The sequence below is a fragment of the Micromonospora sp. NPDC005254 genome (assembly GCF_042872525.1).
Taxonomy (GTDB): Bacteria; Actinomycetota; Actinomycetes; order Mycobacteriales; family Micromonosporaceae; genus Micromonospora.
Genome location: NZ_JBIAKM010000010.1, coordinates 88,471 through 144,867, shown reverse-complemented (window position 1 = coordinate 144,867; position 56,397 = coordinate 88,471). Strand labels below are relative to the sequence as shown.

At 70.8% G+C, this 56,397-nt stretch carries 49 protein-coding genes and 1 pseudogene (1 of these 50 only partly in view); 29 read left to right on the top strand and 21 right to left on the bottom strand.

All coding sequences use genetic code 11. From position 1 onward, the window contains the following. The first annotated feature begins 294 nt into the window (after positions 1-294). From glgX to treZ, 3 genes are read left to right on the top strand one after another with little or no spacing between them, the layout of a single operon-like run. On the top strand, positions 295-2,412 hold the full coding sequence (glgX, locus tag ACFYPR_RS27680) for a glycogen debranching protein GlgX (protein ID WP_355067231.1): 2,118 nt from the start codon (positions 295-297) through the stop codon (positions 2,410-2,412). A gap of 1 nt (position 2,413) precedes the next feature. Beyond that, entirely contained in the window at positions 2,414-4,717 is a 2,304-nt protein-coding gene (gene treY, locus ACFYPR_RS27675) for a malto-oligosyltrehalose synthase (protein WP_387263265.1), read from the top strand. Continuing rightward, positions 4,717-6,441 carry a malto-oligosyltrehalose trehalohydrolase gene (treZ, locus tag ACFYPR_RS27670; RefSeq protein WP_387263262.1) on the top strand — a complete coding sequence of 575 codons (1,725 nt, stop codon included), beginning with the start codon at positions 4,717-4,719 and terminating at the stop codon, positions 6,439-6,441. Before treY ends, treZ begins: the two co-directional genes overlap by 1 nt. 396 nt (positions 6,442-6,837) lie before the next feature. Here treZ and ACFYPR_RS27665 read toward each other — a convergent pair whose 3' ends face one another. Continuing rightward, on the bottom strand, positions 6,838-9,897 hold the full coding sequence (locus tag ACFYPR_RS27665; protein ID WP_387263260.1) for an NACHT domain-containing protein: 3,060 nt from the start codon (positions 9,895-9,897) through the stop codon (positions 6,838-6,840). Positions 9,898-10,226: 329 nt separating this feature from the next. Here ACFYPR_RS27665 and ACFYPR_RS27660 point away from each other — a divergent pair. Beyond that, positions 10,227-10,508, top strand: a pseudogene (locus ACFYPR_RS27660) (helix-turn-helix domain-containing protein); the annotation flags it as partial. 63 nt (positions 10,509-10,571) lie between these two features. Here the strand turns inward: ACFYPR_RS27660 and ACFYPR_RS27655 are convergent. Next, positions 10,572-11,060 carry an NUDIX domain-containing protein gene (locus tag ACFYPR_RS27655; protein ID WP_387263257.1) on the bottom strand — a complete coding sequence of 163 codons (489 nt, stop codon included), beginning with the start codon at positions 11,058-11,060 and terminating at the stop codon, positions 10,572-10,574. 40 nt (positions 11,061-11,100) lie between these two features. Continuing rightward, the gene (locus ACFYPR_RS27650; RefSeq protein ID WP_387263254.1) at positions 11,101-12,459 is read right to left on the bottom strand and encodes a hypothetical protein; all 1,359 of its coding nucleotides are present in this window, start codon (positions 12,457-12,459) and stop codon (positions 11,101-11,103) included. A gap of 220 nt (positions 12,460-12,679) precedes the next feature. On the opposite strand from ACFYPR_RS27650, the gene ACFYPR_RS27645 reads away from it, so the two are divergent. The 4 genes from ACFYPR_RS27645 (at position 12,680) to ACFYPR_RS27630 (ending at position 16,493) form a co-directional block, all read left to right on the top strand. Then, positions 12,680-12,841 (top strand): hypothetical protein, encoded by a 162-nt coding sequence (locus ACFYPR_RS27645; protein ID WP_387263252.1) that lies wholly within the window; start codon positions 12,680-12,682, stop codon positions 12,839-12,841. Next, complete coding sequence (locus ACFYPR_RS27640; RefSeq protein ID WP_387263250.1) at positions 12,828-14,084, top strand: helix-turn-helix domain-containing protein; 1,257 nt, start codon at positions 12,828-12,830, stop codon at positions 14,082-14,084. Before ACFYPR_RS27645 ends, ACFYPR_RS27640 begins: the two co-directional genes overlap by 14 nt. Before the next feature lie 450 nt (positions 14,085-14,534). Beyond that, positions 14,535-16,100, top strand: coding sequence for an IPT/TIG domain-containing protein (locus tag ACFYPR_RS27635; RefSeq protein WP_387263247.1), 1,566 nt, complete (start codon positions 14,535-14,537; stop codon positions 16,098-16,100). A 21-nt stretch (positions 16,101-16,121) separates the two neighbouring features. After that, positions 16,122-16,493: a hypothetical protein gene (locus ACFYPR_RS27630; protein ID WP_354860735.1), complete on the top strand. Its 372-nt coding sequence runs from the start codon at positions 16,122-16,124 to the stop codon at positions 16,491-16,493. An 83-nt stretch (positions 16,494-16,576) separates the two neighbouring features. On the opposite strand, the gene ACFYPR_RS27625 is transcribed toward ACFYPR_RS27630, so the two are convergent. Continuing rightward, a complete protein-coding gene (locus ACFYPR_RS27625) occupies positions 16,577-17,551 on the bottom strand; it encodes a fatty acid desaturase family protein (RefSeq protein ID WP_387263426.1) in 975 nt (324 codons plus the stop codon). Positions 17,552-18,232: 681 nt separating this feature from the next. Between ACFYPR_RS27625 and ACFYPR_RS27620 the strand changes: the two genes are divergently transcribed. Then, complete coding sequence (locus ACFYPR_RS27620) at positions 18,233-19,234, top strand: hypothetical protein (protein ID WP_387263245.1); 1,002 nt, start codon at positions 18,233-18,235, stop codon at positions 19,232-19,234. A gap of 80 nt (positions 19,235-19,314) precedes the next feature. On the opposite strand, the gene ACFYPR_RS27615 is transcribed toward ACFYPR_RS27620, so the two are convergent. Both ACFYPR_RS27615 and ACFYPR_RS27610 read right to left on the bottom strand, forming a co-directional pair. Further along, positions 19,315-20,199, bottom strand: a complete 885-nt coding sequence (locus tag ACFYPR_RS27615) for a S41 family peptidase (RefSeq protein ID WP_387263242.1) — start codon at positions 20,197-20,199, stop codon at positions 19,315-19,317. Between the two features lie 84 nt (positions 20,200-20,283). Then, positions 20,284-20,949, bottom strand: a complete 666-nt coding sequence (locus ACFYPR_RS27610) for a TetR family transcriptional regulator (RefSeq protein WP_387182496.1) — start codon at positions 20,947-20,949, stop codon at positions 20,284-20,286. Positions 20,950-21,049: 100 nt separating this feature from the next. Between ACFYPR_RS27610 and ACFYPR_RS27605 the strand changes: the two genes are divergently transcribed. Beyond that, positions 21,050-21,964 (top strand): SDR family NAD(P)-dependent oxidoreductase, encoded by a 915-nt coding sequence (locus tag ACFYPR_RS27605; protein ID WP_354860744.1) that lies wholly within the window; start codon positions 21,050-21,052, stop codon positions 21,962-21,964. Positions 21,965-22,044: 80 nt separating this feature from the next. On the opposite strand, the gene ACFYPR_RS27600 is transcribed toward ACFYPR_RS27605, so the two are convergent. Together ACFYPR_RS27600 and ACFYPR_RS27595 are read right to left on the bottom strand one after the other, a co-directional pair. Further along, positions 22,045-22,731, bottom strand: coding sequence for a DUF4396 domain-containing protein (locus ACFYPR_RS27600; RefSeq protein ID WP_387182493.1), 687 nt, complete (start codon positions 22,729-22,731; stop codon positions 22,045-22,047). 150 nt (positions 22,732-22,881) lie between these two features. After that, positions 22,882-23,973, bottom strand: coding sequence for a winged helix DNA-binding domain-containing protein (locus ACFYPR_RS27595; protein ID WP_387263239.1), 1,092 nt, complete (start codon positions 23,971-23,973; stop codon positions 22,882-22,884). A gap of 245 nt (positions 23,974-24,218) precedes the next feature. On the opposite strand from ACFYPR_RS27595, the gene ACFYPR_RS27590 reads away from it, so the two are divergent. Together ACFYPR_RS27590 and ACFYPR_RS27585 are read left to right on the top strand one after the other, a co-directional pair. Further along, a complete protein-coding gene (locus ACFYPR_RS27590) occupies positions 24,219-24,614 on the top strand; it encodes a hypothetical protein (RefSeq protein ID WP_355067248.1) in 396 nt (131 codons plus the stop codon). 13 nt (positions 24,615-24,627) lie between these two features. Beyond that, on the top strand, positions 24,628-26,151 hold the full coding sequence (locus ACFYPR_RS27585; protein ID WP_387263236.1) for a hypothetical protein: 1,524 nt from the start codon (positions 24,628-24,630) through the stop codon (positions 26,149-26,151). On the opposite strand, the gene ACFYPR_RS27580 is transcribed toward ACFYPR_RS27585, so the two are convergent. Further along, positions 26,148-26,681 carry a winged helix-turn-helix transcriptional regulator gene (locus ACFYPR_RS27580; protein WP_387263234.1) on the bottom strand — a complete coding sequence of 178 codons (534 nt, stop codon included), beginning with the start codon at positions 26,679-26,681 and terminating at the stop codon, positions 26,148-26,150. The two genes, ACFYPR_RS27585 and ACFYPR_RS27580, sit on opposite strands and share 4 nt — an antisense overlap. Before the next feature lie 63 nt (positions 26,682-26,744). On the opposite strand from ACFYPR_RS27580, the gene ACFYPR_RS27575 reads away from it, so the two are divergent. The 3 genes from ACFYPR_RS27575 to ACFYPR_RS27565 are packed head-to-tail and all read left to right on the top strand — an operon-like array spanning position 26,745 to position 28,361. Next, positions 26,745-27,197, top strand: coding sequence for a pyridoxamine 5'-phosphate oxidase family protein (locus tag ACFYPR_RS27575; protein WP_387263232.1), 453 nt, complete (start codon positions 26,745-26,747; stop codon positions 27,195-27,197). Between the two features lie 32 nt (positions 27,198-27,229). Next, the gene (locus tag ACFYPR_RS27570) at positions 27,230-27,829 is read left to right on the top strand and encodes a dihydrofolate reductase family protein (protein WP_387263229.1); all 600 of its coding nucleotides are present in this window, start codon (positions 27,230-27,232) and stop codon (positions 27,827-27,829) included. A 10-nt stretch (positions 27,830-27,839) separates the two neighbouring features. Further along, positions 27,840-28,361 (top strand): DUF5990 family protein, encoded by a 522-nt coding sequence (locus tag ACFYPR_RS27565; protein ID WP_354862271.1) that lies wholly within the window; start codon positions 27,840-27,842, stop codon positions 28,359-28,361. A gap of 107 nt (positions 28,362-28,468) precedes the next feature. Here ACFYPR_RS27565 and ACFYPR_RS27560 read toward each other — a convergent pair whose 3' ends face one another. Both ACFYPR_RS27560 and ACFYPR_RS27555 read right to left on the bottom strand, forming a co-directional pair. After that, positions 28,469-29,287, bottom strand: a complete 819-nt coding sequence (locus tag ACFYPR_RS27560; RefSeq protein ID WP_387263226.1) for an alpha/beta fold hydrolase — start codon at positions 29,285-29,287, stop codon at positions 28,469-28,471. A 26-nt stretch (positions 29,288-29,313) separates the two neighbouring features. Further along, a complete protein-coding gene (locus ACFYPR_RS27555; protein ID WP_363938674.1) occupies positions 29,314-29,979 on the bottom strand; it encodes a DUF4097 family beta strand repeat-containing protein in 666 nt (221 codons plus the stop codon). A gap of 243 nt (positions 29,980-30,222) precedes the next feature. On the opposite strand from ACFYPR_RS27555, the gene ACFYPR_RS27550 reads away from it, so the two are divergent. Beyond that, the gene (locus tag ACFYPR_RS27550) at positions 30,223-30,936 is read left to right on the top strand and encodes a helix-turn-helix domain-containing protein (protein WP_387182466.1); all 714 of its coding nucleotides are present in this window, start codon (positions 30,223-30,225) and stop codon (positions 30,934-30,936) included. A gap of 3 nt (positions 30,937-30,939) precedes the next feature. On the opposite strand, the gene ACFYPR_RS27545 is transcribed toward ACFYPR_RS27550, so the two are convergent. Further along, positions 30,940-33,003 carry a glycogen debranching N-terminal domain-containing protein gene (locus ACFYPR_RS27545; protein ID WP_387263423.1) on the bottom strand — a complete coding sequence of 688 codons (2,064 nt, stop codon included), beginning with the start codon at positions 33,001-33,003 and terminating at the stop codon, positions 30,940-30,942. Positions 33,004-33,008: 5 nt separating this feature from the next. Then, positions 33,009-33,377 carry an SCP2 sterol-binding domain-containing protein gene (locus tag ACFYPR_RS27540; protein ID WP_387263224.1) on the bottom strand — a complete coding sequence of 123 codons (369 nt, stop codon included), beginning with the start codon at positions 33,375-33,377 and terminating at the stop codon, positions 33,009-33,011. Between the two features lie 196 nt (positions 33,378-33,573). Here ACFYPR_RS27540 and ACFYPR_RS27535 point away from each other — a divergent pair, with 196 nt between their 5' ends. The 4 genes from ACFYPR_RS27535 to ACFYPR_RS27520 all read left to right on the top strand — a co-directional run bounded on the left by ACFYPR_RS27535 (position 33,574) and on the right by ACFYPR_RS27520 (position 37,098). After that, on the top strand, positions 33,574-34,080 hold the full coding sequence (locus ACFYPR_RS27535; protein ID WP_354862279.1) for a DUF6584 family protein: 507 nt from the start codon (positions 33,574-33,576) through the stop codon (positions 34,078-34,080). Positions 34,081-34,230: 150 nt separating this feature from the next. Then, on the top strand, positions 34,231-35,181 hold the full coding sequence (locus ACFYPR_RS27530; protein ID WP_355137024.1) for an SRPBCC family protein: 951 nt from the start codon (positions 34,231-34,233) through the stop codon (positions 35,179-35,181). Between the two features lie 30 nt (positions 35,182-35,211). Continuing rightward, positions 35,212-36,384, top strand: a complete 1,173-nt coding sequence (locus tag ACFYPR_RS27525; RefSeq protein WP_355067256.1) for a zinc-dependent alcohol dehydrogenase — start codon at positions 35,212-35,214, stop codon at positions 36,382-36,384. 327 nt (positions 36,385-36,711) lie between these two features. Further along, on the top strand, positions 36,712-37,098 hold the full coding sequence (locus ACFYPR_RS27520) for a DUF2267 domain-containing protein (RefSeq protein ID WP_354863076.1): 387 nt from the start codon (positions 36,712-36,714) through the stop codon (positions 37,096-37,098). 13 nt (positions 37,099-37,111) lie between these two features. Here ACFYPR_RS27520 and ACFYPR_RS27515 read toward each other — a convergent pair whose 3' ends face one another. Then, a complete protein-coding gene (locus tag ACFYPR_RS27515; RefSeq protein ID WP_354863078.1) occupies positions 37,112-38,590 on the bottom strand; it encodes a glutamate--cysteine ligase in 1,479 nt (492 codons plus the stop codon). A 184-nt stretch (positions 38,591-38,774) separates the two neighbouring features. Between ACFYPR_RS27515 and ACFYPR_RS27510 the strand changes: the two genes are divergently transcribed. Beyond that, the gene (locus ACFYPR_RS27510; RefSeq protein WP_354863080.1) at positions 38,775-39,113 is read left to right on the top strand and encodes a DUF3817 domain-containing protein; all 339 of its coding nucleotides are present in this window, start codon (positions 38,775-38,777) and stop codon (positions 39,111-39,113) included. Between the two features lie 40 nt (positions 39,114-39,153). On the opposite strand, the gene ACFYPR_RS27505 is transcribed toward ACFYPR_RS27510, so the two are convergent. Then, positions 39,154-39,702, bottom strand: coding sequence for a hypothetical protein (locus tag ACFYPR_RS27505; protein ID WP_354863085.1), 549 nt, complete (start codon positions 39,700-39,702; stop codon positions 39,154-39,156). 142 nt (positions 39,703-39,844) lie between these two features. On the opposite strand from ACFYPR_RS27505, the gene ACFYPR_RS27500 reads away from it, so the two are divergent. From ACFYPR_RS27500 to ACFYPR_RS27490, 3 genes are read left to right on the top strand one after another with little or no spacing between them, the layout of a single operon-like run. Further along, entirely contained in the window at positions 39,845-40,969 is a 1,125-nt protein-coding gene (locus ACFYPR_RS27500; protein ID WP_354863081.1) for a Vms1/Ankzf1 family peptidyl-tRNA hydrolase, read from the top strand. After that, positions 40,962-42,716 (top strand): thiamine pyrophosphate-binding protein, encoded by a 1,755-nt coding sequence (locus ACFYPR_RS27495; protein ID WP_387182448.1) that lies wholly within the window; start codon positions 40,962-40,964, stop codon positions 42,714-42,716. Before ACFYPR_RS27500 ends, ACFYPR_RS27495 begins: the two co-directional genes overlap by 8 nt. Positions 42,717-42,765: 49 nt before the next feature. Then, entirely contained in the window at positions 42,766-43,875 is a 1,110-nt protein-coding gene (locus ACFYPR_RS27490; RefSeq protein WP_355067258.1) for an iron-containing redox enzyme family protein, read from the top strand. A gap of 27 nt (positions 43,876-43,902) precedes the next feature. On the opposite strand, the gene ACFYPR_RS27485 is transcribed toward ACFYPR_RS27490, so the two are convergent. Further along, entirely contained in the window at positions 43,903-44,130 is a 228-nt protein-coding gene (locus ACFYPR_RS27485; RefSeq protein ID WP_354863236.1) for a CDGSH iron-sulfur domain-containing protein, read from the bottom strand. A gap of 224 nt (positions 44,131-44,354) precedes the next feature. Between ACFYPR_RS27485 and ACFYPR_RS27480 the strand changes: the two genes are divergently transcribed. Next, entirely contained in the window at positions 44,355-45,767 is a 1,413-nt protein-coding gene (locus ACFYPR_RS27480; protein WP_387182443.1) for a hypothetical protein, read from the top strand. Positions 45,768-45,988: 221 nt separating this feature from the next. Further along, positions 45,989-47,131 carry a SigB/SigF/SigG family RNA polymerase sigma factor gene (locus tag ACFYPR_RS27475; RefSeq protein ID WP_355067259.1) on the top strand — a complete coding sequence of 381 codons (1,143 nt, stop codon included), beginning with the start codon at positions 45,989-45,991 and terminating at the stop codon, positions 47,129-47,131. 66 nt (positions 47,132-47,197) lie between these two features. Here ACFYPR_RS27475 and ctaD read toward each other — a convergent pair whose 3' ends face one another. From ctaD to ACFYPR_RS27450, 5 genes are all read right to left on the bottom strand, one after another. Beyond that, positions 47,198-49,189: a cytochrome c oxidase subunit I gene (gene ctaD, locus ACFYPR_RS27470; protein ID WP_355137032.1), complete on the bottom strand. Its 1,992-nt coding sequence runs from the start codon at positions 49,187-49,189 to the stop codon at positions 47,198-47,200. A 125-nt stretch (positions 49,190-49,314) separates the two neighbouring features. After that, positions 49,315-50,043, bottom strand: a complete 729-nt coding sequence (locus tag ACFYPR_RS27465) for an ATP-binding protein (protein ID WP_387182438.1) — start codon at positions 50,041-50,043, stop codon at positions 49,315-49,317. Positions 50,044-50,155: 112 nt separating this feature from the next. Beyond that, the gene (locus ACFYPR_RS27460; protein ID WP_387182435.1) at positions 50,156-50,614 is read right to left on the bottom strand and encodes a DUF4383 domain-containing protein; all 459 of its coding nucleotides are present in this window, start codon (positions 50,612-50,614) and stop codon (positions 50,156-50,158) included. 88 nt (positions 50,615-50,702) lie between these two features. Beyond that, positions 50,703-51,860: a glycosyltransferase gene (locus ACFYPR_RS27455; protein WP_387182432.1), complete on the bottom strand. Its 1,158-nt coding sequence runs from the start codon at positions 51,858-51,860 to the stop codon at positions 50,703-50,705. A 46-nt stretch (positions 51,861-51,906) separates the two neighbouring features. Then, positions 51,907-52,890 carry a glucosyl-3-phosphoglycerate synthase gene (locus tag ACFYPR_RS27450; RefSeq protein ID WP_354862121.1) on the bottom strand — a complete coding sequence of 328 codons (984 nt, stop codon included), beginning with the start codon at positions 52,888-52,890 and terminating at the stop codon, positions 51,907-51,909. 222 nt (positions 52,891-53,112) lie between these two features. On the opposite strand from ACFYPR_RS27450, the gene ACFYPR_RS27445 reads away from it, so the two are divergent. The 3 genes in view from ACFYPR_RS27445 to ACFYPR_RS27435 are tightly spaced (at most 49 nt apart) and all read left to right on the top strand, a layout consistent with a single transcriptional unit that may run on beyond the window. After that, entirely contained in the window at positions 53,113-54,123 is a 1,011-nt protein-coding gene (locus ACFYPR_RS27445) for a Gfo/Idh/MocA family protein (protein ID WP_387182429.1), read from the top strand. Continuing rightward, complete coding sequence (locus ACFYPR_RS27440) at positions 54,116-55,204, top strand: zinc-binding alcohol dehydrogenase (protein ID WP_355137040.1); 1,089 nt, start codon at positions 54,116-54,118, stop codon at positions 55,202-55,204. Before ACFYPR_RS27445 ends, ACFYPR_RS27440 begins: the two co-directional genes overlap by 8 nt. A gap of 49 nt (positions 55,205-55,253) precedes the next feature. Then, positions 55,254-56,397: the 5' portion of an ABC transporter ATP-binding protein gene (locus tag ACFYPR_RS27435; protein ID WP_355067262.1), read on the top strand. Its footprint extends 635 nt past the window's final position; 1,144 of the gene's 1,779 nt are visible here — the first part of the coding sequence; its start codon is at positions 55,254-55,256; the stop codon falls past the right edge of the window.

The following is a 56,397-nucleotide window of genomic DNA, read 5'->3' as shown; positions in this document are numbered from 1 at the left end:
TGGCGGCGGAGTGAGAGGTGGAAAGGGTGGCCGAGGGCCGAGTGAGGTCGCGCGCGGGACGCGTGCCCCCCGACAAGCAAAAGGCATCGGGCCCCGGAACGCACCTTTAAAGCGTCCATGGTGACGGAGGACACCTGAGGGTGTAGCGCGCATCAGACAGGTGGATTCCGGTCGTCGCCTGAAAGGATGGATTGGCGCACCGGGGGGCAGGGCAATACCGGCGTGCGCGCGGGCGGGCTGTCGTCGGCGCGCTCGTGGCGCGGTGCGCACATGACCATGGTCTGAAGGAGCGACATGCAGGTCTGGCCGGGCGAGCGGTATCCCCTGGGCGCCACCTACGACGGGATGGGCACCAACTTCGCCATCTTCTCCGAGGTGGCCGAGCGGATCGAACTCTGCCTCTTCGACGAGTGGGACACCGGCGCCGAGCGCCGCGTCGAGCTGCGCGAGGTGGACGCCTACGTCTGGCACGCGTACCTGCCGGGCATCGAGCCGGGGCAGCGCTACGGCTACCGGGTGTACGGGCCGTACGACCCGGCGAACGGGCTGCGCTGCAACCCGCACAAGCTGCTGCTCGACCCGTACGCCAAGGCCATCGACGGTGACGTGACGTGGGACCCGGCGGTGTACGACTACGACATGGCCGACCCGGAGCGGATGAACGAGAGCGACTCGGCGCCGTTCATGCCGAAGTCGGTGGTGGTCAACCCGTACTTCGACTGGGGCAACGACAAGCCGCCGCGTACGCCGTACCACCACTCGGTGATCTACGAGGCGCACGTGCGCGGGCTGACCATGCGCCACCCGGACATCCCGGAGGAGCTGCGCGGCACGTACGCGGGCATCGCCTCCCCGCCGATGATCGAGCACCTGACCCGGCTCGGGGTGACGGCGATCGAGCTGATGCCGGTGCACGAGTTCGTGCACGACCACCGCCTCGTCGACCTGGGCCTGCGCAACTACTGGGGTTACAACACGATCGGCTTCTTCGCCCCGCACCACGGCTACTCGGCGCTGGGCCACCTCGGGCAGCAGGTGCAGGAGTTCCGGGGCATGGTCAAGGCGCTGCACGCGGCGGGCATCGAGGTCATCCTCGACGTGGTCTACAACCACACCGCCGAGGGCAACCACCTCGGGCCGACGCTGAGCTTCAAGGGCGTGGACGCGCCCAGCTACTACCGGCTCAGCGAGGAGGACCGGCGCTACTTCGTCGACTACACGGGCACCGGCAACAGTCTCAACGTCCGCAGCCCGCACTCGCTGCAACTGATCATGGATTCGCTGCGGTACTGGGTGACCGAGATGCACGTCGACGGCTTCCGGTTCGACCTGGCGGCCACCCTGGCCCGCGAGTTCTACGAGGTGGACCGGCTCTCGACCTTCTTCGAGGTGGTCCAGCAGGACCCGGTGGTCAGCCAGGTCAAGCTGATCGCCGAGCCGTGGGACGTCGGCCCCGGCGGCTACCAGGTGGGCAACTTCCCGCCGTTGTGGACCGAGTGGAACGGCAAGTACCGCGACACGGTGCGGGACTTCTGGCGCGGCGAGCCGGCCACCCTCGCCGAGTTCGCGTCGCGGATCTCCGGCTCGGCCGACCTCTACCAGGACGACGGCCGCCGCCCGTTCCACAGCATCAACTTCGTCACCGTCCACGACGGGTTCACGCTCACCGACCTGGTGTCGTACAACGACAAGCACAACGAGGCCAACGGCGAGGAGAACCGGGACGGCGAGAGCCACAACCGGTCCTGGAACTGCGGCGTGGAGGGCGACACCGACGACGACGGGGTGCTCGCCCTGCGGGCCAAGCAGCGGCGCAACTTCCTGGCCACCCTGATGCTCTCGCAGGGCGTGCCGATGATCGGCCACGGCGACGAGCTGGGCCGCACCCAGCACGGCAACAACAACGCCTACTGCCAGGACAGCGAGCTGGCCTGGATCGACTGGGACAACGTCGACGAACAGCTGCTGGACTTCGTCCGTACGCTCACCGAGTTCCGCAAGCGGCACCAGGTGTTCCGCCGCCGCCGGTTCTTCACCGGTCTGCCGGTGGGTGGGCGCGGCACCGACGAGCCGCTGCCCGACCTGGCCTGGCACACCCCCGACGGGCGGGAGATGACCGGCGAGGACTGGGGCAACGACTTCGGCCGCTCGGTGGCGCTGTTCGTCAACGGTGAGGGCATCCGCGAGCGCGGCCAGTACGGCCAGAAACACCACGACGCCTCGTTCCTGCTCTGCTTCAACGCCCACGACGCGCCGCTGGACTTCACGATGCCCGGCAGCGAGTACGGCCAGAAGTGGGAACGGGTGATCAGCACTGCCGAACCCGAGCCCGACGACGCCACGGTGATCAGCGCGGGCGGCACCATCCGGGTGCCGGACCGCTCCCTGGTGGTGCTGGAAAGGACGATCTGACATGGCCGCCACCCCTCCGCAGGCCACCTACCGCGTCCAGGTCCGTCTCGGCTACGACCTGGACGCCACCGCCGGCATCCTCGACTACCTCGCCGACCTGGGCGTCAGCCACCTCTACAGCGCCCCCCTGCTGGCCGCGACGCCCGGTTCCGCGCACGGCTACGACGTGGTCGACCACCGCACGGTCAACCCGGAGCTGGGCGGTGAGGCCGCCCGGCAGCGGCTGCTGCGGGCACTGCGCGAGAAGCGGCTCGGCCTGGTCGTCGACATCGTGCCCAACCACGCCGGGGTCGCCGTGCCGCCGGCCAACCCGGCCTGGTGGGACGTGCTGCGCCGGGGGCGCGACTCGTCGTACGCCGACTGGTTCGACATCGACTGGGACCGGGGCCGGCTGCTGCTGCCGGTCCTGGCTGACGATCCGGCCGCCCTGGACGACCTCAAGGTCGTCGACGGCGAGCTGCGCTACCACGAGCACCGCTTTCCGGTCGCCGACGGCACCGGCGACGGCAGCGCCCGCGAGGTGCACGATCGGCAGCACTACGAGCTGATCTCCTGGCGGCGCGGGGACGCCGAGCTGACGTACCGCCGGTTCTTCGCCATCGCGGGCCTGGCGGGCCTGCGCGTGGAGGACCCGGCGGTGTTCGCCGCCACCCACGAGCTGATCCTGCGCTGGGCCGCCGCGGGCGAGGTCGACGGCATCCGCGTCGACCACCCGGACGGCCTGCGCGACCCCGCCGGCTACCTCGCCCGGCTGCGCGAGGCCGCGCCGGACGCCTGGCTCGTGGTGGAGAAGATCCTGGAGTACGGCGAGGAGCTGCCGGACTGGCCGGTGGACGGTACCACCGGCTACGACGCCCTTGCCGCGGTCAACGGCCTGTTCATCGACCCGGACGCCGAGGGCGACTTCACGGCGCTGGACACCCGCCTCGCCGGGCACCACACCTCGTGGCAGGACCTGACCCACACCACGAAGCTGGCCGCCGCCACCACGCTGCTCGCCGCCGAGCTGACCCGCCTCGCCGCGCTCGCCCCCGAGGTGCCGACCGAGCAGGCCCGCGCCGCGCTCGCCGAGCTGGCCGCTGCCTTCCCGGTCTACCGCGGCTACCCACCACACGGCGCCCGCTACCTGGCCGCCGCCCGCTCCGAGGCCGGCCGCCGCCGCCCCGACCTGACCGGCGCCCTGGACGCGGTCACCCGCCGGCTGCGCGACCCCGACGACGAGCTGGCGATGCGTTTCCCGCAGCTCACCGGCGCGGTGATGGCCAAGGGCGTGGAGGACACCGCGTTCTACCGCTGGACCCGGTTCGTGGCCCTCAACGAGGTCGGCGGCAGCCCCGCCCACTTCGGCGTGCCACCGGCGGAGTTCCACCGCTTCGCCGCCGCCCGGCAGGTCCGCTGGCCCGCCAGCATGACCACCCTCTCCACCCACGACACGAAGCGCGGCGAGGACGTCCGCGCCCGCCTCGCCGTGCTCAGCGAGCTGCCGGACCGCTGGGCCGAGCAGGTCACGACCTGGATGGAGTACGCGCCGCTGCCCGACCCGTCGTTCGCCCACCTGCTCTGGCAGACCGCCGTCGGCGCGTGGCCGATCGAGCGGGAGCGGCTGCACGCGTACGCCGAGAAGGCCGCCCGGGAGGCCGCGGCCTCGACCAGTTGGGCGGACCCGGACCCGGGCTTCGAGCAGGCCATGCACGCGGTCATCGACCGGATGTACGACGACCCGAGCCTGCACGACGAGCTGACCGAACTCGCCGCCGCCATCACCCCGGCCGGCTGGTGCAACTCGCTCGGGCAGAAGCTGATCCAGCTCACCATGCCCGGCGTGCCGGACACCTACCAGGGCACCGAACTGTGGGACAACTCCCTCGTCGACCCGGACAATCGCCGGCCGGTCGACTTCGACGTACGCCGGGAGATGCTGGCGCGGCTCGACGGCGGCTGGCGTCCCCCGGTCGACACCGACGGCGCGGCGAAGCTGCTCGTGGTGTCGCGGACGCTGCGGTTGCGGCGGGCGCACCCGGAGCTGTTCACCGGCTACCGGCCGGTGCCGGCGCACGGGCCGGCCGGTCGGCACGTGGTGGCGTTCGACCGGGGCGGCGCGATCGCCGTGGCGACCCGCCTGCCGTTGGGTCTGGCGCGCGCCGGCGGCTGGCGCGACACAGCCCTGTCGCTTGGTGTTAACGAGGTGAAGGACCTGTTCACCGGCCGGGTCTACAGTGGCGGGGAGACGTCGCTGGACAATCTTCTGGCCGACTATCCCGTCGCTCTGCTGGCTCCTCTCCCCGCTGCCGAGGAGGCCGTTTGATGACCGAGTTTTCCGTCTGGGCGCCGGACGCCACGCGGGTGCGGCTGCGCCTGGCCCGCGACACCGACCACGAGATGCGCGCCGCCGCCGACGGCTGGTGGCAGGTCGAGGTGCCCGACGCCGGCCTCGACTACTCCTTTCTGCTGAACGACGACGAAACCCCACTGCCCGACCCCCGCTCGCCGTGGCAGCCTGCGGGGGTGCACGGGCCGAGCCGCCGCTACGACCACTCCGCCTTCGAGTGGTCCGACAGCGCGTGGACGGGCCGGCAACTGCCCGGCAGCATCCTGTACGAGCTGCACATCGGCACCTTCACCCCGGAGGGCACCTTCGACGCGGCCATCGACCGCCTCGACCACCTGGTGAACCTCGGTGTCGACCTGATCGAACTGCTCCCGGTCAACGCCTTCAACGGCGAACACAACTGGGGGTACGACGGCGTCTGCTGGTTTGCCCCGCACCAGCCCTACGGCGGTCCCGACGGCCTGAAACGGTTCGTCGACGCCGCCCACGCTCGCGGGTTGGGGGTGATCCTCGACGTTGTCTACAACCATTTCGGGCCCTCCGGGGCCTACGCGCCGCGGTTCGGGCCCTACCTCGCCGAGCAGAGCAACACCTGGGGGCGCTCGGTCAACCTCGACGGCCCGCACTCCGACGAGGTACGCCGCTACATCATCGACAGCGTGCTCATGTGGCTGCGCGACTACCACATCGACGGCCTCCGCCTGGACGCCGTGCACGCCCTGCCGGACACCCGGGCGATCCCGCTGCTCGAAGAGCTGGCCATCGAGGTCGAGTCGCTGTCGACGCACCTGGGCCGGCCGCTGTCGCTGATCGCCGAATCCGACCTCAACGATCCACGGCTGATCACCCCTCGGGAGGCTGGCGGGTACGGGCTGCACGCCCAGTGGAACGACGACGCCCACCACGCGCTGCACACGTTGCTGACGGGGGAGCGGCAGGGGTACTACGGGGACTTCGGGTCCCTGGAGACGCTGTCGGACGTGCTGACCGGTGGCTTCTTCCACGCCGGCACCTGGTCCAGCTTCCGTAACCGTCACCACGGGCGGGCTCTGGATTCCCGCATCCCCGGTCATCGGCTGGTCGCCTACCTCCAGAACCACGACCAGATCGGGAACCGGGCGACCGGGGATCGGATCTCGGCTTCTCTCTCGCCCGCGCTGCTGCGGGTCGGCGCCACGTTGCTGCTGACCGCGCCGTTCACTCCGATGCTGTTCATGGGGGAGGAGTGGGCGGCCTCTACGCCGTGGCAGTTCTTCACCTCGCACCCTGAGCCGGAGCTGGCTACCGCCGTGGCCCTTGGGCGGCGGCGTGAGTTTGCCGCGCACGGGTGGGCTGAGGGGGACGTGCCCGATCCGCAGGACCCGGAGACGTTCGTACGGTCGCGGTTGGACTGGGCCGAGCTGGACAAGCCTGAGCATGCTTCGATGCTGGCGTTCTACCAGCGGTTGATCGGGTTGCGGCGGTCGGTGGCTGACCTGTCGGATCCTCGGATGCACGAGGTGTCGGTGCAGCACGGGGACCAGTACCTGCTGATGCGGCGGGGGGAGACGTTGGTGGTCGCCAACTTCGCTGGGCGGGGGCAGGGGGTGTCGTTGCCTGGTGTGGCGCGGCGGGTGCTGCTGGCTACGGGTGAGGGGGTCACGGTGATGCGTGATCGGATCGAGCTGCCGGCGGAGACTGCGGCGATCGTGGCGCTCTGACCAACACCCCCATCCAATAAGCCGTCGCAGCGGATGGTTTGCTAGCCCCGCTACGGCCCTACCCCTCTTCCAAATTTAACCACCCGTCCTTGATGGCTAGATAGTCGAGCCCCGGCATTGAAGGCCGTCAACCAATTGGGTAGCGCGATTTAGCAACCCATTGTCGACGGAGGCAAACGCGCTGAAGCCGCCTCATCGAATTGACAGTAGCAACGGCATTAGGGTGCTTGGCCTCATGGGGAGGCGCTTTGGTTCCTACGACGGGTGAGCTTCCCTTAGGTGGATAGCGGCCAGAGAACGGCCAACGGCTTAAGAGATGTGATCGCTCTGTCGTGTTGAGACGGAGCGATCATCGAGCAGCGTTGGACGGTCCTACTCTTCCGTTCAGTGTTCCGGCTATCGCCCGCGGCGATACCAAACCGACCTGTCTGGTCTGTTGAAGTAGACCCAGCGAGGAAAGTACACCGTGATACCTGGGTAGTAATGGAGGCTCGTGTAGTGCCCAGTGGGAATCCTTTGGAAGTCCATGCCTAGGTGATGGCCGATTTCTTCCAGTCCTTCTGCCTTGGTGTCTGTGACGTCCAATACTCGAATTCCTTCAAGTGATCGGAGCGCGCTGGGGTCCTCGATGATTGCTTGTGACAGATCCAGGGCCTTCAAGTTCTTCATGCGTTGGATACCGTCGAAGTTGTGAATCATGCATCCCGAAAGTGACAGAGTCTGCACGTTGGGGAATGAATCCGCCACGTCAATCATCGCGACCATCTTCGCAGACTCAACTGTGACGGCGGTCGCATTAGGCGCGAACTGGATATCTGGCCAGGAGATTTCAGACATGGGTTGGTAAATGCCGACGGACCGAAGGTTCGGGAGAGGCGTCAGTCTACGGATACTCGTTTCTAGTGGGTTGAGGAGGTGAAGACTGCTTAGGTGAGTAGCCTTACCAAGGGGTCCGAGGTCGCCGTCTGTCGGCGCGCGCAGCCACAATTCGTTGAGGTTGGGGAGGTCGCCTACGAAGGTGGCAGAGGCTGGCCTGGGTACTGCTGAAAGTCTGAGGCGGTTAAGGTGCTTCAAGTACTTGAGCGCCGGCACTAAGGACGGATCGTCGATATAGAGGAAGCCATTGTGAAGAGGGTTATGCGCGAGGACCGTTGCCGCGTACGTAATGACATCAAAACGAGGCCAAGCCAAGAGCAGCTCCCTTACCACTGTCGCACGTCTGTCTTTCCCATAACGCTGAATAATGCTGAGGGAGCCATCCGTTCCAATATCCGCGGCTGCCCGGATCGTCGCGGCAACCTCTTTAGCTAAGCGCGGCCTTGTCCTTGCAAGTAGGTCAGTTGCGAAGTCGCCAGCCGAGGCAATAACCTTCGCTGCTGTTATGCTCCTTGGCGGCAGAACCTCCTCAGCCCGCTGCTGGATCTGTCGCCGAACCTTCGGGTCTAACTCCGGCGACGTTTCAAGGCAGGCTACTGCTAGCAGGCTGAGATGGTCCCTTCTTTTCGTGTCAGTATCCTTTCGGTCAAGGATGCCCTGCAACAATTCCCGCCTCTCCCTAGCGTGGGCGTGTCCGGCGGCCATTACCACCACTTCACGCCACTGGTCTCTGTGGGCGTTGGCAATGAGCGCACCAACGTCATCGGCCGCCAATGCTCCTAGTGCTGCCAAATACTCTTGAAACGTTCGATGGACGAAGTCAACCCTTCCCACCAAAGGTTCTCGCAGCAGGCCACTTCGCTCCAAGAGGTGTTTGTAGACGCGATCGGGAGCAGCCTTGATTTGGGGCATTTGCGGCAATTTCTCGCGAATCTTTTGAATTACTCTATCCCGTTCTGCGTCTGACCAGCCATTGCGGATAAACCAATATGAAATGTCCTGTAAGAGAAGCACCTTGTCCGTTCGGGAAAGAGTCAAATCCGCTGCAAGGCGACGTTCTGCGTCACGACGCTCAAGCAACATTTCGAGCGCGACGTCATACAACTCCATCCGGTTAGTCGGCAGCTGTCCTCGTCTGTCGTAATGCAGAGCGCAGATTAGCGCGCATAGGAGAGGCGTTTCCGCTAGAGACCGAAGATGACCCCGATTCCTAATTCTGTTGAGCAGCAACGACTCGTATTCCAGCAATGCCTCTTTCTCGGACACATCGGGGTTCGCGTTTCGGATAGCCTCGTGCCAATGACGCACGAATGCATGGACGTCGTAGGGGGTCATTGGTTGGAGCTCGTATGATTTAAAGCTTGCTCCGTCTAGCCAGTCTGGTGCGGCTGCTCCTGGGCGCGACGTTATTATGTATAAGGCCCCTGGGAATGTCTCGACGAGGCTCTCTAGCCATTCGCGTGCCGTTTCTCGTTGATGTTCGGGAAGCTCATCCACGCCGTCGACAAGAACTACGGCGTGGCCCGCCCGCATCAGCGACTGCACCCATCCATTTGGCATTTCCTCTCGGATATGTCGGCCGACATGATCGACAAACTGCCCCGGTAATGGCAACTGCTGATCGACATAGGTTCGCAGAGGTATGAAGAACGGCACAAGCTGATTCCAGCTCGAAAGCTCGTCGGGGAAGTCCTTCAGTGCCGCCCGGACCGATATCCAACGCAATAATGTGGTTTTGCCGCCACCGGCACCGCCTCTTAGGAGTACCCGCCGGCTGCTTGAAAGAAGTTGATTCACCTTTATCGTGTCTGTCGGTTCGGCCCCGGCCGCAGGGAGCTCCTCACCATTGCTCAATTCGGATGTGACGGACAGGCTGATGTACGCAACGCTGAGGGGGTACCGTCTGGACGCGTCTTCGAGCCTTGCTCCGAATAGCTCTAGACGGTCTAAAGAGTTCGCTACCTGGCGTCGATAGTCAACTTCGAAGTCGACGATTCCTCTTGCACTACGCTCAGGCAAGCGGGCAAGGGCATCTTGCAAAGTTTCGGCAATATCAGACTCTCGGCGGAGTATTTCCGTAAGTGCATTTGATTGGAACTGCGGTAAAGTGATGGAAACCTGGACGATATACTCGCAACAATCTCTGAGTACGATGTCGTATAAAGCCCTGGCGGGTTCGGAGAGTCCAGCAAGATCCTTCGCCTGGGGAAACTGGCGGCGGAGATACTTGTCTACGTATGCCGCGTTTAGGTCGTGTTCAAAAAGGTCGTAGTCTTTCAATGGGGAGCGCTCAAGGGTGTCTTGGACAGCTTGAAGAGCAGCTGCTTTCTCATTCTCGGCTAGATCATGAAACTCTCTGCTTACAAACGCGGTAAGTTTGTCTGCTACGGTATCCGCAAGTCGATCAAATGTTCGTCTAAGCTTCCGTTCCTGTAGTACATCGGATAGCCTGGAGGAGATTGCGTCGACGGCGTCGACTGAAACATCTGCTGCAATAGCTTTGTCGCCAAGCCATAATTTCGTCGCATTCTTTACGACGGATGCGCCTAGCCCGACAAGAGTGAGTGCAACAGTGCTCATTCGATACTCCATGGATCTCGGCAGATGCCAGACGTGTGCGGAGTGAAACGGGTTCCGCTTCAGGGCTAACTGGCAATGTTTAGGTGGGATGCCGCCGCTGCGTGCGCGGCGAGCGGAACGAAAGTTGTTCAAAAGTGCGTGCGGCGGGACATCTGCCGATCATCGCGCTGCTCGGCTTGCGGCCGGTAGCGAGTGTCGCCTGGACGACAAAAATCATGCGTTATGGCCGGTTCAATGGTCTCAGTGAACTGGAGAGAGCCGTTCCAATGTTCTGCCGCCCTACCGTGCGGGATAGAGTAGGTAGCTTCCAGCTGGGAGCGGGTGAAGGCATGGTGAAGAAGCCGGACACCATCGGTGCCAGGATCCGGTACTGGCGGATGCGCCGGGGCGGCATGAATCAGGCCGTCCTCGCTGGGCTTGCTGGTGTCACCCAGTCGTACGTGTCGCAGGTCGAGTCGGGTCGCAAGACCATCGACCGTCGCTCCACCCTGGTCGCTCTCGCTGCCGCACTCCAGGTCACGGTGGCCGACCTGCTTGGTCAGGGGACCGAGTCCGGAGATCCGGCCCGCGAGAGCGCCGCCGAGTGCGTGCCGGCTATCTGGTCGGCCCTGCCGACAGCTCCGAGCTGGCGTCGCCGGGCGGGTCCGGCAGGTGGATGGTTCTGCCCCCGGTCATTAGCGGAGAGGGAACGTTAGGCCGCCTGCAAGGTACATCGGAGCGTGTCGGCCACGGGCGTGCATCGCCGCACCGACTCGGGTGGCGACGTTGCCGGGAAGGCGACGCTCGGCCTCGTGGCAGGAGAAGAAGGCGACATCCTCCAACTCCCCTCCCGGCAGGTTGAAGCCGTCGAGGCCAGCAACGGACCCGCAGTCGAACGTGAAACTGACGATCGCACGGGGTCGCTGTCCGGTGGGCGGTGCCCAGTCGAGTACGAGCAGAGCGCCCACCGTCAGCGCGACGCCCAACTCTTCTCGAATCTCGCGGGCGCAGGCATCATGTGGGTACTCACCCTCGTCCACGTAGCCGCCGGGGAAGGCCCAGTGGTCGCGGTACGTGGGCTTGACGAGCAGGACGTTGCCCGTCGGGTCGGTGATCAAAGCCGCGGCGGCAGCGTAGAAGGAAGCCAGGTTGGCGTACCAGGTTGCGGGCTCCGTCCAAGTCACCTCGGTGACGCTAGCGGACCTGCCTAGCTGCGCTCTCGTCCTACGTGGCTACTGACGCGGCCGCGAGGGCATGCAGGACTTCGTTGACCTGGGGCGATGACTGGCGCGGCCGAAGCGTGGTAGCGAGTTCGCCGAGGCGCTGACGAACGCGCACCGACTGGACACCCGCAACGCCCTGCGCCAGCGTCAGGCTCCAGCCACAGGCCGCATCGGTGTCACCAGCGCGGGCATGAGTCAAAGCGACGAGAATCGTGTGCAGGGCACGGGTTCGGGTGTTCTGGCTGCTGAGGGTAAGCGCGTCGGGTGCATGTCGTAGGGCCTGCGAGTACAGGTGCAGGTCGCCTAGGCATCTCAACGCGGCTCCGGCCAGGTGAGCCGGGGTGAAGTAGCCGACCCATCGCGGGCCGGGCTCTGCGTCCGTCCGGCTAAGAGCACGCTCAGCCTTGGCTAGGGAAAGTTGGCAGGCGCGTTGCTCGCCTGCCTGTCCATAGGCCGTAGCGGCGGTGGCGTGTAGCCGAGCGAGGACAGTGGCGGGGGCACGGCCAGCCCCGTCAATGGCAGCTTCGGCGAGCCGAGAAGCCTCCCGAGCGTGGCCCAGGAACACAGCCTGCGTAGCAAGGTTCGCCAGCAGGTGAGCGCCGTAGAGGCGGTCGTTACCGGCCTTTGCAAGCCGCAGACCGAGGGTCACGTGTTGTTGCGCCATGGCGTGCTCGCCCGCGTCGTACGACATGAAGGCGAGTTGTCCGGCGAGCGTCGCCGCCGCACGGATGAGATCGCGCCCCACTGAGTCGGTGTAGGTGCCCCGCAACATCGGCCCGACCTGACGTACAAGCAGGTCGGCCATGACGGCACGGGTGTGGGGACTTCCGCTGCCGTGACGTCGGTCCAGGTCGGTGAAGTGGTCCGCCAGCGCGTACAGCGATTGAACGTCGGTGAAGGTGACCTGTTGCCGGCCGTGTCGGCTGACCGTCTTATCGGGCAGGTCGTACCGCCAACCGAGCGCCGCCTGTAGGGCTTTGCCGCTGTCGAAGGTCCCGTCCACCTGCCGGTTGAGGTGCTTGGTGAGCGTGATCCAGATCTGCTCGGCGGCATCTATCGCTGCATCGACGGAAGCGGGGTAGACGCATGTTCCGGTGCTGTCCGAAACGCCGAATCCCAGCTCTGACGCAGAGACGGTACGCCCGAGTTTGCGAGCGAGTGTTTCGGCCATGGCCTGTTGGACGTGCTCCCCAGGCCGGCGACCGCGCAGCCACCAGTAGACGCTGGCTGCGTCGTACCGCCAGGCACCCTGCTCTCGGCCGGCGTGATTGAGTTGGCGTGCGAATGCGGCGTGCGCGTTCCCGTAGCCAGCGGCAGTCAGTAGCCCGTCGAACGCCGCATTCGTCACCGGTCGCGCCATGTTCCGCCTCCAGCCATCACGCAACTACCAACAGTGATGAGCCTATGGGTTGCCGCCGTTCGATGGGGACCGGCGCAACCCCACGCAAGCCACGTCCTGACCAGCGCAACCGAGCGCATCGCTCGCCATCTGGCCCGTCAGTCGGCAGCCCGCTTCCCTGCTTGCAGGGAGTTCCCGGGCGGCAGAGGCTCAATGTCCCGCCCCGGTTAACGGAGGTGGAATGAACAGCGATAAGCAACCAAGCAAAGGTGAGCAGTCCGAGGCTGCTGAGCGGGAGGCTGCCAAGCAGCGCATCCTGGCCCAGGCCGAGGCGGAGCGCGTACCCGTAGAGGACACGACCCGCGCGGTCCCGGACCGGCGGTGGCGGCGTGGCCAGCGATGACCTGCCTATCGGTCGACGGGTGGCGAGCTGGCGGGTGCGGCGGCAGATGACCCAGCAGATGCTCGCCGACCGGCTGCGCAGGTCCAAGAGCTGGGTCGACAAGATCGAACGGGGTGTCCGCCCCCTGGACCGGTACTCGGTCATCCAGGACCTGGCCCGCGTCCTGCGGGTCGATCCAGAGCTGCTGCTCGGTCAGCCACGGAGCACCGCGGCGGGCCCGCCGGACGGGGTGGACGACATCCGGGCCACTCTCGCCCGCTACGACACCCCGCAGGCTCCACCACAGACGGACGAGCTGAGACGGCAGGTTGGGCACGCCTGGTTGACGTACCAGCACGCGCACTACGGGCAGTTGGTGCGGCTGTTGCCGGGTCTGCTCGACGCCGCCCAGGGTGCGCGGTCGGCGGAGCTGCTGGTGCAGGCGTACCGGATCACCTCGTCGCTGTTGGTGAAGCTCGGCGAGGCCGACCTCGCCTGGCTGGTCGCCGACCGGGCGATGGCCGCCGACGCCGACGCCGACGCCCCGACCCTCGCGGCGACAGCGGCCATCTCAATCGGCCAGGCGCTACGCGCCGCAGGCCGCGACCGCCTGGCCCTGACCGCGACCCTTACCGCAGCCAACCGCATCCTCCCGCCCACCACCGACCCGGCCCCATCTCGCTTCGGTGATCATGACGTTGACGGGACGTATAGAGATCAAACCTCCCGCCAACCCCATGATCACCGGGGCGAGGGCAGGGGATGGTCGGCGGGGGAGTGGGCCGTGGGTGGGACGCTGCTGCTCCAGGCCGCCCTCGCCGCCGCCGGTTGCGGCGAGCACCGCCGCGCCGACGAGCTGACCGACCGGGCCGCGGGCGTCGCCACAAACCTTCGGGGGTACGACGATCAGCACCGCACCAGCTTCGGGCCGATCGTCGTCGACCTGGCGCGGGTGCTGCTAGCGGCGCAGCGGGGTGACGCCGACGAGGCGGTACGACGGCACTCGACTGTGGTGCGGCGGGAGGCGTGGCGGCGGTTGCCGGCCGAGTATCGGGGCGCGTACCTGGTTGATGTCGCGCGGGCGTACCTCCAGGTTGGCGACCTGCGCGGCGCCGCACGCGCCCTGGTGGACGCGGACAGCGTCGCACCGGCCGAGGTTCGGTGCCGGCCTCTGGCGCGTACCGTGATCGCCGAGGTTGCCCGGGGGCACCCGGCGCCGGCCGGCGTGGCGCGACTGGCGACGCTGGTCGGCCTGACCCGTTGACGGCCGGCGCTCGGCCACCACCTTGCCCGCGCCGGCCTCGCCGGCGGTGCGTGAAGGCGGCCACGCAGATCGCCGGAGCCTGACGGCAGTCGCCAGCAGCACGCAGGGACATCCGGCCCCGCCCGGGCTTGATCAACCAGATCAGACCCACGGCGGGGCCGGATGGCTACACACCGGGGAGCACTTCGGGAGCGTCCGGCTCAAGCCGGGACGGGTTACGCGGGTCTGCTGGCCCTGGCCTCACATCATCCAACTGCGGACGACTTCGCCGCGATTTCGGTGACGAAGTGTAGTTGTCCATGCACTCTCGGTGGTTCCACCCATTGCGCGCCGCGCTCTGTCTCGTTTCGCCTTTGAGTGGCGTGGATCCAGGTTCCGCGCACCGGCACCTGCTTGAGCTGAACGGGGAAAGCGATGGGATCTGTCCGGCGACGACTGTCGGTGGTATCGGTGGGGTTACTGGTGGCTGGCGCGGCCGGTCTGGGGCTGGCGCCGCCGGCGCTCGCGGCCCCGGGCGACGCCGCTGCGCGGGGCGCGGTGCTCGACCTGGTCGGAGACCCCGGCGACGAGTCGGTCCAGGCCCAGGGCACCTTCGGAAGCGTGACCGCCCCACCCGGCGGCGGTACGGACGAGGAGACGTCGGTGGACATCACCCTCTCCGATCCGGAGAACGTGGTCGCCACCGGCACGGTCGCGGAGGTCACCGCCACCCGCGGGCCGACCACGTCGTCCGCCTCGTCCCAGCTCGCCAACTTCACGCTGAGCGTCCTCGGCGTCGAGGTGCTGGACGTCTCCCAGTTGGGGGTGACCGTCCAGTGCAGCGCCGGCAACACCGGCGCCGGAGCCACCGCCGAGGATATCGCGGTCTTCGGTCAGCCGATCAGCGTCCGTGACACGGCCCAGGAGTTCACCGCGAACGTCACCGTCACCGGTCTGACCAACGCCACCTTGCGCGCCGTCGTCGACCGTCAGCTCACCGGCACGCCGAACAACTCGGTCGCGATCAACGTGCGCGCGCTGCTCTCCGTCTCCGGGCTCAATGGCGCTGAACCGGTGCAGTTCTCGCTCGGTCAGGTGATCCTCGCGGAGGCCTCCTGTCAGAGCCCGCCGGCGGTGCCGCCGACGGCGTCGGCGATCTCGCCGAATTCCGGCCCACAAGCGGGTGGTCAACCGGTGACGATCACCGGCACCGGCTTCGTGCCGAATGCCACGGCGGTGAGGTTCGACGGAGTGGCGGCCACCAACGTGGTCGTGACCGCCGACGGTACGTCGTTGACGGCCGTGACACCGCCGGGAACGGTGGGCCCGGCGGCGGTGGTGGTCACCACGGCCGGTGGCTCGACGCCCGCATTGCCGTACACCTATCTGGCCGACGGCACCGGTGCCGAGGTAACCGGTCTGACGCCGGGCGAGGGGCCGCCCGCCGGCGGTACGACGGTGACAATTACGGGTTCCGGGTTCACCGGGGCGACCGGGGTGACCTTCGCCGGGGTGGCCGGCACCGGCTTCACCGTCAACCCGGCCGGCACCACGATCACGGTGGTGACCCCGCCGAACCCGGCGGGTCCAGCGACCGTCGAGTTGGTCTTCCCGGGCGGTACCGCGAACGCCGGCACGTTCACCTACCGCGCGGTCGCGGTCGCACCGAGGATCGAGTCGCTCTCCCCGGACAACGGCAGCACCGCGGGCGGCACCGTCGTGACCGTCCGGGGCAGCGGGTTCGTCCCGGGCCAGACCACGCTCGGTATCTGCGGACGGACGATCGCCGCGAGTGAGGTCACCGTCGCAGCGAACGGCCGCTCGTTGACGTTCCGCACGCCGCCGTGCGCGGCGGGCAAGGCCGAGATCCGGGTGACCACGCCGGGTGGTACGTCGAAAGAGGTCGCGTTCCACTACGAGGCAATCCTGCCGGTCACCGGCGCCTCACTCGGCATGCCCGTAGCGGCCGGCCTCACCATGCTGCTCACCGGTGCAGTGCTGCTCCTGATGACCCGCCACCGCAGGCAGAACGTCTGACCCGGCCGTGCCCCGGCGCAGATGCCGGGGCACGATCAGCACCGCACCACCTTCGGTCCGATCGTCGTCGACCTGGCGCGGGTGCTGCTGGCGGCGGAGCGGGGTGACGCCGACGAGGCGGTACGACGGCACTCGACTGTGGTGCGGCGGGAGGCGTGGCGGCGGCTGCCGGCCGAGTACCGGGGCGCGTACCTGGTGGATGCCGCGCGGGTGTACCTGGAGATGGGTGACCTGCGGGGGGCGGCACGCGCGCTGGTCGACGCGGACAGTGTCGCGCCGGCTGAGGTTCGGTGCCGGCCGTTGGCGCGTACTCTCATCGCCGATGTTGCCCGCGCGCAGCCGGCGCCGGCCGGCGTGGCGCGACTGGCGACGCTGGTCGGCCTCACCCGCTGATCAGCCTGAGCGCACCGCCCCGACCGGTTCCCCTGGCCGGCCGCAGCAGCCGAGCGACCAGGGGGTAGCTGGCGGAACCAGTCTCAGCGGTTGCCAGGTCGGGTCGATCCGGCCCCCATTGCCCGTAGGTGTGCCAGCCCTTGTGCCCAGGACTGAATGAGGGTGGTTTCGTGGTAGGCGATCTCGTGTTCCGCGCAGAATTGACGGATCAGCGGCTGGGCCTGGCGGAGGTTGGGTCGGGGCATGCTGGGGAAGAGGTGGTGTTCGATCTGGTAGTTGAGCCCACCGAGTAGTGCGTCGAGGAACGGGCCGCCGCGCACGTTGCGGGAGGTGAGGACCTGTCGGCGTAGGTAGTCGAGGTCGTCGGCCTCGGACAGGATGGGCATGCCCTTGTGGTTCGGGGCGAAGGAGCTGCCCAGGTAGAGCCCGAACAGGGCCTGGTTGACCAGGATGAACACGATCGCCTGCGGAACGCTCAGGACCAGGAACACGGCCCCGAGGTAGCCGGCGAAATGCAGGACGAGCAGGCCAGCTTCCGTGCGTCGGCGCTTGAGTCCGCTGCGGCGGACGACCGCTCGGACGCTGGCGCCGTGCAAATGCAGACCCTCCGCCAGCAGCAGCGGAAAGAACAGCGCCGCCTGGTGCCGGACGAACAGCGCCCGCAGGCCCCGCTGCGCCGCAGCCTGAACCGGGGTGAAGGACAGCGGAGTCACCGCGAGGTCGGGGTCGCGGCCCTCGGTGTTCGGATGCGCATGGTGGCGGTTGTGCTTGTCAACCCACCACCCGTAACTGATCCCGGTCACCACGTTGGCGCACACCAGGCCGACCACGTCGTTCGCCCGGCGGGAGCGGAAGATCTGCCGATGCCCGGCGTCGTGACCGAGAAACGCCAACTGCGCGAGGAGCACCGCGACACCGGCCGCGGTAGCCGTCTGCCACCACGACGACCCGAGCCGCACGAACAGCACGCCCAGCACTACGAGACAACCCAGCATCACCGTCACCCGCGCCGCGTAGCGGCGGGCTCGTCGGTCGAGGAGACCCGCGTTTCGGACCATGCGGGAGAGGTCGGCGTACTCACTACCCCGGTCGCTGCGGGTGCCAAGATCCGTGTCACTCAACGTCGCCGCTCCTTGTCAGCCACGCCGATCAGCTCGCCAGCTTCGCTGTCAGCCATGACCAGGCGTTCGCGCAACTTCATCGGTGGTCCGACGGGATCGAACAAGCAAACCGCCGCTGACGGCCCCAGTCTTCCTCACAGCCACGTCTTCGCACGAGGAAATCGGCAGCTCACGATGACTGATACGCGAGCAATACCCGCCCTCGTGTAAGTCTGCCGATTGGCTGGGGGCTTCGTCCGTCGAGTCCGACAATCAGCACCGCACCAGCTTCGGTGCCGTGCGTGGGGCGGCTCGGGCCCTCGTCGAGGCGGACAGTTGTCGCGCCGGCCGAGGTTCGGTGCCGGCCTCTGGCGCGTACCGTGATCGCCGTTGTCCCCCGCGCGCAGCCGGCGCCGGCCGGCGTGGCGCGACTGGCGACGCTCGTCCGCCACACCCGCTGATCGCACCGCCCTCACCCGGACCTCAGATCCACCGGGTACGCCTCGTCGCGGACTGAGCGACGAAGTCGCGATCCGGGACGGAAGTCCGACGTTCTGTGTTCGTCCGCTCACGGAGGGTCCAATCTGGAACCCGGCTCGCCGTGGGGGCGGTCGTAGACAGCGGACAGTGGAGGTTCGGATGCTGATCATCGCGGAGGAGCGGGACACCTACCCACCGAACGGTCAAATTCCCAACCTGGAGACCGACGAGAAGGCGTGCCACGACATCCTGACCCGGATCAAACCGCTGCTGCCCAGAGACCTCACGGGCGAGGTGGTCGGGGCGTTGGTGAACTGGTCGGCGAGCAAGCTGCTGCCGCACCGAAGCTTCGGGACCTGGGCCGAAGCCATCACCGCCGCGACCAGCAACGCGCGGAACGACATGGCCCTTGCCACCGACGACAGCCAACGGCAGCGTGACGAGGCTGTCGGCGGCGACGACCTGGCGAAGCTCAACGCGGCGGTGGCGAGCACGGGGCGGACCGACGACCGGCAGATCACGTTGCGCGACGAGAGCCGCAGGTGGGCGAACTGTGGAATGGCCGCGTTTCAGATTCGCGAGCAGTTGCGCGACAAGGGCGGCGAGCCCGTCCGCCTGTCCGGCAAAACCTACGGGGCGGGGAAGGGCGACGCGCTCAAGCAGGCGCTGCTCGTCCAGCCCGCCAACGCCCAGACCGTCCTGCTGCTCGACTGCCAGTTCCCGCAGGTGCACAACTTCATCATCGAGGTGCACCACGACGGGTCGCGCTACCTGGCCCAGGGTTACCAGGGCACGTACTTCGCCCACTGGTGGCTCGGAATCAACAACAGCTACTCCGGAGAGGCTCCGCCCAAGATTCTCGCCCTGCGCGAGCGGTACGGGCTGGGTCGCGCGATCAGCCGGGAGAACTACGAGAGCCTGCTCGACGGCCTGGCCGCGGCCATCTCGTCCGGCTGGCAGGAGACCGCGAATCAGTGGCAGACGTTGCCGTTCAACCCTGACCGGCAGGAGATCGACGGGATCCGCCGCCGGTCCGAGGCGCCGACGATCCTCGTCGAGGTGTTCGAGCTGCGCAAACCGGCGGTGGCTCGGGCGGCGCTCGGCGGTAACGGCGGCGCGTCGCTCAGCGAGCTGGCGACCCGAGGACTGACAACCGCCTGACGCGGTGTTCCCGGTCGGCACCCAACCGGCCGGGAGCACGGAACCGCGGCGGGACCCGGAGAGAGTCCCGCCGCGCGCGCCTATGCGCCCGAGATGGCCTTGAGTGCCGTGTCGAGTGCCTGGTCGGCCGGGACGGGTACGTCGGGGACCACTCCGACGCCTTCCCAGTTGGTGCCGGTGACGCTGTTGATGGTCCGGGCGGTCGGCACGGTCACCAGGATGTGTTCGGTGATCGGGTGGCGGGCCGTCGGATGCGCGCCGCCGCGGGTCGTCTCACCGACGACGACGGCCCGGCCGTGCGCCTGGAGGGTGTACGCCACGTCCTCGCCCCCGGAGAACGTCATCGCGCTGGTGAGCACAGAGACCGGGCGGTCCGCGTAGCGCGGCGCGGGAAGGTGCGCGGCAGTCCAGAACTGGCGAGTGCTGCCGGTGGACCGCTCGTAGAAGTCGTTGAGGTGCACCTGATCGTCGCGGAAGAAGTAGCTGCACCACATCGCGGCTCCCTCCGGTGCTCCGCCGGAGCACGCGCGCAGGTCCAGGATGAGCGCGGAGCTGAGGGCGACCAGTTGCATGGCCGCGCCGATCGCAGCGGCACCTTCGTCGGCGTACGCGATGCGCCGCACGTCGATCAGCCCGACGTTCCCGTCCACCTGCTCGACCCGGCGGATCCCCTGGTTCTCCGCCCTGAGCAGCGCGAGGAACGCGGCCCGCCCCCCGTCCTCGTCCGCCGGATCGAGCGACTGCGGCTGGTCGGTCCAGAGCAGCCGCAGATGCTTGTCGGGGCACACCTGCTGAAGGTGAGCGGTCACCGTTTCGCAGAGCGCCGGCCCGTCCAGGTCGTCGTACTCGCCGGCCTCGAGGCGGCGCCGGATCGCGGCGTCGATGTCCGCGACCTTCGCAGGAAAGACGTACCCTGCCTCGATCCGATCCAGGGCCTGTCCGATTATCCGTTCGTTTGAGAGCACGGCGGGCCACGGTAGACCACGAGCAGCCTCGTGACCATCGAATTCCGCGCAGCCCCGGGTGCCGAGCTTCCGAGCCGCGTCGGACTAGGAGCGCGGCAGCATGCCCACGAGCGATGTGATGATGGCAAGCCGCAGGGCTGTCCGCAGGTCGATGTGGTGAACCGCGAGCGCCGGCTCGGACTCATACACGGCGAGCAGGCTCGGCGGCGGCGAGGTGTAGGCGGACAGCGCGCCAGCCATCAGCAAGGCGTTCAGGCAGAACAGCTCGGCGCGGTCGCCGACCTCGGGCAGGTGTCGCCGGATGAGGTCGGCCATCACCGCGAGGTTGGCCAGTGAGGCGCGCTTGTGCCGGCGGACCGCCTCGACCGAGACGTTGTGTTCGAGCACCCCGCCCTGCGCACCGAAGAGATCACAGAGCACCGTCTGGGCGGCGAGCGACCGGCTGAGCACGTCCGCCGTCTGCTCGGCCCGTTCCAGCGCAGACCCGCTCGGGTCGACGCCCTGGCCCAGTTCCTGCTCCAGCTCGGCCAGCCAGGTCGTCGTCCGGTCGTCCATCAGGTCGAGCAGCACCGCTTCGCGGGACTCGAAATAGCGCAGCACGGCTGTCTTGGCCAGGCCCACCCGCCGGCTCAGCTCGTTCAGCGTCACCTCGGCCACCGGCATCTCGTCGAGCATCGCCGAGGTCGTTTCCAGGATCGCCTGGCGCCGGACCGCGCGCTGCTCCTCGCTGCGCGCCCGCTTGAACGTCATGTCGCCAACCCTAACTTAGGTACCGCCGGTCTCTTGACAGTGTACCGGCGGTACTTTACCGTTCAGGCATAACTTACCGGCGGTACATTGGGAGCCTGAGATGAACTGGACCGAGCAGCAGATTCCGCGCCAGGACGGCCGGGTGGCCGTGGTCACCGGGGCCAACACCGGGCTGGGCTTCGAGACCGCCCGGCTGCTCGCCGAGCGCGGGGCGTCGGTCGTGCTGGCCGTGCGCGACACCGAGAAGGGCAAGCGGGCCGCCGCCCGGATGAACGGCGACGTCTCCGTACAGGAACTGGATCTGACCTCGCTGGACTCCGTGCGCGCGGCCGCGGCCGACCTGCGCGCCGCCCACCCGCGGATCGACCTTCTGATCAACAACGCAGGCGTGATGTACACCCCGAAGCAGACCACCCGCGACGGCTTCGAGATGCAGTTCGGCACCAACCACCTGGGCCACTTCGCGCTCACCGGGCTGCTGCTCGACCTGCTGCTGCCCGTGCCCGGCTCCCGGGTGGTCACGGTCAGCAGCGTCGGCCACCGCATCCGCGCCGCCATCCACTTCGACGACCTGCAGTGGGAGCGTTCGTACGGCCGGGTCGCCGCCTACGGCCAGTCCAAGCTCGCCAACCTGATGTTCACCTACGAGTTGCAGCGCCGGCTCGCCCCGCACGGCACCACGGTCGCGGTGGCCGCACACCCCGGCGTCTCCAACACCGAACTGGTCCGCAACTCCCCGGCGGTCGTCCGCGCACCGATCACCTGGCTCGCCCCGGTGATCACCCAGCCCGCGACGGCCGGCGCGTTGCCCACCCTGCGGGCCGCCACCGACCCGTCCGTCCTCGGCGGGCAGTACTACGGCCCCGACGGCCTGGGCGAGACGCGCGGCCACCCGGAGCTGGTCACCTCCAGCCCCGAGTCCTACGACCTGACCGTGCAACAACGCCTCTGGGCCGTCTCGGAAGACCTCACCGGCGTGCGGTTCCCGGTCGGCCAGGCAGCCTTCGCGGCGTGACCGTGCCACGAGGCAGGTGACCGGTCGCGGCGAGGCCCGGACGGGTCCCGCCGCGACCGTCAGCGTGAGGTCTGGCGACGTCAGCGGGGCGCGACGCTCAGCCCTCGGCCGACCTGCCAGGAGGCGGCGGGCCAGGCCGTGATGAAGCCAGCGATCAGCCCGATCTGGCCGGCGAACCAGAATGTAGGGCTGTCGGGTCGCAGGGGTGGTTCCGGAAAGACCATGTGATGCGCCAGCGTCAGCCACGCGAACAGCGCCACCTCGAACGCGGTGATCGTCAGCAGTTCGATCTTCACGACTGTTGTCAGCGCGTACCCGATCTGTGCGACGCTGCGATCCGGCCGGTCGAAGAGCCGAAAGAGAACAGCGATCGTCACCGCCGCCAGATAGTCGCCGGCGTAAGCGATCCACAGCCCGTTCTGGGCCGGGTCGAATCTGACGGCGTACAGGGCAACCTCGGCGACGATGAAGCCGAGAGCGCAGTGCGCGCCACAACGGGACACCTGGGTCAGGATGATGCCCCGGTGGGGCCGTCGAGGTTGATCGTCCCGCCGCCGTGGCGAGAGCGCCTCGGGCCTGCCCCATTTCCAGTAGAGGCAAACGGCCGCCGGACCGACGTAGAGGACGGTTACCAGCCAGACGATCTCCATGACCTTGACCGGCTGACGGTGCCCGTAGAGATAGGTGTCGGCGAGGACGATCGCGAAGCTGACGACGCCGACCGCGAGCGAGGCCCAGGAGAGCGCCACGAGCCAGGTTGGCTGCATCCTCGCCCCTTCCACGCGCCGGGCGCCGGTGCCTGCCGCGGCCGATGGGGGAGGGGGCTCGTTGACTGGTGTCGACGGCCGAGGACGCCCCACAGTCTTTCACGGCGTACTCGTCCGTACCGGCCGATCGGCCGTTCGTCGTGCTGGCCGCTAGCTGGCGAAGTCGACGCCCGCGAACGTGGCGGAGCGGTGCGCGGCGAGGTGTTCGGCCTGTGCGGTGATGGCGTCGCGCGTCCCCGCCGACAGTCTCTGCCAGGGCTGGACCGCGATCGTGAGCGTCCTGCCGGACTTGCGGGGTCGCCAGGTGCCCACCAGGTCGCCGTCGACCAGGACGGCGCCGGGCCGACCCAGCACCGGCCACAACTCCTTGGCGTGGGCGGGGCCGGGCACCAGTGTCAGCCGGTCCCTGGCCTGCAGGAACAGGTCGAACGGGCCGAGGAGGCGGGTTGTGGTGGCGTCGGACGACTCCAGCGCCTTGTCGTCGGCGGCCAGCAGCCAGCGCACCTCGCCGTCGACCGTCACCTCGACCACGTCGTCGGGCCAGCGCGCCTTCACGTCCTTCACGGGGGCGTCGAGATAGCCGGCCACCTGTTTCGGGGTGGCCGGGCCGAGCAGGCGAAGGTACGCGCGGATCAGGTCGAACCGGTCGACCGGGGCGGCGGCCCTCGTGAACCCGGTGATGCGGCGCAGGATCGGCGGCGAGGTGTCGAGTTGCAGCTCCAGGCCGGCCCGCGCGGCGGCGAGCCGGAACGGCATCTCGTAGAGGTGTGTGGCGTCGCAGACCCGGCAGAACCGCAGGTACGGCTCGGGTAGCACCGTGGCCAGGCGGCCGGAGACGTCTCCCTTGACCGTCGGCGTGGTGACGATGGTCCGCATGCGCGCGGCCACCTCGTCGAGGGCGGCGAGGTTGTCGATGCCGGCGGCCTTCAACGGCTTGGCGGCGTCGTAGATGCGCTTGCCCGCGTCGGCATCGGAGAACGGTTCGACAGCGGCCACCACGTGGCCCACGTCGGCTCGGCGGTAGAGGTGCGGGGCGCCGCGCACCGTCCACAGCAGGACCACGTCCGCGTCGGACATCGCGGTCACGTCGACGCCACGGACAGCGAGGGCCCACCGGGCCCCGTCCGGACCGGTGTTCTGCACCCCGATGTCGAGGACGGCGGTGTCGGCGAGCGTGCCCTCGTCCCGGTCGAGCTGCTGGGCCCGGACGCGGAAGTTCATCACCTGGCGCCGATCAACCATGTCTGCACCCTAGCCACGGCGGCTCGTGCGGTGGGCCCAGGCGTGCAGCGCCCGTACCGGAACCGCCGCGGCTCACTCCACCTGGGCGTGTCGTGATCCGGACACATTGGCCGCGCTCGCCCTGCACGCCCGAACTCACCTGCGTGGACGGTCGCCGTCGCTTCCGCCGGTCCCGGCGGGGGAGCTGGCGCGGGTGTCCACACGCGGCGCCCGGATGGTGCAATAGGGGAACGCTGATGGCAGCAATGACGGAGGTACCCGTGGACGGTGTGGAACTGCTTCTCGCCGCCCTGGCGCTCGGCGCGTCGACAGGCGTGGCCGACGCGACAAGCGCCGCGGTCCGCGATGCCGCCGAGAGCTTCCGGGGCCTGGTGCGTCGCCGGCTGACCGGCGAGGGCCAGGAGGCGCTGCGAGCGTTCGAGGCCGGGGGCACCGACTCGGGCGTCTGGCAGGTACACCTCGCCGACGATCTCACCCGCGCGGGCGTCGACCGGGACGAGCAGATCCTCAGCCTCGCGCGGGAGCTACTGGCGAGGGCCGAGGCGACCGGGGTGCGCACCGAGATCGGGCAGGTCGACCTGCGCGGGGCGAAGGGCGTCCAACTCGGCAGCTACAGCACCCAGCACATCACCTTCAACTGAGGCAACCGGGCAGATGGGCGACAGCGGGCAGCCGGAGGACGACCGGTCGCGCGGCATCGACGCCCGCCACGCCCAGGGCGTGCAGTTCGGCCCCCACAGCCGCCAGTACATCAACTTCGGCCCGGTCGTACGGTCGGCGTACCTGGCGGAGGTGCACCGGATCGCCCCGGCCGACCTGCTCGACCGCGATGCCGAGCTGGCGCGGCTCGCGGCCTTGTGCGCGGGTGACGGGTCGGGCGCGTACCTGCGGTGGGAGGCTGCCCCGGGCACCGGGATGACCGCGCTGCTGTCCTGGTTCGTGCTCCACCCGCCCCCGGGAGTACGGGTCGTGTCGTACTTCGTCGTCGCCGGCCGCACCGAGCGGGAGACCCGCGACGCGTTCGTCGACGTCGTGCTGGAGCAGTTGGTCGAGCTGACCGACCGGTCCATGCCGGGCCATCTCACCGGGTCCACCCGGGAGGCGCACCTGCTGGGCCGGTACATCGACGCGGCCCAGGCGTGCGAGCGGCGGGGCGAGCGGCTGGTGCTCATCGTCGACGGCCTCGACGCCCGACGCGACGCCTCCGCTGTCGCGACGCTCCTGCCCGACCGGCTGGTCGGTGGCATGCGGGTGGTGCTCGGCACCGACCTCGGGTGGCGCGTCCCCGCCGACCTGCCACCGCGGCATCCGCTGCGGGAGCCGAACCGGCCCCACCTGCTGGCGCCGTTCGTCGGCCCCGACGAGCGCGCCCGGCGGGAGGCGGACGACGCCCGGCGTGCCGACGAGCGGGCCCGGCGGGAGGCGCAGCGACACCAGGCCGCCGACGAGCGCCGCACCGCGCAGCGGCAGATCGACCAGTGGCAGGCCGCCGAGGCGGAACGGGCCAGGCCGGCGGCGCGGGCGGCAGCCGTGCGGCGGGCGCTGACGTTCGTCGCCGGGTGGACGGGCCTCCTCGTCCTCGTCACCTGGTTGGCCCGGGGTTGGCCCGATCCGCGGGTCGCGGGCATCCTGAGCGCCCAGCTCGTGGCGGGTGGGCTGGCCGCCGCGATCGTGCTCGTACCGTCGGCGTTCCGGCTCGGTGCGGCGTACGCGCCGAGGCCGTCCTCGCCGGCCGCCTGGATCGATCGATCCCGGTACGGCCTGCTGATGCAGGTGATCGCCTTCCTGGTGTTCATCGTCCTGGGCGGAGCTGGCGCGGGCGACTACCTCGACGCCCGCGACGACCGGCAACTGGAGCGGTCCATCGGCCGGGCCGGGGCTCTGCCCTCCTTCGACGAGGTGGTGGCGTTCCTGTTCCTGCTGCTCATCGTGGTCGGCTGCGTCGCGGCCGGCCTGTACCTCGCCGCGAGAGCCGTCCGACCCTGGTCCGAACGGCACCGGGAGCGGGAACGAGCGTTTCGGGCACTCGTCGACGCGGCGGCCGCCGCTGCCGAGCGTGAAGCGTCCGCGGGAATGAGCGCCGACGTGCTGTCCCCGCGAGCGGCCGACCGGGCCAAGGTGTACCAAAACATGCTGGCCCGGCTGGCGGGACAGCGCCGGCGTCACCCGCCCCGCTAGGTGCCGTCGTCGGCGAAGGCGCGGGGCGTGAACGGAGCCAGGAGGAGATCGGTGAGGCGCTGCGTGGCGTCCTTGTCACCGGTCAGGGCAAGCACGCCCGCGTCCACTGCCGCCGCCAAAGTCATCTGGTGCCCGCAGACGGCTCGGAGGGTGTCGATGTCGGTGGTGAGTGTCGCGTCGGGTTCCGGGGTCGTGCCGCGGCGCAGCTGCACCGAGTCGTCGGCGACCTCGGCGAGGTAGGTGTCGGCGTCGATGTGGAACGCGTAGACGCCGCGGAGATCAGCCGCTCGCGCCGGATTGAATCCCGCCTTGATGGTGAGCAGCAGGGAGTCGATGCCGAGAGCGCCCTCGGGTAGCTGCGGGGACTGGCTGCCCCAGCGGCCGAACTGCAGCAGGATGGGCTCCAGCGCGCGCCCCCATTCGGTCAGCTCGTAGAGGTGGACACGCGTCGGCGGCCCCAGGTCCCGCCGTCGCACCACGCCGTGCTCGGTCAGCTCGCGCAGCCGCTGGCTCAGCACGTTCGGGCTCACCCCGGGGAGCCCGCCGAGCAGGTCGTTGAAACGCCGGGGGCCGAGCAGCTGCTCGACACCCCCGTGGCGCGGCGCCTGCTCGTGGCGCCACTGGCCCGGCTCGCCTACACCAGCGGGGACGGGACGCCGCGGCTGATCCCGGTGAATTTCCTGTGGACCGGCGACGAGCTGGTCGTCGGCGCGTTCGCCGGCACGTACAAGATCCGCGACCTGCGTGCCCGACCGGACGTGGCGATCTGCATCGACACCGCCGACGGGCTACCCGAGGTGCTCATGCTGCGCGGGAAGGTCACCCTGACGGAGGTCGAGGGCGTCCTGCCGGAGTACGCCGTCATCCAGCGCGCGGGGATGGGCGACGAGGTGGGCGACGCCTACCTCGCGGCGATCGACAAGCCGGGCCTCCGGATGGTCCGGATCGGCCTGCGCCCGACGTGGGTCGGAGTCGTCGACTTCCAGGAGCGCTTTCCCGACCGGACACCGGAACCCGTCCGAGCCGCGCTCGGCGGCGGTCGCTGACCAGCATCAGCGCACCATGATGGAGGACTGGGATGCCGAAGATTGTCGTGTCGATGTGGATCACCCTGGACGGATTCGTCGCCGGCCCGGACGACGAGATGGACTGGCTGCTGGCCGACGACCAGCTGCAGAGGTACGAGCGGGATCTGGTGGAGAGCGCCGGCAGCCTGATGCTGGGCCGGGTCACCCACGCCGACTTCGCCAGCTACTGGCCGGTGGCCGCCCGCAACCCCGACGAACCGGCGGCCGTCCGCGGATATGCCCAGCGACTCGACGCCCTGGAAAAGATCGTCGTCTCCGCCTCGGGCAACATCGCAGACTGGAAGGGCACCCGGAGGATCGCGCGCATCGACCCCGACGAGATCGCCGAGATCAAGCGTGAATCCGGCGGGGACATCGTGGTCTACGGCAGTCTGACCGTGATCCGCTCCCTTGCCGATCTCCGGCTCATCGACGAGATCCACCTCCTGGTGCACCCCCTGTTCCTGCGCCAGGGCAAGGCGCTGTTCGACGCCGGGCGACCGCCCGTACGACTGGACCTGGTGTCCGCCGAACCCTTCGAGTCCGGCGTCGTCCTCATGACGTACCGCCCGCGGGGTGCTGCAACCGGGCGGTCGGCGCCGAGAAACTAGAGTCGGTGGCGTGCGGATCCGGATCGAGGGCAGTGACCTCCCAGGCCGTCGGGCCGGCGCGGACGCCGACGCGCTGCGGCTCGGCAACGTGCACGTCGGAATCCAGCGCAAGACCGAGGTGATCGATCGCGTACGGGCCGACGCGGGCACGGCGAGCTGGTACGTCGAGGTGTCCAGCCGGGAGGTCGACGGGGTGCTGGACGTCGGCGGACCATTCGTGCACGGGCGCCCCGGAGCGCGGTTTCTGTACCTGAGCTGGGGCGCGCTGTCCGATGACGGGTTCGCGATGTTCCGGCGAGCGAAGCTGATGTTCACCGACATTCCGACCGAGCTGCTGCGCGCCGCGCACGAGGGCAACGGGCTGCTGGTGGGCAGTCTGGGGCTGACGGACGCGACCGGCGGGCCGGTGTGCGCCCGGGTCCACCCACCCGCCATCACCTGGACGGTGCGACAGCCGCCGGTCGCGACGTCCACCCGGCCGCCCGTACCAGACGGACGGCCGGGGGAGGGGACGTCGTCAGGCCACCAGTGAGACCCGCCCGTTGTCCAGGTCGTATCGGGCGCCCACGACCCGCAGGGTCGCCCACCGGGCGACCCCGGCCGCGCGAGGCGACCGGGGGACCCGGCGGGGGGAGTGGGTCAGCGGACCTCGCGGTCGAGGGCGGCGACCTCGCGTACGGCGGTGGCGACCGCCGCGTAGTCCTTCTTGAGGATCGCGCCGTGGTTGCTGGCGACCTTCGCGCCGACCCGGATGTTCGGGTTGCGGACGGTCACCGCGTCGAGGCTGGCACGGATGCGTTCCTGCTCGTCGCCCTTGCTGCCGAAGGACGTCCCCGACGCGACCACGTACCGCACCGGAACGGTGATGGCGTCGAGCACCGGGCCCAGCTCGCGCTCGGCGGAGAGCCGTCCCAACTCGATGTTGCTCTCCGCCTGCTCGTCGGCGTTCATCCGCGGGACCAGGCCCGTCGGGCGCAGCAGGGGCATGAACCAGCGCATCCGCCGGAACAGCTTCCGGATGCGCTGCTCCATGGCCTCGTCCAGCCAGTCGTGCGGGAACGCGCCGTCGACCAGCACCGCGCCGACGGTACGGTGCGGGTTCCGGTTGGCCCAGTGCGCGCCGACGACCGCCCCGTACGACCAGCCCACGAGCACCGCCCGGTCCACGCCCCGGGCGGCGAGAACGGCGTCGACGTCCCGGACGGCTGCCTCGAACGAATAGTCCGCCGAGCGCCCCGACTTTCTGCCGCGGGCTCGCTCGTCGTAGGTGATGTGCCGCCACCCGGTGCCCAGGTCGGTGATGACGCGTCGCCAGTACCCCTGGGTGGCGAACTGGCCGTTGAGGAAGACCACCGGGATGCCCGAACCGCCGGTGTCGGTGACGGCCAGGGCCGTGTCGTCGACCGGCACCATGCCGGTCCAGGTCGAGCTGGTCGAGGAGGAATTGTTCGTCGTCATGGTCGTACTCCTGAGGGGTTGGGGGTTCAGAGGCTGCGGGCGGTGATGTCGCCGTGCGAGGTGGTGGCGTGGATGTCGAGGTCGGCGATGCCGGTGTTGGTGAGGGCGTTGCTGACGCGGCCGTGGCCGGTGCCGGCGTCCAGGGCGGCCGAGACGCCGCTGGCGGCGGCGACCGAGATGTCGCCGGACTGGGTACGCAGCACGACCGCGCCGCGCCGGGCCTCGGCGACGAGGATGTCGCCCCGCGTCGTGCTGATCTCGGCCGGGCCGTTGAGCCGGCCGACCTCGACGTCGCCGTCGATCGCGGTGAGACGCACGCTCGCGGCTTCGTCGATCTTGATGTGGCGGTACGCGCCGTCGACGGTGACGTCACCGAGGCGTCCGACGCCGCGCAGCTCGGCGCTGGCGGCCCGGACCTCGACGCGGGAGTCGGCGGGCAGTTGGACGGTCACCTCCACCGAGCCGGAGGGGCCGAGGAGCTGGTTGGCAGGGGTCGCGGTCGTGACCCGCAGGACGCCGTCGGCGTACGCGATGGTGGTCCGCTCGGCGGCCCGGGTGTCGCGGCTCCGGCCGGCGTCGGTGGGCCGGACCTCGACTGTGGTGTCCGCGCGGTCGGCGGCGATGAACTGGACGCGCCCGGCGGGGATGTCCAGGACGGCGGAGATGGGCGCGGGGGTCGGGAAGCTCTGCATCACGTTCTCCTGGTGCTCGTTCCGGTGTTTCTGATGTGGGAAACGCTACGTTGCTTTCCAATAGCAAGCAACAAGTCTGTTGCGATAAATCAACATATCTGCAGGCCACCGGCTTGAAAGCGTTGCAATAGGTCGGAATATAATGCAACGCTACGGCGGCGAGCCATTGCAATCGGATGAGGGTGAACGCTATGGTGGGAGCGCGCCGAGGCGCTCCGAGAAACCACCACCGAGGAGATCGCGATGCCGGGAGGCAGACTCACCCAGCAGGAACGCCAGCAGATCGCGCTGGGGCTGGCCGACAGCCTGCCGTACGCCGAGATCGCCCGGCGGCTCGACCGTCCGACCTCGACTGTCACCCGCGAGGTGTTGCGCAACGGCGGTCCGAACGCCTACCGCGCCGACCTGGCCCACCGCGCCACCGAACGCCGCGCCCGCCGACGCGCGCCCGCCTCCGCCCGCGCGGCCGAGTCGGTCCCGCAGCCGCACGGCCGTGACGCCGAGGCCGTCGCCGAGTACGAGGAGACGTTCACGACCGTCCTCATGGCCTCAGGCCTGAACAAGATGTCGGCCCGGGTGCTGACCTGCCTGTTCACCACCGACACGGGCAGCCTGACCGCGTCGGAGCTCGCCCAGCGCCTCCAGGTCAGCCCGGCGTCCATCTCCAAGGCGATCGCCTTCCTGGAGAGCCAGAGCCTCGTGCGCCGGGAGCGCGACGAGCGCCGCCGCGACCGCTACGTCGTCGACAACGAGCTCTTCTACCAGGCGACGATCGCCAGCGCCCGCGCCAACGACCAGCTCGTCGAGACGGCACGCCAGGGTGTCGCCGTCCTCGGTCCGCACACCCCCGCCGCCGCCCGCCTGGAGAACATCGCCCGCTTCCTGGACTTCATCAGCGAGAGCATCACCCGCGCCGCCGAACAGGCCCGTGACGTCCTGCACAGCAGACCCGAGTGACCGTCAGGCGGTTCCGCCCGTCGACGGCGGCCGGTCAGGCCGGTGGCGGGCGAACGCGTCGACCCGGCCCCACCGGCCGGGAATGTCCAGCAACGCGACCCGGGCGAAGGCGGCCGGCAACGCGGGATTCACGGCGAGATGGTCGTCGTGCGGGTCGATGCCGAGCAAGGTGCGCAGCAGCAGCATGGGCGCCCCGCTGGACCACGCCTGCGGGCTGCCGGCGGTCGGGTACCGAACCGGGTAGCGGGTGGTGCTGCGGTCGTACCCACCGAACGCCTCGGGCAGCCGGCCCTGAAAGAAGGTCGCGGCGGACAGGATGCCCTCGGCGATGCGGCCGGCCTCCGTGCCGAACCCGTACCGGCGCAGGCCCCAGGCGATGAAGGAGTTGTCGAACGGCCAGACGGTGCCGTTGTGGTATCCGAGCGGGTTGTAGCGGCCCTGCGCCTCCGCGAAGGTCCGCACCCCCCAGCCCGAGAAGAGCGCCGGACCCATCAGGTGCTCGACGACACGTGCGGCCCGCTCGGGTGGCACGATGCCGCTCCACAGCAGATGCCCGATGTTCGAGGAGAGGCTGTCGACCGGCGTCCCGTCGTGGTCGAGCGCGAGGGCGTAGTAGCCGTCGTCGTCGAGCCAGAAATCGCGGTTGAAGCGGTCGTACAACTCTGCCGCCTCGCTTTCCAGGCGGTCGGCGTAGTCGGGGTCGCCCCAGAAGGCGCGCGCCAACCGCGCCCCGCGCATCTTGGCGTCGTAGGCGTACCCCTGGGTCTCGCACGTGGCCCTCGGGAACCCGGGCAGCCGGCCGTCGACGTAGGAGATGCTGTCCCAGGAGTCCTTCCAGCACTGGTTGTCCAGGCCGGTGTCGCGGTTGCGTTTCTCGTACCAGACGTAGCCGGTCGACGTCAGATCGGCGTACGTGTCGATCCAGGTCAGGGCCGCGCGAGCCTCCTGCTCCAACTCCATCACCAGCGCGGTGTCGCCGCTCCACCGCTCGTACTCGTCGAGCAGCACCACGAACAGGGGCGACGCGTCGACGGTGCCGTAGTAGGGCGAGTGTGGCTGTTCCTCGAACGCGGCAGACTCCCCGTAGCGCAGCTCGTGCAGGATCCGGCCGGGGTCCTCCTCCAGGACGTCGTCGGACCGGGCGCCCTGCAACGACGCGAGGATCCGCAGCGTCGGCGGGGCCAACGACGGTGTGATGGGCAGGGTCTGCAGGCAGGTCAGCAGGCTGTCGCGGCCGAACAGGGTCATGAACCAGGGCAACCCGGCCGCGGGTACGGTCGCGCCGCCGAGCGAGAGCGGCGCGAAGCGCAGCGCCGCCAGGTCCACCAGGCTGCGGTGGTACACCTGCTGCAGCGCCGCGCTATCGGTGTCCAGTGTCGGTGCCTGCGCGACCCACTCCCGCACGCTGTCCGGCAGAGTGGAGTCGTCCGGGCGCTGCGCCCGTAGGGCGTCACGCAGGTCGACGCCGTCCGGGCGCAGTGCCCGCATGGCGGCCTGCAACCGGGTGGTCCACTGCTGCCCGGGCTCCAGGCGCACGGCGAACCGGAAGCCGCCCGGATCGATGGTGGCCGGCTCGCTCGCCGACACGACAACCTCGCGCCGGTACGTGCCGCGCCGATAGCCCATCCGCAACTCGTTCGCGTCGACCTGGGTGTAGTAGCTGCCGACCTTGTCGTGGAGGTCGAACTTGATCTCGAAGATGTCGGCGAAGTCGGCCGCCACCTCCAGGCGGACGTCCAGGTCGACAACCGACTGACCGTAGTTGAAGATCGTCAGCGACTCGGTCAGGTCCGGGCCGATGTGTCGTCGCCGGATGGCGGACACGTCCGCCTCGACGTAGTCGACCGCCCCGCCCGGCACAACGAAGAACGTGACCTCGTAGTACTGGCTGTCGTCCACCGACAGGGCGGCCATGCGTTCACCGTTGACGGTGAGCACCCAGCGGGACAGGAAGCGGGTGTCGGCGGCGAACAGCCCGACCGGGGTGGCAGGGGAGGAATGCACGTCGCCACTGGCGTCCGACACGATGAACGTGTTCCCGTCGATGCACGACACGGTGCCGGGGATGTCCCTCATCGGCTACGTTCCGCTGGCCCGGCCGACTCGGTGGGGCGGCCGGCTGCTCGCGGAAACAGCCGTCCGAGGCGCAACGCCAGGCCGAGATCACCGTCGACCAGGATCTCGCCGCGGGTGATCGCCGCCAGCCCGTTCACCTCACCGCGCGCCATCGCGTCCGCGACCTGCGCGGACACCGTGATGACGATGGTGGCGGGGTCGCCGCTCCTGGACACCTGCATGTCGCCGTGGTCGATGACGAGGAGCCACTGCTCCAGGTCGTCCCCGCTCCCGATGTCGAAGCGCACGCTTCCGCACACCTTCTGGAAACGCGGATCCCGGCAGGCAGCGGCCAGCCGCTCGAAGAAGGCACTGGTCGCCGACATCCCACCTCCCCGGGCGCGCTGGTTAGAAACGGATGGCGGCTACCCGCTGCGGGGGGCTGTTAACGCTCAGCGCGGGCGTCGTTCAGGGCGGGAGCGTGAAGCGGGTCCAGGTGGTCGGCAGCCGGACAGAGGCTGAACAGTGGCTCGGCGGAATTTGGATGTCGGCGCGGCAGGCGTACCGCTCACAATGTCCGCCATGGCGAGAGAGCGCGTACTGGCGAAGGTCGAGGCCGACCTGCGGCGTGGGCACGTCCACCCCGCGATGCAGCGGCTGACGAGCCTGAACGCCGCGTACCCCGACGACCTGGAGCTGCGCTCCCGGCGTGCCGCGCTGTACCGGCAGGTGGGCAACGTGGCCGAGGCCGGGCGGTGGGGATTCCTCACCGAGGACGCCGGCGCGCAGGAGGTCGTCGCGTTCGAGAGGTCCTACCCGGGCGCCTGGCGACGTCTGCGCGCGTTGAGGGTGATCGCCGACCCCACCGACCGGCTCGGGCCGGTGGCGGGCGCGCGGCTCGCCCAGCTGGTCCGCCAGGCCGAGCGGGAGGGCCCCGCCCCGGTCACCTGGACCGAGTTCGGCCCCCGCTCGGCTGAGCCCGACTCGTGGCGGGACGCGCTGGGTTGCCTGGTGGCGACCGTGATCGGTCTGGTCCTGGTGGCGCTCACCGTCGTCGGCCTGATCACCGTGCTCCGCTGGGCGCTGTAGGAGGACCCGGGTACGCGTGGGATGAGCGGCCTTTGGGCGTTCTGTCCCGAATCGGTCTCCTGGGGTGGGCGTACCGCATAGCGTCACGGAGGCGGACCCACCGCGGTGCGCCGCGCGTCGGCGGGCACGGCCCCGCGGAAGGGACCGGACATGGATCGAGTCGAGACGGTGCTCCTGCCGGAGCTGGACGGGCCGGTCCCGACGACCCTGCCGAGGGCGCTGGGCCTGTTGAGCCTGGCCCTGGGCGTGGGCGCCCTGGCCGCACCCCGATCCCTCGCGCGACTGACCGGGGTGGACGACTCCCCGGCGGCGCAGGCGGTCGTCCCGGCCGTCGGCGCACGCGAGCTGGTGCACGCCGTCGGCCTGCTCACCGGCCGCCGCCCTGTCGGCTGGGCGTGGACGCGGGTGGCCGGTGACGCGCTCGACCTCACCCTGCTGGGCCGGGCGATGGCCGACCGTCGGGGTGACCGCCGACGGCGCCTGGCGCTGACGACCGCCGCGATCGCCGGCATCACCGCCCTGGACGCGGCCGTCGCCATCGGCGCCGGCCGCGCGCGACGGGCCCGCGCCCGGGTGATCCGGATGGAGATCGCGGTGACCGTGAACCGGTCGCCGGCGGAGGCGTACCGGTTCTGGCGCGACATGGAGAACCTGCCGACGTTCATGGCGCACCTGGAGTCGGTACGCGCCGACGACCTGCGCCGCTCCCACTGGGTCGCGCGCGGCCCGGCCGGTCGCCACGTCGAGTGGGACGCCGAGATCATCGACGACCAGCCGAACAGGGCCATCACCTGGCGCTCGCTGCCGGGCACCCGGGTGGCCAACGCCGGGCGGGTCCGGTTCGCGCCCGCCCCGGGCGACCGGGGCACCGAGGTACGGGTGCAACTGCGCTACGCGCCCCCGGCCGGCGCGCTGGGCCGGTCGGTGGCCAAGCTCTTCGGTGCGGAGCCCGAGCAGCAGGTCCGCGACGACCTGCGCCGGTTCAAGCAGGTGCTGGAGGCCGGCGAGGTGGTCCGCTCCGAGGGCAGCCCGAACGGCATCTCCGTACGCCAGCAGGCCATGCAGCGGCCCGCGCAGCCGCTGCCGGCGTCCCGTCGCTGACCACCCACGCCGTCGAAAGGGACCGCGGAGATGAAGGCCACCGCCTGGATGGGCACCGACAGCGTCAAGGTGATCGACGTGCCCGACCCGACGATCATGAATGCCCGCGACGCGATCGTGAAGATCAGCACCACCGCGATCTGCGGCTCCGACCTGCACCTCTACCACGGCTACATCCCGGCCATGCGCAAGGGAGACATCCTCGGCCACGAGTTCATGGGCGAGGTGGTGGAGGTGGGCCCGCAGGTGCGCAACCTCAAGCCCGGCGACCGGGTGGTGGTGCCCTTCCCGATCGCCTGTGGGCACTGCTCGTCGTGCCAGCGGGGCCTGTACTCGGTGTGCGAGAACTCCAACCCCAACGCCGGGATCGCCGAGAAGGTCATGGGCCACTCGCCGGCCGGCATCTTCGGCTACTCCCACCTCCTCGGCGGGTACGCGGGCGGTCAGGCCGAGTACGCCCGGGTGCCGTTCGCCGACGTCGGCCCGCTCAAGGTGCCCGACTACATCCCCGACGACCAGGCGGTCATGCTCGCCGACGCCTTCCCGACCGGCTACATGGGCGCCGAGATGTGCGACATCAAACCGGGGCAGGTCATCGCGGTCTGGGGCGCGGGACCGGTCGGGCTGCTCGCCGCCGCCAGCGCCCGGCTGCTCGGCGCGGAGCGCGTGATCGTCATCGACCGGTTCCCGTACCGGCTGCGGCTCGCCGAGGAGCACGTCGGCGCCGAGACGATCAACTATGCCGAGGCCGACGTGCTGGACACCCTCGACGAGATGACCGCCGGCCGGGGGCCGGACGCGTGCATCGACGCGGTCGGCCTGGAGGGCCACCACGGCAACGCGGCCCTGTACGCGTACGACCGGGCCAAACAGGCCACGCGGACCGAGACGGAACGGCCCTTCGCGCTGCGCGAGGCGATCCTGGCCTGCCGCTCCGGCGGGGTGGTGTCGGTCATCGGCGCGTACGGGGGCTTCGTCGACAAGTTCCCGATGGGCGCGTTCATGAACCGGTCGCTGATCATGCGGACCGGCCAGTGTCACGTGCAGCGCTACACCCGGCCACTGCTGGAACGCATCCAGCTCGGCGAGATCGACCCGAGCTTCGTCGTCAGCCACCGGCTGCCGCTACGCGACGCCGCGAAGGGCTACAAGATCTTCCAGAAGAAGCAGGACGACTGCACGAAGGTGCTCCTCAAGGCCTGAGCGTCGACCGGCCGCCGCACGGCACTTCGGGCGGTACTCGGGGGCGGCGTCGTACTGGGAGATCGGGATCGTGCTGCTCCCCGAGTGGCGGGGGAGGGCCGGCGGATGGCGCGACGGACATCTTTACAGCCGGCTGCGCGACGATCCGCCGCCCGCAGCGCTCGCTGGGAGGTGATTCCGGGACGGGGCACCCGTGCCGGTCCACCGCTACCCAGACACCGCACCACCGGATACCGCGCCACCCCGTTTGTGCCCGGCGAGCCGGGGAAACCGCCCCGTTCGCCCGGCGGGCCGCACGGCCGGCCGAGCAGACGGAAGGAGCGGGTCATGGAGTACGACCAGATGATCGCCACGGTGCGCCAGCGTGCGGGCCTCGGGGAGAACGAGGCCGTGCGGTCCGTACAGGCCGTCCTGTCGGTGCTCGGCGAACGGCTCGCCGGCCAGGAGGCCGACCACCTGGCGGCACAGCTACCGGATCGGCTGGACGCGTCGGTCACCCGTAATCCGCAGGGCCGCCGGTGGGACATCGGTGAGTTCCTCAAGCACGTCGGCGACCGGGAGCAGGTCGCGAACGCGGACCAGGTGCGTCAACACGCCCAGGCGGTGCTGCGTACCGTCGCCGAGGCGCTCAACGACGACGAGCGACAGGACCTGCTCGCCCAACTGCCGGGCGGCATCATCGACCTGTTCGGCGTGCCGACACCGCGCGGTTGACCGTCGCCGTAGATCAGGGGATCGGCCACTCGTGCACCGGCCGGTTGCTGTGCATCAGCGTCACGTAGTGCCGGACCACCTCGCGCAGCGCCTCCGGCCGGTCCAGGTGATCGGCGGACTCCAACCGGTGCAGCGTCTCCACCTGCCAGGTCGCGCCGTTGCGGCTGGTCAGGCAGCGCTGCTCGATGATGCCCAGCAGCCGGTCGCGCTCGGTCGGATCGAGGCCCCACCGGTCCAGGCCGTGGTGCGCCATCGGCAGCAGCCGGCGCAGCACCAGCTCGGTGACCGGCAGGTAACCGAGGCCGGGCCAGAAGACCTGCGCGTCGATGCCGTGCCGTGCGCAACTGGTGAAGTTCTCCTCGGCGGCGCTGAACGACATCTGGGACCACAGTGGGCGATCCGACTCGGCCAGGGCGCGGACCAGTCCGAAGTAGAAGGCCCCGTTGGCGATGGTGTCCAGCACGGTCGGCCCGGCCGGCAGCACCCGGTTCTCGACGCGCAGGTGCGGCCGGCCGCGCGACACGTCGTACACCGGGCGGTTCCAGCGGTAGATCGTGCCGTTGTGCAGCCGCAGCTCGGCGAGGTTGGGCACCTCGCCGGCCGCGAGGGTCTGCGCCGGGTCCTGCGGGTCGCACACCGGCAGCAGCGCCGGGAAGTAGCGGACGTTCTCCTCGAACAGGTCGAACACGCTGGTGATCCACCGCTCGCCGAACCAGACTCTGGGGCGTACCCCCTGGGCTTTGATCTCTTCCGGCCGGGTGTCGGTGGCCTGCTGGAACAGCGGGATGCGGGTCTCGCGCCACAGCTCCCGGCCGAAGAACAGCGGTGCGTTCGCGCCCAACGCCACCTGGATGCCGGCGACCACCTGGGCGGCGTTCCAGTAGTCGGCGAACTGCGCCGGGCTGACCTGGAGGTGGAACTGGGTGCTCGTGCAGGCCGCCTCCGGGGTGATCGTGTCGGCGGTGACCGCCAGGCGCTCCACCCCGCTGATGGCGATCGGCAGGTCCTCACCCCGGGCGGCGAAGATCTGCTCGTTGAGCAGCTTGTAGCGCGGGTTCGCCGAGAGCGTCTCGGCGGTCAGGTGCTCGGGGCGCAACGTCGGCAGGATGCCGATCATGACCATGTGCGCGCCGATCGCCCGCGCCTTCTCCTCGGCGGCGTTGAGGCTGGCCCGCACGTGCTCCTCGAAGTCGGCGGTGCCGGTGCCGGTCAGCCGCCGCGGCGGCACGTTGATCTCGATGTTGAACTGGCCCAGCTCCGTCTGGAAGCTCGGATCCTCGATGGCCGCCAACACGTCGGCGTTGCGCATCGCCGGGTTCGACGCCTCGTCGACGAGGTTCAGCTCGATCTCCAGCCCGGTCATCGGCCGGTCGATGTCGAACCGCGACTCGCGCAACATCTCGGCGAAGACGTCCAGGCAGTTGCGCACCTTCTCGCGGTACCGGGCCCGGTCCTCCCGACTGAAGGTCCGTACGCCGACATCCTCGCCCATGGTCACCACCCTGTCACCGCTGGTCCCCCCCAACCTCGCACGTGGCCGGCGGGCGGGGGAAGACCCGAGGGTTCTTTCCTACCCAGTCGCGGGCTCCGTGACCCCTGTCGCACGGTGCGTGGCCGACGAGGGCGCGAACGGCCGGCACCGTTAGCATTGCCGCCCGAGAGGTGGTGGCGTCCGGATGCGCGAGAAGGTGACCCGGCTGTTCGTCGCGGCGGCGATCGCCGAGGCGTGCTCCTGGCTGGCCCTGCTGGCCGGAATGGCCGTCAAGTACGGTCCGCCCGGCAACGAGCTGGGCGTCAAGATCTTCGGCCCGATCCACGGCGGCCTGTTCATCGCGTACGGGCTGCTGGTGCTCGCGGTGGCCCGACTGCGCCGGTGGAGCCTGCCGGTGACCGTGGTGGCGCTGGCCTGTGCAGTGCCGCCGTTCGCCACCCTGATCTTCGAGCGCTGGGCCCGTCGCAGGGGAATCCTCGGCGTCGACCGCCGCCCGACCCGCGAGCCCGCACCCGTCGGCTGACGCGCGGCCCGGCCGCTGCGCGGGCCGCCGCCGGGTCAGGTCAGGTCACTGCGGAGCAGGCCACCACGCCGGCGAGCAACAGCGCGCCCAGCGCCGCCTGCAACAGCAGTGGCGGGCCGAGATGCGACCAGAGCGTCGCGGTACGCGGGGTGAGCAGCTGCCCGGTGGTGAGGTTGACGATCCGCTCGATGCGCGGCGGCAACTCCGGGTCACGCTGCGGGCGCAGCGTGAGCTGCACCTGGTCGGCCGGGTGCAACGCGCTCTGCGGCAGGTGCCCGTGCAGCTCCACCTCGCAGAGCTGACCGGCGGTGTTGCGCAGGCGCACCGGGGTGACCAGGTACTCCGGGCCCTGCTTCAGCTCCTTCCAGCGCCGCCGGGTGCCGCCGCCGCCGAACGAGAAGAGCGCGCGCAGCAGCAGGGCCGGCAACCGGGCGAACGCCGCCGCGGCGAGCACCGCGACCAGCACCGGTTGGCCGACGCGTATCTCGCGGGTGTAGCCGTCGAGCAGGCGGACCAGCCGCCCGGTGACGATCCGCTCCGTCGGGTGCACGATCCGTCGGGTATCGAGTCCGCTGTCCATCCCCACCACCGAGAGTCCGCTTGTGTTCACTGATCGTATCGATGTCCCCGGTTGAACGCCGTGAATGAAACCTGGTCACGGGCTCACGGCCACGAGGTGACATCCCGGGCGAGCAGGGTAAGCGGGGGGCCGAGCTGGAAAGGGGTCGAGCATGCAGCTGTCCTTCCTGCGCCCGCTCTACGACCGACCCGGGCCGTGGTGCTCGGTGTACCTGGACGCCTCCGCCGACACGGAGGACGCCAAACCGGCGCTGGACCTGCGCTGGCGTGCCCTGGAACGCAGCCTGGCCGACCAGGGCGCGGACGAGGCGAGCATCGCCGCGCTGGACCGGGTGATCCGGGGTCACGACCCGATGGTCGGTGACTACGGCCTGGCCGTCTTCGCCAGCCACGGCCGGGTGGTGCTCTCCGAGTACCTGTCCGCGCCGCCGCTGCGCGACCTGGCCAGTTTCGGGCCACTGCCGCACGTGATGCCGCTGCTCGCCCAGCGCGGCGAACAGGTGGCCTGGGTCCGGGTGGTCGCCGACCGCACCGGCGGCGACGCGATGGCGGTCAGCGCGGGCGGGGTGCCCCGACGGGCGCACGTCGCCGGCCGGGACAGCTTCCCGCTGCGTCGCGTGCAGCCCGGCGGCTGGTCCCAGTCGCGCTATCAGCGCGCCGCCATGGAGGCGTGGCACCAGAACGCCGGCGACGTGACAGCCGCGACCGTGCAGCTGGCCGACAGGGTCGGCGCGGACGTGGTGGTGGTGGCCGGCGACGTCCGGGCCACCGGCATGATCGCCGCCCAGATGCCGGAGCGCTGGCAGGACCTGGTGGTCCGTACCGACGCCGGGTCCCGGGCCGGCGGCGCCGACCAGACCATGCTCGACGACCTCACCGTGCAGACCATCGCGGAGGTCGCCGACCAGCGGATCACCGCCGCGCTGGACCGTTTCGGCGTGCAGGAGGACGTGGGCGCCGGTCTCGACGCGGTCGTCTCGGCCCTGCAACGCAACCAGGTCGACACCATGCTGATCGTGGACGACCCGTCGGCCAACGGTGAGCTGTGGATCGGCCCGGAGCCGACCGAGATCGCCGTCGACCCCGGCCAGCTCAGCGCGATGTCGGTGGACGACCCCCAGCGGGTACGCGCCGACGCGGCGCTGGTCCGCGCGCTGGTCGGCACCGACGCGGCGCTGACCGTACTCGGCGCGGACGAGGCGCCCGAGCTCACCGACGGCGTCGGCGCGGTGCTGCGCTACGTCGACGAAGGCACCCCGGGGCGCGGCAATGGCTGAGCGCCGTGTGGCGGACCTGGTGGTGGAGCGGCTGCGGGCCTGGCGGGTCCCGCGCGCCTTCGGCTACCCCGGTGCGGCGATCGCCCCGCTGGTCGAGGCGCTGGACCGCTCCGGGGGTGATCCGGCGTTCGTCCCGGCCCGGCACGAGGAGACCGCCTCGTTCATGGCCACCGGGCACGCCAAGTTCACCGGCGGCATCGGGGTCTGCCTGGCCACCCAGGGGCCCAGCGCGGTGCAACTGCTCAACGGCCTCTACGACGCGAAGCTGGACAGCAAACCGGTCGTCGCGATCGTCGGCGAGGACGTCACCGGGCCCCTGGGCGGCGCGCACCAGCAGATCGGTTTGAGCCGGCTCTTCGGCGACGTGTGCAACCAGTTCGTCCAGTACGGCCGCAGCCCGGAGAGCGTACCGGCGCTGCTGGACCAGGCGTTCCGCACCGCGGCGGCGACCCGCAGCCCGACCTGTGTGGTGCTGCCTCGGCACCTGCAGGAGGCCGTGGTGCCCGACCTGGGCGCGCACGCGGTCGGCGTGATCACGGCGACTCCCGGTGAGCCGCTGGCCCGGGTGCTGCCGTACGAGGTGGACCTCGACGCCGCCGCGCAGATCCTCGGCAACGGCCAGCGCACCGCGATCCTGGTGGGCCAGGGGGGCCGGGGCGCCGCCGACGAGATCATCGAGCTGGCCGACCGGCTCGGCGCCGGGGTGGCCACCTCGCTGCTGGGCAAGCCGGTCCTCGACGAGCGGCTGCCCTTCCACGCCGGCGTGCTCGGCGAGGTCGGCACGCCGGCCGCCGCCGAGCTGATGGGCGGCTGCGACACGCTCCTGCTGGTCGGCACCAACGACCCGTGGACCGACTACTTCCCGATGCCCGACCAGGCCCGCACCGTGCAGATCGACATCGACGGCACCCGCATCGGCAGCCGGTACCCGGCCGACGTGCCCCTGGTCGGGGACGCGGCCGAGACGCTGCGCGCGCTGCTGGCGCGGGTGCCGTCGCGGCCGCACCAGCAGTGGCGTGCCACGGTGGAGAGCGCGGTCGACCGCTGGCGGGCGACCGCGGCCGACCGGGCCGCCGCGCCCGCCGAACCGATCAACCCGCAGCTCGTGCTCCAGGAACTCTCCACCCGGGCGCCGCGGACCGGCTCGGTCGCGGTCGACGTCGGCTCGGTCCTCTACTGGTACGCCCGGCACCTCGTCCTGCCGCCCGGGGTGAACGCGCAACTGTGCGGCACCCTCGGCTCGATGGGCTGCGCCCTGCCGTACGCGGTGGCCGCCAAACTCGCCGCGCCCGGCCAGCCGGTGATCGCCCTGCTCGGCGACGGCGCCATGCAGCTCAACGGGCTCGCCGAGCTGATCACGGTGTCGCACCACTGGCAGGGGTGGGCCGACCCACGGTTGGTGGTGCTCGTGCTCAACAACCGCGACCAGAACGGCATGGGCGGTGGCCGGGAGCCGTCGTCCGACCCCACCCACCGCCGCCCGGACGTGCCGTACGCCGGCTGGGCCCGCCTGCTCGGGCTGCACGGTGTCCGGGTGGACCGCCCGGAACTGGTCGGCGCCGCCTGGGACGAGGCGCTTGCCGCGGACCGCCCGTGCGTCCTGGAAGCGGTAGTCGACCCGGCGGTGTCGTTGGCGCCGCCGGAGCCGGCCTTCGCCGACCTGCGCGGACTGTACGCCGAGGGGGAGGGCGCCCGGCGGGTACGCGAGCAGGTCGAGCAGGCGGTGGCCGTCGACGATCTCGTTTAGGCGTACCTCTTCAGGGCATCAGTAGCGGCCCGACGACGCTGGAGGTCACATGCTGGAGCCCGCCGACCGCCGCTACGGTCCCGCGCCCCTGCCGCAGCCGCGCGGTCCGCTGTCCGCAGCGGTGACCGATGCGCTGCGGCGTCCGCCGCACGACCTGCCTCCCGGCCTGGGCGTCGACCTCGATCCGGTGGACGCGATCGGCGACGAGGACCTGCAACTGACCCTGTTCCTCTGCTACGAGCTGCACTACCGGGGCTGGAGCGGGGTGGACGAGGGCTGGGAGTGGCAGCCCGCGCTGCTGGCCCTGCGGGCCCGCGTCGAACGGCCCTTCGAGGCGGCGCTGCGCCGGCTGGCCGGAGCCCCGGCGGTACCGGCCGGTGGGGTCGCGGCCGGATTGGGCGAGCTGGTCGCGGCCGACGACGGGCCGCCGCTGGCCGCCACGCTCCAGCGGCACGCCGACCTCACCCAGTTCCGCGAGTTCGTCGCCCACCGTTCCGTCTACCACCTGCGCGAGGCGGACCCGCACAGTTGGGCGCTGCCCCGCCTCGGCGGTCCCGCCAAGGCCGCCCTCGTCGAGATCCAGACCGACGAGTACGGCAACGGCCGGCTGGACCGGATGCACGCCGAGCTGTTCCGGCGCACCCTCGACCGGTTGGGTATGGACACCGGCTACGGCGCCCACCTGGACGCGGTGCCCGCGGTGACGCTGGCGACCAACAACCTGATGTCGCTGTTCGGGCTGCACCGACGGCTGCGCGGCGCGCTGCTCGGGCACCTGGCGGCCTTCGAGATGACCTCGTCCCTGCCGAACCGCCGCTACGGCAACGGCCTGCGCCGGCTCGGCCTCGACGAGGTGGCGACCCGCTTCTACGACGAGCACGTGGAGGCCGACGCGGTGCACGAGCAGATCGCCGCGCACGACCTGTGTGGCGGCCTGGTCCGTACCGAGCCGGCGCTCGCCTCCGACGTGCTCTTCGGCGCGGCGGCGGCGCTCGCGGTGGACCGGCTGTTCGCGGCGCACCTGCTGGACAGTTGGGCCGCCGGCCGCAGCTCACTGCGGTCGCCACTGCCGCTGTCGACCGCGCCGGCCGTGCCGCCGCTGGTGTCGCTCACCGCGACGCCGACCGTGGTGACGCCGGTCCAGCCCGCCGTCGCCTGACGGCTTCGCCTGGTCAGGTCCGCCCGGTCAGCCCTCGCGGGCGGTGCCGGCCCGGAAGTTGACCACCTTGTGGGTGCCGTCGCAGAACGGTTTGAGCGCCGACTTGCCACACCGGCACAGAGCGATCGTGCCCCGGCGTGCGTCGATCCGCTCGCCGTCCGGAGTGACCAGGGCGAAGTCGCCGCGGACCAGGAGCGGGCCGTCCTCGTACGGGGTGATCGTGGCGGCGGACTCGCCGGTGTCCTCGGTGCGCATGAGTCCGGAAGTGCCCGCCCCGGCCGCGACGAAACCCCGCGCGGACGCCGTGGGTCCCTCAGGTCCGATCGTCCCCGCCGGCCCGCTCCCGCCGCCCGGAGCCAATCGTCGCCGAACGCCGCTGACCTGTGGAATGTTGCCGCCGGGTGGGTGATGCCCCGTTTGAACCCCATCCGGACGGGAAGCCGGGCCGCGTGGTGAGCGAACGAGGCAAGGTGGGCCCGGTGCACAAGGTGCACAAGGGGCTGTCGGCCGACGGCGCCGGTCTGGCCGGCGACCGGGTCGTGGCCCAGGGCAGCGCTGCCCGGGTGCTGGTCGCCGCCACCGCCCGGGCCCTGCGCGGCGCGGACTGCGCCGACCTCGGGCACACCGGGCCGACCTCGCGGTTCCCGGGCGCCCCCGAGCCGGTACGCCGTGCCGCGGTGAGCCGGGCCGCCGGGCGGGTCGCCCTCACCGTCGACCAGGTCGGTGAGGTGGACGCGGCCCGGGTCGCGCGCTGGTTCGTCGACCAGTACCCGCGTGGGAGCTACCCCGGTGTGCTCATCGGGTCGCCGCACGGTGCGGCGGCCCACCTCGCGGTGGCCCTCGGCGTGCCGTGGCTGCCCGCCGGCTTCGAGATGACCGCGCACTGGAGCGACGGCGCTGTGGACCGCCCGGGGGCGGCGCTGGAGCACGGGGGGGCGCTCGCCGAACGGCTGCTCGCCGGCAACCCCGACGTGCACCTGCGTCAGGTGCACTGCCCGGCCAGCCGGGGGTCGCTGACCGGGGTCACCGTGTCGCTGGCCGCCCGCTGGAGGGCGCTGCCGGCCGCGTACGCGCAGTTCCTGACCGACCGGCTGAGCGCGGCCGCCCCGGTGCTGCTGGTGCGCGACGCGCGCACGTGGCCGGTGTCGGAGCGGGGGCCCGGGCACAGCTTCCAGGTCGGCTGCCCGGCCAGCGGGCTGGACCCGGTGGACTTCCACCCCGACAGCCATGCCCTGCGGCAGGTCCTGCGCGCCGTGGGCGGGGACGCCGCCCAGTGGGCGCCGCCGGAGGTGTCGGCGCCGTCGGGGGACGCCGAGCACGGCATGGACGCGGACTTCGAGCGGACCACGCGGGACTGGGCCGCCCGCCACCAGCATCCGCTGCACCGGGTGCTGGTGCCCCGGCCGGCGGCGCTGAGCGCGGGCGTGGCGGACCTGTACCGGCGGTGGCTGCGGGCCGCCGGCAAGACCGGTGACCGGTTGGTGGTGGAGTGCGGCCGGCTGCTCGATCCGTGGCAGGTGGTACGGGCGGGGCTGGTGCCGTACTGGTGTGAGAACGCCACCCGGCGCAGCGTCGACGAGGCCGAGTGGTGGCTGGCCGGCAGCGAGACGTTCAGCTCGGTGGACGTCCTGCCCGAGCCTCCCGGGATGCGCTCGCCCGCGCTGGCCGGGCTGCCGCAGTGGTTGGCCGTCGCGGGCTTCGGCCGGCGGCGGCGGGCGCTGGACCGGACCTCCGCCCGGGGCTATCCGGTGACGTCCGTGCCGACGCGCCGGGCCACCGAGGTCCTGCGCGCCCAGCCGTACGACCTGCCCGCTCCGCCCCCGCTGGGGGCCGCTGAGGCCCTGTCGGTGCTCCGCGACAGCGGCGGCCACCAGGGGTTGCTCGTCTCCTGAGGGGAGCACGCCGAAACTTCCTCGCGAACCCGGGGTCCCGTGATTGAGTACCTACGGAGCGGGAACATCGCTGGCTGCGACGGCCTGATTGCGCTGCGTAGAGGCGTTGTCGCCCGCTGGCATCCCAGTCACTGACCCACTTTCCGGCCCGGTGCGTGGCCCGACCACGCGCACGACCGGTTTCCCGATCCGGGCGGGGGACCTTCCTGAGGGAGGCGCGGATGTTCGGACAGACGAGCACGACCACGACCACACCACCACCCACCGAGCGTGGTCTGGAGGACCTGGACGCGGCGGCGCTGGCGTACGCGGCCCGGATCGAGGGGCTGCCGCCGGAGCGGCGGGGAGAGGCCCGCGACGACCTGGTGCGCTTCGCGCTGCCGTTCGCCGGGCGACTGGCCCGCCGGTACCGGGGCCGGGGGGAGCCGCTGGAGGACCTGGAGCAGGTGGCCCGCCTCGGGCTGGTCAACGCCGTCGACCGGTACGACCCGGAACGGGGCTCGTTCACCGCGTACGCGGCGATCACCATCGTCGGGGAGATCAAGCGGCACTTCCGGGACCGCACCTGGGGCGTGCACGTGCCCCGGCGGCTGCGCGACCTGATCCTCGAGGTGGGTCAGGCCACCGCCGCGCTGACCAGTGAGCTGTCCCGGGCGCCGTCGGTGGCCGAGCTGTCGGCCCGCCTGGAGACGCCGCAGGAGGAGATCCTCGCGGCGCTGGAGTCGGCGGCCGGCTACAGCCCGGCGTCACTGAACGCGCCGGTCGGCGGGGAGAGTTCCGCGGAGTTCGGTGACCTGGTCGGCGAGTCGGACAACGCGCTGGAATCGGTCGACGACCGGGTGACGGTGAGCGGCCTGCTGCACCGGCTGCCCTGGCGCGAACGCCGCATCCTCGCCATGCGCTTCTACGGCAACCAGACCCAGGCGGAGATCGCCGCCCGGTTCGGCATCTCGCAGATGCACGTCTCCCGGCTGCTGTCGCGGGCGCTGACCTGGCTGCGGCAGGCCATGCTCGCCGACGCGCCGCCGCCGTGGCAGAACGGCGCCGCCGAACCGGACCCGGGCAAGACCCGCATCTCGGTGCGGCAGAACGGCGACGGGGTCGTCGTCGAGGTCGGCGGTGAGGTGGACCGGGACGGCGCGGACCAGCTGCGCCGCGCGATGCTGGAGGCCGTCAACGGCCAGCCGAGCGAGGTCGTCGTCGACCTGGTCGGCGCGGGCGGCTTCGACGCCGGCGGGATCGCCGCGCTGATGGCGGGCCGGGAGGCGGCGGAGCGCACCGGCGTGCCGCTGCGGCTGACCCGGGTGCAGCCGGCGGTGCGCCGCTCGCTCACCGCCGCCGGCCTGGCACCCGCCCGGGACTGACCGGCGCGTACGCACACGACGAGGGGCCCACACCGCGGTGGTGTGGGCCCCTCGTCGTACCGACTCTCAGCGGTCCTCGGTCTCGTCGCCGCTGTGCGGATGCCGCCAGCGTTCGTGCGGCTTCGGCGCGTCCTCGGCGTCCTGGGGCGCGTCGCTCTGCTCGAAGCTCGGCCGGCGTACGACCTCGGGCTCCGGCACGTCCACCGGGCGGGCGCCGGACTCGGGCGCCGGCTGGTAGCTGACCGCGTCCCGGGCGCCGTGCGCGCCCTCGGGGGCGGGCGACTCCGGCGCGTGGTGCTCCAGGTGTATCTCGTCGCCGAAGTGCTGCGGCGGCTTCGTGGTGCGCTGCGGCAGGTCCCGGCCCAGGTCGGCGACGAGCGGACCGTACTTGAGGTCGAAGGCCGGCCGCTCGGAGCGGATCCGGGGCATCTTGTCGAAGTTGCGCAGTGGTGGCGGGCAGGTGGTCGCCCACTCCAGCGAGTTGCCGAAGCCCCACGGGTCGTCCACCGTGACCACCGCCCCGTACCGCCAGGACTTCCAGGCGTTGTAGATGAAGAAGAGGGTGGAGAGGCCGAGGATGAACGCGAAGATGCTGGAGATCGTGTTCAGCGTGGTGAAGCCGTCGGTGGGCAGGTAGTCGGCGTACCGGCGGGGCATGCCCTCGGCGCCCAGCCAGTGGTGCACCAGGAAGGTGCCGTGGAAGCCGATGAACATCGTCCAGAAGTGCGCCTTGCCGAGCCGCTCGTCGAGCAGCCGCCCGGTCATCTTCGGCCACCAGAAGTAGTAGCCGCCGAAGAGCGCGAAGACCACCGTGCCGAACACGACGTAGTGGAAGTGCGCCACCACGAAGTAGCTGTCGTGGGTGTGGAAGTCGGCCGGCGGGCTGGCCAGCAGCACCCCGGTGAGGCCACCGAGCAGGAAGGTGACCAGGAAGCCGATGGCGAACAGCATCGGCGTCTCGAACGTGAGCTGCCCCTTCCACATGGTGCCGATCCAGTTGAAGAACTTCACGCCGGTGGGCACCGCGATCAGGTAGCTCAGGATGCTGAAGAACGGCAGCAGCACCTGGCCGGTGGCGAACATGTGGTGCGCCCAGACCGTCATGGACAGCACGGTGATGGCGATGGTGGCCAGCACGATTCCGGTGTAACCGAACAGCGGCTTGCGGGAGAACACCGGAATGATCTCGGTGATGATGCCGAAGAACGGCAGCGCGATGATGTACACCTCGGGATGACCGAAGAACCAGAACAGGTGCTGCCAGAGCATCGGTCCACCGGTGGCGGGGTCGTACACGTGCGCGTTGATCAGCCGGTCGGCCGCGAGCGCCAGCAGCGCGGCGGCCAGCAGCGGGAACACCAGGATCACCAGCACGCTGGTGAACAGCATGTTCCAGGTGAAGATCGGCATCCGGAACATGGTCATGCCGGGCGCGCGCAGGGTCAGGATCGTGGTGATCAGGTTGACCGCGCCGAGGATGGTGCCCAGGCCGGAGACGACCAGGCCGAGCACCCACATGTTCGCGCCCACCCCGGGGCTGTGGTCCACGTCGCTGAGCGGGCTGTACGCCGTCCAGCCGAAGTCCGCCGAGCCGCCCGGCGTGAGAAACCCGCCGATCACCATGAGCCCGCCGAACAGGTACAGCCAGTAGGCCAGCGCGTTGAGCCTGGGGAACGACACGTCCGGCGCGCCGATCTGGATCGGCACGATGAAGTTGCCGAACCCGAAGGCCGCGGGTGTGGCGAACAGCAGCAGCATCACCGCGCCGTGCGAGGTGAAGAGCTGGTTGTACTGCTCGGAGGAGAGGAACTGCAGACCCGGTCGGGCCAGCTCGGCGCGCATCAGCATCGCCTGCAGACCGGCCACCAGGAAGAACCCGAAGGAGGTCAGCAGATACAGCAGACCGATCTGCTTGTGATCCGTGGTGGCGAGGAATTTGATCAACGAGTTGCCGGGGACCGGCGCCCGCAGGGCTCCGGGGAAGCCCCCGAAGCGGGCCGGTGCCAGGATCGCCGGGCCCCGATCGCGACCGGGTTCCGTGGTTACCCGCTTGGGCATGGCTGCTCACCCCGTCGTGACGGCAGAAAGGACGGGCGTGCCTACCCGACCCTCCCACCATGTAACCAGGCTGAAGCGGTAATTTCGGTCAGATCGCCGGTACCGGTCGAAGCCGCCCGATGCGCTCAGGTCGCCGGCAGCATCGCCCAGACGGCCTTGCCCTGACCCGCCGGCACGCTGCCCCACCGCTGCGCCAGCTCGCGGACCAGCAGCAGCCCTCGGCCACCCTCGGCCCGCAGATCCGGATCGGCGGGCTGGGCGGCGGCCCGGCTGCCGTCCACCACGGCCAGGTGCAGGTACGGCCGGCGCAGTGTCACCGTCACCTGCATGGGGGTGCCCGCGTGCCGGACCACGTTGCCGACCAGTTCGCTGAGCACCAGCGCGGCCGGGCCCGCCGCGCCGGGCAGGTTCCACCGGGCGCACGCGTCGCCGACCAGCTCCCGGGCCCGCCGGCAGGCCCCGGCCACCGGCTCCAGCCGGGCCCGCATCCGCAGCGCGCCGGCCGCGCCGGCCACCCGGGTCGCCTCCGCACAGTCCCGTGACACCGGCACCACCCGGCACGTCGTCGACTCGGCCAGCCAGCGGGCGGCGGCCGGAGGCGGCGCGCACAGCACCACCGGCACGGCCGGCCACTCCTCGGCCCGCCGGGCCGTCGCCGCGAACACCGACAGCGCCAGCCGGTCCCGCACGGTCACCCCCGCGAGGTCGACCACCAGCGCCTCCGGCTGGGCGGCCAGCGCCCCGTCCAGCGCCTGGTGCACCGCCCGCATCGTGCCCAGATCGAGGGCGCCGGTGAGCTGGACGACCGCCACCGGTGCGGTCTCGCGCACCTCGCAGGTGATCCGGCTGGGCATCGGCGGGCCCTCGATTCGCTGGTCGGGTCGGGATCTGCCCACTACCCGAGGCCCTGCGGCACCAAACCGGACCGGCCGCTCCCGGGACGCAGCTCACGCCCGGACCCGCAGGTCAGCGGCGTGCCCGTCCGGTCAGCAGACCCAGCGCGATCAGGCCCAGACCGAGGCCGAGGTGCAGCCAGCCGTCCGCGGCGTTGACCGGCAGGACGTTCGCGCCGGTGTCGTGATCCACCGCCAGGCCGTAGAGCCAGAGCACCAGGTAGACGGCGCCGCCGCCGATGAGGAACGTCCGGGCGCCGCTGACCGTCCGCGCCAGCGCCAGGCCGGCGACCCCGAACAGCAAATGGACGAGGTTGTGCAGCACCGACACCTGGAAGGCGCCGAACAGGAACGCGCCCGAGCCGTGCCCGGCGAACCGCAGATTGTCCGTGCCGCTGGTGATTCCCGGGACGAAGCCGAGCACGCCGACCAGCAGGAAGAGCACGGACGCGGCGCTCGCCGCCCGGCGTACCGGCGGCTTGCCGTCGGCCGGGTTGGCCCGGGCCCGGGAGTGCGCCATCGGTCCGACCATCACCGGCTCCTCGCTGCGCGACGGGCGTGAGCGGTGCGTCTACCCGTTGCCGCCGACGGCTAACGCGCCGGCGGCGACGGGTGCGCGCTCAGGCCGGTTGCAGGCGGGGCGCGGTGGCCAGCTCGCGGACCCGCTGGTACAGCTCGACGTAGCGCTGGGCCATCACCGCGGGCGTGAACCGCTTCGCGGCCACCCGCCGGCACTCGTCCGGGTCGAGCAGGTCGGCGGCCAGCACGAGGTCGTCCAGCTCGTCCTCGTCGGCGGTGAGCAGGCCGGTGCGGCCGTGCTCGATCAACTCCGGCAGGCAGCCCCGGGCGGTGGCCACCACCGGCGTGCCCAGGGCCAGCGACTCGACCACAGCCGTGCCGCCCGGCTCCTCCCACCGCAGCGGGAACAGCGACGCGCGGGCGCTGGCCAGCAGGTCGTCACGCTCCTGGCCGGCCACGGTGCCGACCCAGCGCACCAGGTCACCGTCGACGTGCGGCGCCACCTCGTCGAGGAAGAACCGCACGTCCGGGTTCTGCCGGGCGTCGTCGCCGGCCGAGGCCAGCTCCGCCGGGCGATGGTACGGGCCGACGGGGCCGGCAAGCACCAGCGGGACACCGATCCGCTGCGCGAGCCGCGCGCCCACGTCCTGCCCCTTGCCCGGGTTGATCCGACCGAGGATGAGCAGGTGCTCGCCCTTCTCCGGGCGGGGCCGGCGGTCGGCGTCCACGGCGAGCGGCGTGGACAGGTGCACGTGACCCACCGAGTGCTCGCGCAGCGCCAGCGGCGCCCGGGCCAGCTGCGACGCCGAGACGCCGTTGACCCGGACCCGGTCGCCGCCGTCCAGGCTGCCGTACAGCGCGGGGTGCTTGGCCAGGTCCCAGTGCAGGGTGTGCAGGGTCGGCGGCCCGGCCGGCCCCATCGCCGCGAGGGTGGCCAGCCCGACCGCCTCCACGTGGTCGTGCACCAGGTCGATGTCGTCGCGGGAGTGCAGCTCGCGGACCACCCCGGCCAGGTGTGCCTGGGCGATCCCGCAGACCTGGTTGTACGGCCGTTGCAGCGCCGCGAACTGCCCGTCGGGAAAGACCGACACCTTCTCGTCCACCGGCAGGCTGCTGCTGTCCACCGAGGCGAGCACCACCCGCACGCCGAGTCGCCGCAGCTCCGGCACCAGGGTGGCGATCACGTTCTCGATGCCGCCGTAGCCGGGCGGGGGCACCGACAGCCACGGGCCGGCGTTCATCAGCACGGTGAGGCTCATCGGCCACCCTCCCGCACCGCGGCCGTGTGCGGCCGTGCCTCGGCGCTCACGCCGCGGCCACCCGTCGGCGGGGAACCCGATGGCGCAGCTCGGCCAGCGGTGGCCGCTCCTCGATCGACACGTCGCTGACCACGATCTCCCGGTCGAGGTTCGGCAGCGTGTCCGACCCGCCCCGGCGGAACTGCGTGAGCAGCGACTCCGGCATCATGCCGGGGATGGCCCAGCCGCGTCGTTGCAGCCGGGACCAGGCGGTCAGCATGATCTGCGCGGACATCCGGCCGAGCGCCGCCGTGTCCTGGTGGCGGTGCTTGCGCTCGCCCAGGTCGACCTGCGCCAACGCGTCCAGGCCGACCAGGTCCAGCAGGTCGATCATCATCGCCGTCTCCACGCCGTACCCGGAGACGAACGGCACCTGGGCCAGCACCTCGCGGCGACCGGCGTACTCGCCTGCGAGCGGCTGCACGAAACCGGCCAGTTCGGGCCAGAAGAGGTTGAGCAGCGGTCGGGCCATCAGCTCGGTCACCCGGCCGCCGCCGTCCTGCTCCACGCTGGCGGCGCCCACCAGGGGCCGGTGATAGAAGCCCTTCACGAAGTCCACCGACGGGTCGGTGAGCAGCGGCCCCAGCAGACCGCTGACGAAGTGCGGGCGGAACTCCCGCAGGTCGGCGTCGATGAACGCCACCACGTCGCCCTCGGCGGCGGCCAGCCCGGCCCAGAGCGCGTCGCCCTTGCCGGTGAGCCGGGGCAGGCCCCGGGTCATCGCGTCCTGGCTGACGACCTCCGCGCCAGCGGCGCGGGCCACCTGCGCGGTGCGGTCGGTCGACCGTGAATCCACCACGATCAGTTCGTCGACGAGAGCGACCCGATCCATCAGGTGTTCCCGGATGGTCGACACGATCGCGCCGACCGTCGCCTCCTCGTTACGTGCCGGCAGCACCACGCTGACCCGGCTCTCTCCCTTGGCGCGCAGCAGCCGGCGTGCCGGCCAGTCCGCCGCCGAGGTGGTCCGGTACGTGGCCCACGCCTCCACCACCGGTGACACGGTCGTATCCCGCACGGGCACCCCTCCGTTCGTGCGTGGAACAAGCGGAGTCTCTAGTTCCCACTCGCCGCCACGTGCTAACCGTTCCCAGGGCAACAGCTTGATCACAACGGTTACATCCGCGCGTTCCCGGGGGATGAACGTTTGATTGCGCACATCCCAGGGGACTGCTCCCATCGAAGTCGAAACGTTCTCGAAAGAGGTTGTCGAATGGGTGGATGCCGGGTGGGTCTCGTGGGGGCCGGCGGGGTGGCACAACGCCATGCGCGGGTGCTGTCCGGGTTCGACGACGTCGAACTGATCGGGGTGACCGACGTGGTGCCCGAGGCGGCGTCCGAGCTGGCGGCTCAGCACGGCGGGCAGACCTTCCGCGACGTCGCCGAGCTGCTGGCCGCCGGCCCGGACGCGGTGTACGTCTGCGTGCCGCCCTTCGCGCACGGCCCGGCCGAGGAGGCGGCGATCGACGCCGGGGTCCCGATGTTCGTGGAGAAGCCCGTCGCCGTCGACCTGGTCACCGCCGAGCGCGTCGCCGACCTCGTCGCCCGGCGTGGGCTGCGCACCGCCGTCGGGCACCACTGGCGCTACCTGAGCGTGCTCGACCAGGCCCGCGAGCTGCTCGCCGACCGCCCGGTGCGGATGGTCAGCGGCGCCTGGCTGGACAAGGTGCCGCCGGTCGCCTGGTGGTCGCGCCGGGACCGCTCCGGGGGCCCGGTGGTCGAGCAGGCCGCCCACGTGCTGGACCTGATCCGGGTGCTGGCCGGCGAGGTCACCGAGGTCACCGCGTACGGCAACGGCACGCCACCGCCGGTCGACGGCGCCGACATCGACTCGGTGACCACCGCCACGCTGCGCTTCGCCAACGGCGCCGTCGGCACGCTCAGCGCGGCCTGCGTGCTGGGCTGGAAGCACCGGGCGGGGCTGGAGATCCTCGCCGACGGGCTGGCCCTGGCGCTGACCGAGGACGGTCTGCTGATCCGCGACGCCGACGGCGAGCGACACGTTCCCGCCGATCCGGAGGCCGCCCGGGTGGCGGTGGACCGCGCCTTCGTCGACGCGGTACGCGGCGTCGGCGACGACGTCCGCGTCCCGTACGCCGAAGCGCTGAAGACCCAGCGACTGGCCCTCGCGGTGGCCGAATCGGCCCGTACCGGTCAGACGGTGCGGCTCGTCACGCCCGCCGCGCCGGTCGCGCTGTCCAGCGGGGTGACCGTCGATGCGTGATCGGGTGGTCACGGTCACCGCCCCCGGTCGGGTGGAGCTCGTCGAGCAGGAGGCCGCGGCGCTGCGCCCCGGCACCTTCCGCGTCGAGACGCTGTTCAGCGGCGTCTCCGCCGGCACCGAGCTGAGCTACGTCAAGGGCACGAACCCCTATGTGAACGTCACCTGGAACGCCGACCTGGGGCTCTTCCAGCCCGGCGAGGCCAGCACCCCGTACCCGGTCACCCGACTGGGGTACATGCAGGTCGGCCGGGTGGTGGAGAGCGCCACGCCGGCCGTGGCGGTGGGCACGGTCGGCGCGATGACCTACGGGCACCGCACCGGCTGGCTGGCCGACCCGGTCGCCGAGCGGTTCGTCGGCCTGCCCGACGACCTGGACCCGCTGCTCGGCGTCTACGTCGCGCACATGGGCCCGATCTGCGCGAACGGTCTGCTGCACGCCGCCGCCGACCTGCACGGCGCGGACGTCCGCTCGCTCGGCGACGGCGTACGCGGCCGGCGGGTCGCCGTGGTCGGCGCCGGCGTGGTGGGTCTGCTGACCGCCCTGCTGGCCCGGCGACACGGCGCCGCCTCGGTGGTGGTGCTCGACCCCACCCCGCGCCGCCGCGAGGTCGCCGAGGCGCTCGGCCTGGAGACCCTCGACCCGGACGCGGACGACCCGGCGGTGGTGCTCAAGACCCGGTGGGCCCACGCCGCCGGCGACCGGGGCGCCGACGTCGTGTTCCAGTGCCGGGGGCAGGGGTGGGCGTTGCAGCTCGCGCTGCGGTCGCTGCGCCCGCAGGGCACCGTGATCGACCTGGCCTTCTACCAGGGCGGCGCGGACGCGGTCCGCCTTGGTGAGGAGTTCCACCACAACGGGCTGGCGCTGCGCTGCGCCCAGATCGGGCGGGTGCCGCGCGGGCTCGCGCCCACCTGGGACCGGGAACGGCTCTCCGCCGAGACCATCGACCTGCTGCGGGCCTACGGGGACGCGATCCGCAAGCACCTCGTCTCGGCGGTGGTGCCGTTCGACGAGGCGCCCACCCTGCTCACCGACCTGGCCGAGCGCCGCCGCCAGGAGTTGCAGGTGGTCCTGGCCGCGTGACCCACCGGAGCGCGTCCGCGGGGTGACACCGCGGGTTACCGTTCCCGCCATGAGCACCCTGAAGGACCGGCCGGTCGGCGACGCTCCCGCGAGCCGACCGGTCGGCCTGTCCGCGCTGCTGCCGTACCTGCGGGAGCACCGCGGCACCCTCGTCGCGGTGGGAGCGCTGTCGCTGCTCGGCTCGGCGGCGTCGCTGGCCCAGCCGCTGCTCACCCGGTCGGTGCTCGACCGGATCGGCGCCGAGCACCCGGTGTCCGCCCTGGTGGCGGTGCTGGTGGCGCTCGTGGTGCTCGGCGCGGCGATCGGCGGGCTGCGCGACTACCTGTTGCAACGCACCGCCGAGGGGCTGGTGCTGAGCACCCGGCGACGGCTGGCCGGTCACCTGCTGCGGCTGCCCATCGCCGAGTACGACCAGCGGCGCACCGGCGACCTGCTCTCCCGGGTTGGCTCGGACACCACCCTGCTGCGGGCGGTCGTCACCTCCGGGCTGTTCGAGACGGTCACCGGGGCGGTGATGGTGCTCGGCGCCGGCACCGCGATGGTGCTGCTCGACCCGCTGCTGTTCGGCGTCACCCTGCTCGGGGTGGCGCTGGGGCTCGGCTTCGCCGCCACCTTCGCCCGCCGGGTCCGGGCGTTGGCCCGCCTCGCCCAGGAGCGCATCGGCGAGATGACCTCGGCGGTGGAGCGGGCCATCTCGGCGGCCCGGACCATCCGGGCCAGCCGCGCCGAGCGCCGGGAGGCGGAGACCGTCACCGGCAGCGCCCACCAGGCGTACGCGGCGGGGCTGCGGGTGGCCCGGGTACAGGCGCTGATCGGCCCGATCGGCTCGGTCACCGTGCAGGGAGCGTTCCTGCTGGTGCTGGGGATCGGCGGGGCGCGGGTCGCCGCCGGGGCGATCTCCGTCGGCGACCTGGTCGCCTTCGTCATGTACCTGTTCCTCCTGGCGCTGCCGCTGGGCCAGGTGCTGCGCGCGTACACCCAGTTGCAGTCCGGTCTGGGCGCGTTGCAGCGGATCGAGGAGATCCTGGCCGTGCCGGCGGAGGGCGCGGCGGACCGGCCGACGGCCGGGACCGCCACGACGACCCCCCGCCGGCCCGCCCCGATGATCGAGTTCGACCGGGTCGGGTTCGGCTACCCGGGCGGCACGCCGGTGCTGCACGACGTCAGCTTCGCGGTGCCGACCGGCACCCGTA

What these genes read in the sequence shown, in the direction of transcription:
- ACFYPR_RS27555 (WP_363938674.1), bottom strand. Translation starts at nt 29,979, where the DNA reads ATGCAGAGCTTCCCGACCCCCGCGCCCATCTCCGCCGTCCTGGACATC.
- ACFYPR_RS27605 (WP_354860744.1), top strand. Translation starts at nt 21,050, where the DNA reads ATGAACTGGACCGAGCAGCAGATTCCGCGCCAGGACGGCCGGGTGGCC.
- ACFYPR_RS27645 (WP_387263252.1), top strand. Translation starts at nt 12,680, where the DNA reads ATGAACAGCGATAAGCAACCAAGCAAAGGTGAGCAGTCCGAGGCTGCT.
- ACFYPR_RS27650 (WP_387263254.1), bottom strand. Translation starts at nt 12,459, where the DNA reads ATGGCGCGACCGGTGACGAATGCGGCGTTCGACGGGCTACTGACTGCC.
- ACFYPR_RS27515 (WP_354863078.1), bottom strand. Translation starts at nt 38,590, where the DNA reads ATGGGCGAGGATGTCGGCGTACGGACCTTCAGTCGGGAGGACCGGGCC.
- ACFYPR_RS27465 (WP_387182438.1), bottom strand. Translation starts at nt 50,043, where the DNA reads ATGCCCAGCCGGATCACCTGCGAGGTGCGCGAGACCGCACCGGTGGCG.
- ACFYPR_RS27475 (WP_355067259.1), top strand. Translation starts at nt 45,989, where the DNA reads ATGTTCGGACAGACGAGCACGACCACGACCACACCACCACCCACCGAG.
- ACFYPR_RS27460 (WP_387182435.1), bottom strand. Translation starts at nt 50,614, where the DNA reads ATGGTCGGACCGATGGCGCACTCCCGGGCCCGGGCCAACCCGGCCGAC.
- ACFYPR_RS27500 (WP_354863081.1), top strand. Translation starts at nt 39,845, where the DNA reads ATGCAGCTGTCCTTCCTGCGCCCGCTCTACGACCGACCCGGGCCGTGG.
- ACFYPR_RS27445 (WP_387182429.1), top strand. Translation starts at nt 53,113, where the DNA reads ATGGGTGGATGCCGGGTGGGTCTCGTGGGGGCCGGCGGGGTGGCACAA.
- glgX (WP_355067231.1), top strand. Translation starts at nt 295, where the DNA reads ATGCAGGTCTGGCCGGGCGAGCGGTATCCCCTGGGCGCCACCTACGAC.
- ACFYPR_RS27595 (WP_387263239.1), bottom strand. Translation starts at nt 23,973, where the DNA reads ATGGTTGATCGGCGCCAGGTGATGAACTTCCGCGTCCGGGCCCAGCAG.
- ACFYPR_RS27630 (WP_354860735.1), top strand. Translation starts at nt 16,122, where the DNA reads ATGCCGGGGCACGATCAGCACCGCACCACCTTCGGTCCGATCGTCGTC.
- ACFYPR_RS27490 (WP_355067258.1), top strand. Translation starts at nt 42,766, where the DNA reads ATGCTGGAGCCCGCCGACCGCCGCTACGGTCCCGCGCCCCTGCCGCAG.
- ACFYPR_RS27485 (WP_354863236.1), bottom strand. Translation starts at nt 44,130, where the DNA reads ATGCGCACCGAGGACACCGGCGAGTCCGCCGCCACGATCACCCCGTAC.
- ACFYPR_RS27600 (WP_387182493.1), bottom strand. Translation starts at nt 22,731, where the DNA reads ATGCAGCCAACCTGGCTCGTGGCGCTCTCCTGGGCCTCGCTCGCGGTC.
- ACFYPR_RS27495 (WP_387182448.1), top strand. Translation starts at nt 40,962, where the DNA reads ATGGCTGAGCGCCGTGTGGCGGACCTGGTGGTGGAGCGGCTGCGGGCC.
- ACFYPR_RS27620 (WP_387263245.1), top strand. Translation starts at nt 18,233, where the DNA reads ATGCTGATCATCGCGGAGGAGCGGGACACCTACCCACCGAACGGTCAA.
- ACFYPR_RS27560 (WP_387263226.1), bottom strand. Translation starts at nt 29,287, where the DNA reads ATGACGACGAACAATTCCTCCTCGACCAGCTCGACCTGGACCGGCATG.
- treY (WP_387263265.1), top strand. Translation starts at nt 2,414, where the DNA reads ATGGCCGCCACCCCTCCGCAGGCCACCTACCGCGTCCAGGTCCGTCTC.
- ACFYPR_RS27550 (WP_387182466.1), top strand. Translation starts at nt 30,223, where the DNA reads ATGCCGGGAGGCAGACTCACCCAGCAGGAACGCCAGCAGATCGCGCTG.
- ACFYPR_RS27510 (WP_354863080.1), top strand. Translation starts at nt 38,775, where the DNA reads ATGCGCGAGAAGGTGACCCGGCTGTTCGTCGCGGCGGCGATCGCCGAG.
- ACFYPR_RS27590 (WP_355067248.1), top strand. Translation starts at nt 24,219, where the DNA reads ATGACGGAGGTACCCGTGGACGGTGTGGAACTGCTTCTCGCCGCCCTG.
- ACFYPR_RS27520 (WP_354863076.1), top strand. Translation starts at nt 36,712, where the DNA reads ATGGAGTACGACCAGATGATCGCCACGGTGCGCCAGCGTGCGGGCCTC.
- ACFYPR_RS27585 (WP_387263236.1), top strand. Translation starts at nt 24,628, where the DNA reads ATGGGCGACAGCGGGCAGCCGGAGGACGACCGGTCGCGCGGCATCGAC.
- ACFYPR_RS27525 (WP_355067256.1), top strand. Translation starts at nt 35,212, where the DNA reads ATGAAGGCCACCGCCTGGATGGGCACCGACAGCGTCAAGGTGATCGAC.
- ctaD (WP_355137032.1), bottom strand. Translation starts at nt 49,189, where the DNA reads ATGCCCAAGCGGGTAACCACGGAACCCGGTCGCGATCGGGGCCCGGCG.
- ACFYPR_RS27665 (WP_387263260.1), bottom strand. Translation starts at nt 9,897, where the DNA reads ATGAGCACTGTTGCACTCACTCTTGTCGGGCTAGGCGCATCCGTCGTA.
- ACFYPR_RS27540 (WP_387263224.1), bottom strand. Translation starts at nt 33,377, where the DNA reads ATGTCGGCGACCAGTGCCTTCTTCGAGCGGCTGGCCGCTGCCTGCCGG.
- ACFYPR_RS27535 (WP_354862279.1), top strand. Translation starts at nt 33,574, where the DNA reads ATGGCGAGAGAGCGCGTACTGGCGAAGGTCGAGGCCGACCTGCGGCGT.
- ACFYPR_RS27440 (WP_355137040.1), top strand. Translation starts at nt 54,116, where the DNA reads ATGCGTGATCGGGTGGTCACGGTCACCGCCCCCGGTCGGGTGGAGCTC.
- ACFYPR_RS27455 (WP_387182432.1), bottom strand. Translation starts at nt 51,860, where the DNA reads ATGAGCCTCACCGTGCTGATGAACGCCGGCCCGTGGCTGTCGGTGCCC.
- ACFYPR_RS27610 (WP_387182496.1), bottom strand. Translation starts at nt 20,949, where the DNA reads ATGACGTTCAAGCGGGCGCGCAGCGAGGAGCAGCGCGCGGTCCGGCGC.
- treZ (WP_387263262.1), top strand. Translation starts at nt 4,717, where the DNA reads ATGACCGAGTTTTCCGTCTGGGCGCCGGACGCCACGCGGGTGCGGCTG.
- ACFYPR_RS27530 (WP_355137024.1), top strand. Translation starts at nt 34,231, where the DNA reads ATGGATCGAGTCGAGACGGTGCTCCTGCCGGAGCTGGACGGGCCGGTC.
- ACFYPR_RS27570 (WP_387263229.1), top strand. Translation starts at nt 27,230, where the DNA reads ATGCCGAAGATTGTCGTGTCGATGTGGATCACCCTGGACGGATTCGTC.
- ACFYPR_RS27625 (WP_387263426.1), bottom strand. Translation starts at nt 17,551, where the DNA reads ATGGTCCGAAACGCGGGTCTCCTCGACCGACGAGCCCGCCGCTACGCG.